This window comes from Vitreoscilla stercoraria DSM 513, assembly GCF_000382305.1.
GTDB classification, from domain to species: Bacteria; Pseudomonadota; Gammaproteobacteria; order Burkholderiales; family Neisseriaceae; genus Vitreoscilla; species Vitreoscilla stercoraria.
In genome coordinates, this window is sequence record NZ_KB908028.1 from 1 (window position 1) to 57,671 (window position 57,671).

Annotated in this window: 55 protein-coding genes and 1 pseudogene (1 of these 56 running past the window's edge); 35 read left to right on the forward strand and 21 right to left on the reverse strand. The window is 43.6% G+C overall.

Features of this window, described 5'->3' with window-relative positions:
- A pseudogene (locus H150_RS15220) lies at positions 1-809 on the forward strand (DUF927 domain-containing protein); the annotation flags it as partial.
- Between the two features lie 697 nt (positions 810-1,506).
- Here the strand turns inward: H150_RS15220 and H150_RS0108990 are convergent.
- A complete protein-coding gene (locus H150_RS0108990; RefSeq protein ID WP_155970515.1) occupies positions 1,507-1,767 on the reverse strand; it encodes a hypothetical protein in 261 nt (86 codons plus the stop codon).
- Positions 1,768-2,628: 861 nt separating this feature from the next.
- Between H150_RS0108990 and H150_RS0108995 the strand changes: the two genes are divergently transcribed.
- On the forward strand, positions 2,629-4,179 hold the full coding sequence (locus H150_RS0108995; protein WP_019958728.1) for an HNH endonuclease: 1,551 nt from the start codon (positions 2,629-2,631) through the stop codon (positions 4,177-4,179).
- Between the two features lie 578 nt (positions 4,180-4,757).
- Here the strand turns inward: H150_RS0108995 and H150_RS0109000 are convergent.
- Positions 4,758-6,203 carry a DEAD/DEAH box helicase gene (locus H150_RS0109000; RefSeq protein ID WP_019958729.1) on the reverse strand — a complete coding sequence of 482 codons (1,446 nt, stop codon included), beginning with the start codon at positions 6,201-6,203 and terminating at the stop codon, positions 4,758-4,760.
- Between the two features lie 413 nt (positions 6,204-6,616).
- Here H150_RS0109000 and H150_RS0109005 point away from each other — a divergent pair, with 413 nt between their 5' ends.
- Together H150_RS0109005 and H150_RS0109010 are read left to right on the forward strand one after the other, a co-directional pair.
- Positions 6,617-7,273: a nuclease-related domain-containing protein gene (locus H150_RS0109005; protein ID WP_026353611.1), complete on the forward strand. Its 657-nt coding sequence runs from the start codon at positions 6,617-6,619 to the stop codon at positions 7,271-7,273.
- A 316-nt stretch (positions 7,274-7,589) separates the two neighbouring features.
- Positions 7,590-7,862 carry a hypothetical protein gene (locus H150_RS0109010; RefSeq protein WP_104931280.1) on the forward strand — a complete coding sequence of 91 codons (273 nt, stop codon included), beginning with the start codon at positions 7,590-7,592 and terminating at the stop codon, positions 7,860-7,862.
- Between the two features lie 104 nt (positions 7,863-7,966).
- On the opposite strand, the gene H150_RS0109015 is transcribed toward H150_RS0109010, so the two are convergent.
- Together H150_RS0109015 and folE2 are read right to left on the reverse strand one after the other, a co-directional pair.
- Positions 7,967-9,154, reverse strand: a complete 1,188-nt coding sequence (locus H150_RS0109015; RefSeq protein WP_019958733.1) for an aspartate aminotransferase family protein — start codon at positions 9,152-9,154, stop codon at positions 7,967-7,969.
- A 131-nt stretch (positions 9,155-9,285) separates the two neighbouring features.
- Positions 9,286-10,062, reverse strand: a complete 777-nt coding sequence (folE2, locus tag H150_RS0109020; RefSeq protein ID WP_019958734.1) for a GTP cyclohydrolase FolE2 — start codon at positions 10,060-10,062, stop codon at positions 9,286-9,288.
- A gap of 284 nt (positions 10,063-10,346) precedes the next feature.
- On the opposite strand from folE2, the gene H150_RS0109025 reads away from it, so the two are divergent.
- The 3 genes from H150_RS0109025 (at position 10,347) to H150_RS0109035 (ending at position 13,786) form a co-directional block, all read left to right on the forward strand.
- Positions 10,347-11,501 (forward strand): trans-sulfuration enzyme family protein, encoded by a 1,155-nt coding sequence (locus H150_RS0109025; RefSeq protein WP_019958735.1) that lies wholly within the window; start codon positions 10,347-10,349, stop codon positions 11,499-11,501.
- Between the two features lie 198 nt (positions 11,502-11,699).
- A complete protein-coding gene (locus H150_RS0109030) occupies positions 11,700-12,815 on the forward strand; it encodes a DUF533 domain-containing protein (RefSeq protein WP_336234331.1) in 1,116 nt (371 codons plus the stop codon).
- Positions 12,816-12,913: 98 nt separating this feature from the next.
- Positions 12,914-13,786, forward strand: coding sequence for a hypothetical protein (locus tag H150_RS0109035; RefSeq protein ID WP_019958737.1), 873 nt, complete (start codon positions 12,914-12,916; stop codon positions 13,784-13,786).
- 76 nt (positions 13,787-13,862) lie between these two features.
- Here the strand turns inward: H150_RS0109035 and H150_RS0109040 are convergent, their stop codons facing one another.
- Both H150_RS0109040 and H150_RS0109050 read right to left on the reverse strand, forming a co-directional pair.
- On the reverse strand, positions 13,863-14,402 hold the full coding sequence (locus tag H150_RS0109040; RefSeq protein ID WP_019958738.1) for a hypothetical protein: 540 nt from the start codon (positions 14,400-14,402) through the stop codon (positions 13,863-13,865).
- 192 nt (positions 14,403-14,594) lie between these two features.
- Complete coding sequence (locus H150_RS0109050; RefSeq protein ID WP_019958740.1) at positions 14,595-14,972, reverse strand: hypothetical protein; 378 nt, start codon at positions 14,970-14,972, stop codon at positions 14,595-14,597.
- 277 nt (positions 14,973-15,249) lie between these two features.
- On the opposite strand from H150_RS0109050, the gene H150_RS0109055 reads away from it, so the two are divergent.
- Positions 15,250-16,464, forward strand: a complete 1,215-nt coding sequence (locus H150_RS0109055; RefSeq protein WP_019958741.1) for an aminotransferase-like domain-containing protein — start codon at positions 15,250-15,252, stop codon at positions 16,462-16,464.
- A gap of 132 nt (positions 16,465-16,596) precedes the next feature.
- Complete coding sequence (locus H150_RS0109060) at positions 16,597-17,673, forward strand: hypothetical protein (protein ID WP_019958742.1); 1,077 nt, start codon at positions 16,597-16,599, stop codon at positions 17,671-17,673.
- A 62-nt stretch (positions 17,674-17,735) separates the two neighbouring features.
- Here the strand turns inward: H150_RS0109060 and H150_RS0109065 are convergent, their stop codons facing one another.
- The 6 genes from H150_RS0109065 to H150_RS0109090 all read right to left on the reverse strand — a co-directional run bounded on the left by H150_RS0109065 (position 17,736) and on the right by H150_RS0109090 (position 24,868).
- The gene (locus H150_RS0109065; RefSeq protein WP_019958743.1) at positions 17,736-18,266 is read right to left on the reverse strand and encodes a GNAT family N-acetyltransferase; all 531 of its coding nucleotides are present in this window, start codon (positions 18,264-18,266) and stop codon (positions 17,736-17,738) included.
- Between the two features lie 25 nt (positions 18,267-18,291).
- Positions 18,292-19,221 carry a radical SAM protein gene (locus H150_RS0109070; RefSeq protein ID WP_019958744.1) on the reverse strand — a complete coding sequence of 310 codons (930 nt, stop codon included), beginning with the start codon at positions 19,219-19,221 and terminating at the stop codon, positions 18,292-18,294.
- Between the two features lie 106 nt (positions 19,222-19,327).
- Complete coding sequence (gene aguB / locus H150_RS0109075) at positions 19,328-20,194, reverse strand: N-carbamoylputrescine amidase (protein WP_019958745.1); 867 nt, start codon at positions 20,192-20,194, stop codon at positions 19,328-19,330.
- Positions 20,195-20,211: 17 nt separating this feature from the next.
- Positions 20,212-21,678 carry a Na+/H+ antiporter NhaC family protein gene (locus H150_RS0109080; protein ID WP_019958746.1) on the reverse strand — a complete coding sequence of 489 codons (1,467 nt, stop codon included), beginning with the start codon at positions 21,676-21,678 and terminating at the stop codon, positions 20,212-20,214.
- A 22-nt stretch (positions 21,679-21,700) separates the two neighbouring features.
- The gene (locus tag H150_RS0109085; protein ID WP_019958747.1) at positions 21,701-22,816 is read right to left on the reverse strand and encodes a class II histone deacetylase; all 1,116 of its coding nucleotides are present in this window, start codon (positions 22,814-22,816) and stop codon (positions 21,701-21,703) included.
- Between the two features lie 780 nt (positions 22,817-23,596).
- A complete protein-coding gene (locus tag H150_RS0109090) occupies positions 23,597-24,868 on the reverse strand; it encodes an amidohydrolase family protein (RefSeq protein WP_019958749.1) in 1,272 nt (423 codons plus the stop codon).
- 606 nt (positions 24,869-25,474) lie between these two features.
- Here H150_RS0109090 and H150_RS0109100 point away from each other — a divergent pair.
- On the forward strand, positions 25,475-26,545 hold the full coding sequence (locus H150_RS0109100; RefSeq protein ID WP_040755840.1) for a zinc-dependent alcohol dehydrogenase family protein: 1,071 nt from the start codon (positions 25,475-25,477) through the stop codon (positions 26,543-26,545).
- A 601-nt stretch (positions 26,546-27,146) separates the two neighbouring features.
- Here the strand turns inward: H150_RS0109100 and H150_RS0109110 are convergent.
- Both H150_RS0109110 and ycaC read right to left on the reverse strand, forming a co-directional pair.
- Positions 27,147-27,770 (reverse strand): FMN-binding negative transcriptional regulator, encoded by a 624-nt coding sequence (locus H150_RS0109110; protein ID WP_019958753.1) that lies wholly within the window; start codon positions 27,768-27,770, stop codon positions 27,147-27,149.
- A gap of 153 nt (positions 27,771-27,923) precedes the next feature.
- Complete coding sequence (ycaC, locus tag H150_RS0109115; RefSeq protein WP_019958754.1) at positions 27,924-28,550, reverse strand: isochorismate family cysteine hydrolase YcaC; 627 nt, start codon at positions 28,548-28,550, stop codon at positions 27,924-27,926.
- A gap of 128 nt (positions 28,551-28,678) precedes the next feature.
- Between ycaC and H150_RS0109120 the strand changes: the two genes are divergently transcribed.
- The 6 genes from H150_RS0109120 to H150_RS0109150 all read left to right on the forward strand — a co-directional run bounded on the left by H150_RS0109120 (position 28,679) and on the right by H150_RS0109150 (position 35,078).
- Positions 28,679-29,590, forward strand: coding sequence for a LysR substrate-binding domain-containing protein (locus tag H150_RS0109120; RefSeq protein WP_019958755.1), 912 nt, complete (start codon positions 28,679-28,681; stop codon positions 29,588-29,590).
- 149 nt (positions 29,591-29,739) lie between these two features.
- The gene (locus tag H150_RS0109130; protein WP_019958756.1) at positions 29,740-30,984 is read left to right on the forward strand and encodes an NAD(P)/FAD-dependent oxidoreductase; all 1,245 of its coding nucleotides are present in this window, start codon (positions 29,740-29,742) and stop codon (positions 30,982-30,984) included.
- 469 nt (positions 30,985-31,453) lie between these two features.
- The gene (locus H150_RS0109135) at positions 31,454-32,878 is read left to right on the forward strand and encodes a circularly permuted type 2 ATP-grasp protein (RefSeq protein WP_019958757.1); all 1,425 of its coding nucleotides are present in this window, start codon (positions 31,454-31,456) and stop codon (positions 32,876-32,878) included.
- Positions 32,875-33,474 carry a hypothetical protein gene (locus tag H150_RS0109140; protein ID WP_019958758.1) on the forward strand — a complete coding sequence of 200 codons (600 nt, stop codon included), beginning with the start codon at positions 32,875-32,877 and terminating at the stop codon, positions 33,472-33,474. The genes H150_RS0109135 and H150_RS0109140 overlap by 4 nt, the downstream gene beginning before the upstream one ends.
- Positions 33,471-34,328 carry a transglutaminase family protein gene (locus H150_RS14140; protein WP_019958759.1) on the forward strand — a complete coding sequence of 286 codons (858 nt, stop codon included), beginning with the start codon at positions 33,471-33,473 and terminating at the stop codon, positions 34,326-34,328. Before H150_RS0109140 ends, H150_RS14140 begins: the two co-directional genes overlap by 4 nt.
- Before the next feature lie 9 nt (positions 34,329-34,337).
- Positions 34,338-35,078, forward strand: coding sequence for a proteasome-type protease (locus H150_RS0109150; RefSeq protein ID WP_019958760.1), 741 nt, complete (start codon positions 34,338-34,340; stop codon positions 35,076-35,078).
- 217 nt (positions 35,079-35,295) lie between these two features.
- On the opposite strand, the gene H150_RS0109160 is transcribed toward H150_RS0109150, so the two are convergent.
- The 3 genes from H150_RS0109160 to H150_RS15125 all read right to left on the reverse strand — a co-directional run bounded on the left by H150_RS0109160 (position 35,296) and on the right by H150_RS15125 (position 37,328).
- Positions 35,296-36,039, reverse strand: a complete 744-nt coding sequence (locus tag H150_RS0109160) for a sulfite exporter TauE/SafE family protein (protein ID WP_019958762.1) — start codon at positions 36,037-36,039, stop codon at positions 35,296-35,298.
- Positions 36,040-36,080: 41 nt separating this feature from the next.
- The gene (locus H150_RS0109165) at positions 36,081-36,956 is read right to left on the reverse strand and encodes a LysR family transcriptional regulator (protein WP_019958763.1); all 876 of its coding nucleotides are present in this window, start codon (positions 36,954-36,956) and stop codon (positions 36,081-36,083) included.
- A gap of 219 nt (positions 36,957-37,175) precedes the next feature.
- Positions 37,176-37,328 (reverse strand): hypothetical protein, encoded by a 153-nt coding sequence (locus H150_RS15125; protein ID WP_019958764.1) that lies wholly within the window; start codon positions 37,326-37,328, stop codon positions 37,176-37,178.
- Between the two features lie 72 nt (positions 37,329-37,400).
- On the opposite strand from H150_RS15125, the gene H150_RS0109175 reads away from it, so the two are divergent.
- The 7 genes from H150_RS0109175 to H150_RS0109205 all read left to right on the forward strand — a co-directional run bounded on the left by H150_RS0109175 (position 37,401) and on the right by H150_RS0109205 (position 43,062).
- Complete coding sequence (locus tag H150_RS0109175; RefSeq protein ID WP_019958765.1) at positions 37,401-37,790, forward strand: multidrug/spermidine efflux SMR transporter subunit MdtJ; 390 nt, start codon at positions 37,401-37,403, stop codon at positions 37,788-37,790.
- A gap of 1 nt (position 37,791) precedes the next feature.
- Positions 37,792-38,124: a multidrug/spermidine efflux SMR transporter subunit MdtI gene (gene mdtI, locus H150_RS0109180; protein ID WP_019958766.1), complete on the forward strand. Its 333-nt coding sequence runs from the start codon at positions 37,792-37,794 to the stop codon at positions 38,122-38,124.
- Positions 38,125-38,219: 95 nt separating this feature from the next.
- Entirely contained in the window at positions 38,220-39,509 is a 1,290-nt protein-coding gene (locus H150_RS0109185; protein WP_019958767.1) for an NAD(P)/FAD-dependent oxidoreductase, read from the forward strand.
- A 27-nt stretch (positions 39,510-39,536) separates the two neighbouring features.
- Positions 39,537-40,313, forward strand: a complete 777-nt coding sequence (locus H150_RS0109190; RefSeq protein ID WP_019958768.1) for a ferredoxin--NADP reductase — start codon at positions 39,537-39,539, stop codon at positions 40,311-40,313.
- 1 nt (position 40,314) lies between these two features.
- Complete coding sequence (locus H150_RS0109195) at positions 40,315-40,878, forward strand: DUF1543 domain-containing protein (RefSeq protein ID WP_040755848.1); 564 nt, start codon at positions 40,315-40,317, stop codon at positions 40,876-40,878.
- Between the two features lie 51 nt (positions 40,879-40,929).
- A complete protein-coding gene (gltX, locus tag H150_RS0109200; RefSeq protein ID WP_019958770.1) occupies positions 40,930-42,321 on the forward strand; it encodes a glutamate--tRNA ligase in 1,392 nt (463 codons plus the stop codon).
- Positions 42,322-42,483: 162 nt separating this feature from the next.
- A complete protein-coding gene (locus H150_RS0109205) occupies positions 42,484-43,062 on the forward strand; it encodes a xanthine phosphoribosyltransferase (RefSeq protein WP_019958771.1) in 579 nt (192 codons plus the stop codon).
- On the opposite strand, the gene H150_RS15130 is transcribed toward H150_RS0109205, so the two are convergent.
- A complete protein-coding gene (locus H150_RS15130; protein ID WP_019958772.1) occupies positions 43,059-43,208 on the reverse strand; it encodes a hypothetical protein in 150 nt (49 codons plus the stop codon). The two genes, H150_RS0109205 and H150_RS15130, sit on opposite strands and share 4 nt — an antisense overlap.
- On the opposite strand from H150_RS15130, the gene H150_RS0109215 reads away from it, so the two are divergent.
- Positions 43,207-43,662, forward strand: a complete 456-nt coding sequence (locus tag H150_RS0109215) for a peroxiredoxin (RefSeq protein ID WP_019958773.1) — start codon at positions 43,207-43,209, stop codon at positions 43,660-43,662. The two genes, H150_RS15130 and H150_RS0109215, sit on opposite strands and share 2 nt — an antisense overlap.
- A 7-nt stretch (positions 43,663-43,669) precedes the next feature.
- Here the strand turns inward: H150_RS0109215 and H150_RS14145 are convergent, their stop codons facing one another.
- Positions 43,670-44,467 carry an AraC family transcriptional regulator gene (locus H150_RS14145; protein ID WP_019958774.1) on the reverse strand — a complete coding sequence of 266 codons (798 nt, stop codon included), beginning with the start codon at positions 44,465-44,467 and terminating at the stop codon, positions 43,670-43,672.
- Between the two features lie 95 nt (positions 44,468-44,562).
- Here H150_RS14145 and H150_RS0109225 point away from each other — a divergent pair, with 95 nt between their 5' ends.
- The 3 genes from H150_RS0109225 (at position 44,563) to dsbD (ending at position 49,296) form a co-directional block, all read left to right on the forward strand.
- A complete protein-coding gene (locus tag H150_RS0109225) occupies positions 44,563-45,738 on the forward strand; it encodes an MFS transporter (protein ID WP_019958775.1) in 1,176 nt (391 codons plus the stop codon).
- 188 nt (positions 45,739-45,926) lie between these two features.
- A complete protein-coding gene (locus tag H150_RS0109230; RefSeq protein WP_019958776.1) occupies positions 45,927-47,324 on the forward strand; it encodes a PhoH family protein in 1,398 nt (465 codons plus the stop codon).
- Between the two features lie 217 nt (positions 47,325-47,541).
- Positions 47,542-49,296, forward strand: coding sequence for a protein-disulfide reductase DsbD (dsbD, locus tag H150_RS0109235; RefSeq protein WP_155970526.1), 1,755 nt, complete (start codon positions 47,542-47,544; stop codon positions 49,294-49,296).
- Positions 49,297-49,354: 58 nt separating this feature from the next.
- On the opposite strand, the gene prmC is transcribed toward dsbD, so the two are convergent.
- On the reverse strand, positions 49,355-50,170 hold the full coding sequence (gene prmC, locus H150_RS0109240; protein WP_019958778.1) for a peptide chain release factor N(5)-glutamine methyltransferase: 816 nt from the start codon (positions 50,168-50,170) through the stop codon (positions 49,355-49,357).
- Entirely contained in the window at positions 50,167-51,597 is a 1,431-nt protein-coding gene (gene mgtE, locus H150_RS0109245; RefSeq protein ID WP_019958779.1) for a magnesium transporter, read from the reverse strand. Before mgtE ends, prmC begins: the two co-directional genes overlap by 4 nt.
- A 285-nt stretch (positions 51,598-51,882) precedes the next feature.
- On the opposite strand from mgtE, the gene H150_RS0109255 reads away from it, so the two are divergent.
- The 8 genes from H150_RS0109255 to corA all read left to right on the forward strand — a co-directional run.
- A complete protein-coding gene (locus H150_RS0109255) occupies positions 51,883-52,608 on the forward strand; it encodes an efflux RND transporter periplasmic adaptor subunit (RefSeq protein ID WP_020651379.1) in 726 nt (241 codons plus the stop codon).
- Between the two features lie 25 nt (positions 52,609-52,633).
- Complete coding sequence (locus H150_RS0109260; protein ID WP_040755841.1) at positions 52,634-53,128, forward strand: type IV pilin protein; 495 nt, start codon at positions 52,634-52,636, stop codon at positions 53,126-53,128.
- Positions 53,129-53,185: 57 nt separating this feature from the next.
- Positions 53,186-53,626 carry a type IV pilin protein gene (locus H150_RS14150; protein WP_081619571.1) on the forward strand — a complete coding sequence of 147 codons (441 nt, stop codon included), beginning with the start codon at positions 53,186-53,188 and terminating at the stop codon, positions 53,624-53,626.
- Between the two features lie 108 nt (positions 53,627-53,734).
- Positions 53,735-54,013: an HP0495 family protein gene (locus H150_RS0109270; RefSeq protein ID WP_019958783.1), complete on the forward strand. Its 279-nt coding sequence runs from the start codon at positions 53,735-53,737 to the stop codon at positions 54,011-54,013.
- Complete coding sequence (lipB, locus tag H150_RS0109275) at positions 54,013-54,633, forward strand: lipoyl(octanoyl) transferase LipB (RefSeq protein ID WP_019958784.1); 621 nt, start codon at positions 54,013-54,015, stop codon at positions 54,631-54,633. The genes H150_RS0109270 and lipB overlap by 1 nt, the downstream gene beginning before the upstream one ends.
- A complete protein-coding gene (lipA, locus tag H150_RS0109280) occupies positions 54,630-55,583 on the forward strand; it encodes a lipoyl synthase (RefSeq protein WP_019958785.1) in 954 nt (317 codons plus the stop codon). Before lipB ends, lipA begins: the two co-directional genes overlap by 4 nt.
- 143 nt (positions 55,584-55,726) lie before the next feature.
- Positions 55,727-57,229, forward strand: coding sequence for an exopolyphosphatase (gene ppx, locus H150_RS0109285; protein ID WP_019958786.1), 1,503 nt, complete (start codon positions 55,727-55,729; stop codon positions 57,227-57,229).
- A protein-coding gene (gene corA / locus H150_RS14155) for a magnesium/cobalt transporter CorA (protein WP_019958787.1) crosses the window boundary here: on the forward strand, positions 57,226-57,671 show its 5' end (the start). It continues 562 nt past the right edge of the window; only the first 446 of its 1,008 coding nucleotides appear in the window; it begins with the start codon at positions 57,226-57,228; its stop codon lies off the right edge, out of view. The genes ppx and corA overlap by 4 nt, the downstream gene beginning before the upstream one ends.

Below are 57,671 nucleotides of genomic sequence, written 5' to 3' on the forward strand. Positions count from 1 at the left end.
GTGAAAAGAGCATAAGCGGCTATGTAGAGCGTGGCGGACGCTTTCAATGGCAAGCTGGACAAGAAACCCGTTTACCGTCCATTCCTGCCAATGCTGGCAAAGGCTTGGGCGTTTTTGATACCTTACACGGCTTTGGCACAGGCAAAGACATGGCAGAGCACTTGAATGATGCCGTATTGCACAATTATGGCGGGGCGGGGGTGGCGTTTGTTAAGTATATTTTGCAACATAGCGACCTTGTGACCGAATTGGCCAAGCAATATACCGACACATTCAAAGCCACACTGCCAAACATGGGTAATCAAGCTGGACGCATTGCAAACCGCTTTGCATTGGTGGCAGCTACCTTGATGCTGGCGATTGATGCCAAACTATTGCCCATGAGCCATGATGATGCAATGCAAAGCATTAAACAGTGTTTAAACGATTGGATTGCAAGAAGTGGCACAGGCAACTATGAAGAGAAGCGTATCATAGAACAAGCGTCTGTCTTTTTTGAGCAAGCCGCCTACAATCGTTTTGTATCGCTGAATAGAGCCAACAACCACGAACATACACCGCCTAATTTTGCTGGCTTAAGAGAAGAACGGGGCGAAAAAGCACCCATGTATTACGTTTTAACAGGTGTCTTTGATGCTGAAATTAGCCAAGACTTTGACCGCCATAAGGTGGTAACTGTACTGGACGGCATAGGCTGGCTGATTGTGCCAAGTGGTAAACATAAAACCACAAGAAAGCGGTTTAACGGTGAGGTTAAGCGTTATTTTGTTTTTGAAGGTTCAGCACCGCCCGACCATGAAGAAGAATAAAACAAGCAACCGTCCACAATGGGCGGTTTTTTATTGCCGACTGTTTGCCGTCAATCAATGTTACACATGCGTAAAAAGTGGTGGTCACAGTGGTCACAGTGGTCACACCTTATTAAAAAATAAACAATATCCTTACATATCAATATATTGAGAAATATCATTATTTTTTCACTGGCTAAATGAGTGGTCACACAGTGGTCACACAGTGGTCACAGATTTGGCAAGTGTGACCACTAAAATGAAAGTGTGACCACTAAATAAAAAATAGTGGTCACAGCTAAATCCTTTACTGGCAAGGCTTTCATGGGCGTGTGACCACTGTGACCACTGTGACCACCACTTTTTTACACATATGCACATTGCTGCGAACTGGCAAGAGATAGCACCGACCAAAACAGCACTATGCTGGAATGTTTACAGGACGCTTAAGCCAATGGATGAAATAAACCGCATACAGGCGATTTAAGGCAAAGCAATGGCAAAGTATCCCTGTACCAACAAAATGCGCCTTACTGCCTAAAATAGCCGCCCAGACACCATTATCAAAATGCCATCACAAGAGCAATGACACAGCAAAGGACGACATCGGTTACTAATGTTTTAGTAGCCGCTTTCATAATAGAATGAAAAAAGGTTTTAACTGTCACAAAACTACATCTGTATTTGCTCACCAAATTTGGTGAGCAAAATAACATGGTTAACAGATGCCTACATCCAAGGCATATTTGTCATTCAATTGACTTGGCAGTAATGGCCATATATGGCAAATGTCAATTTCACCGCAGACCGTCAATTTGACGGTCATTATAGTGCCTATTAACACACTAGAAATCGCTACCGCGAACGCTAAAAATCGCTCTCCCGAAGTGAAGAAATCGCTCTCGGAAAACACCAAAAAGGCAGCATATCGCTGACCGTCAAATTGACGGTCAACGGTAAAATCAATCGCTTGCAACATAAATATGTTTTTTGGGCTTACAGGGCTGCCACTTAAAGCCATACTTACCAAAACTAAAAGTGATTCATATAGAAACGACTAAAAGCCTTTATACACACGCGTATAAAACTTATAAAATGTTTGAATTCAGGTGTAAGAAAGCCATGTACCCTTTTCCCCAATTCTGAGGAAAACCTATAATCAATTGACCTCATGCTAGCTATGTGTGAAGCATTAAAATTATATGTTTTTCCGATACGTCAAATTGACGTAACCCAATATCCACGCGCGTATGGAACTTATAAAAGTTTTGAATTCAACATATATTTTCATTTGGCCAATTGCCTGCACCTACACATTCAGGAGTTGTGATATCACAATACCTTTGTTCATAAGAACACCCTTTTCACTGACTGATTGAGCCTCTCATGTGCGCGTATAGAACTTATAAAATGTAGGAATTCATGGATCACTTCATATAGCTATTTCATGCCGATTTTGACCTATACCTATTTCACATCAAATTCATCCAAAACCCAATAACCACGCGCGTATAGAACTTATAAAAGTTTGAGTTAGCCCATCTTTAAATGGATTAAAAATCCAATGGCAAAGTATGAGTTTATTGGAGATCAAGATTTGACGATTTTTACTAAAAATTTAGTAAATGGCAGACCAACCAATGAATATCATATTTCGCAGGTATAGCTAAATTTTCTCTCTTTATTATGATTGCCTAGTTTTTAATTTTCAGTTAGCAAACAATAAAAAAGTAAATAATTCACTACTTAAATATATTATGATATAAGAATAATTAGGGTGCTTTTACGCAACATAATTTGTAAAAAGCTATTTCATTTTAAATACTTTAAGATACTTCATATGTCACAAAATTTATTTTTAGATGCATTAATCGGACGAGATGATTTCGAAATTCAAGATCAAGCTCAAATGTCTCAAGGACCACATAAAACTACTCTTGGATATAATGACTTTAGTATACCCGGCTTCTTTTTTGCCTCTTTAAGAAAACCAGATTTTCAACGAGAAACAAATGAATGGGATGTAGAAAAGGTTAAAGACTTGGTCGCTAGCTTCCTTGATGGTGATTTAATCCCTGCAATTATTCTTTGGAAATATGCTGATAGCTATACATTTGTAATTGATGGGGCTCATCGCATAAGTGCTATAGCGGCGTGGGTTAATGATGATTATGGCGATGGTAAAATTTCTCGAAAATTTTTTGATAATGCGATTCCAGAAGAACAAATAAAAATCGCAGTAAAGGCAAGAGAATTAATTAATAAAGAAATTGGCTCCTTTAAATCATTTGAAGATGCTTTATTTGACCAAGCAAATGCACCTAAACAAATTCAAAGTAGACTCAAAAATTTTGGCACCCGCGCTATTCAACTACAGTGGGTGGATGGGGATGCTAAAAAAGCTGAAGATAGTTTCTTTAAAATTAATCAAAAATCTACTCCAATTAGTGATACTGAGATGAGTATTCTCAAAACAAGGAGAAAACCTATCGGTTTATGTGCTAGAGCTATTTTAAGAGGGGGTCAAGGACATAGATATTGGGATAAATTTCAAGGAAAATCAGAAGAAATTAAAATTGAAGCTCAAGAAATCAACCAGCTTATTTTTCATCCAGCATTAGTTACTCCAATCAAAACTTTAGATTTACCTTTAGGTGGTAAAAATCATGCTAGCAATTCATTAAGTATGATATTCGACTTACTCACAACATTAAAAGTAGATGATAAAAATGATGATACTGATGGAACATTGACATTAAAAGCTTTAAAAGATATTAAAAAAATACTTAACGCTGTCAACTCAAATCATCCTTCTTCACTTGGATTACATCCAGCTATTTATATTTACAGTTCTATGGGGAATTTTCGAGTAAGCTCTTTTAATTCTATTATTGCCTTCACTAAATATTTAATTGAGCAGAAAAAGCAGAAAAGCTTCACTGAGCATCGAGAAAACTTCGAAAAAGCCCTTTATTCTTCTGAACATATTATCCAACAAATTGGTCGAAAATCACGTCAATCAAATAAAGCCATTGAACCACTTTTACATTTCTACATATATATTCTCGACTCCTTAGAGAAACAAATTTCTATTACAGATATTTTAGAAAAAGTTAATCAAAATCCAAATTTTCAATATATTATCCAAAACAGTATTCCCCAATTAGATAATGATTTTGAAATAGGTAATAGTTTTTCTAAAAGTATAAAGAGTGGAAGTTTTTTACGAGACGCCCTTCCAACTGCCGTAAGATGTAAAATCTGTAATGGAATACTTCATCAAAAATCAATTTCTATTGACCACATACAACGTAGGCAAGATGGAGGAAAAGGAGTTATTGATAATGCTCAGTTAACTCATCCATATTGCAATACAACTTATAAAAACTAAGTAATGTTTTATTTACTATTTCATATAAGTTATTTATCAAAATTATAATTATCTTCACATTTTAATTTTGGGGGCAAAATTGGGGGCAAGATAAAAACTGATTTCAAACTTTAATTATATAAATCAATATATTAAATATAAAGTACGAAAGACCCCGCCTCCACCAAATGCAGTAATCAAGGGTTATCAGTTATGCTGGTAGCCCTTGTTTTTATTGGGTTTCAGGCTAATTTCACACGCTGGAATGTTCTGCAATATGCTGGACTGCGCATCAAGTTTAGGGTAACAGACAACAAATACCCTATAAACTTATCATAAATTAAAATTATTAGGGTAACTTGTTCAAAGCCTTACCACATGCACAATGGCAAAGTATCGGACTGGAGATGACCCCATACTGATTATAAAATTATCAATATAAATAATGCTGCTATTCCTAAAAAGAGATAACAGCATTATTTGATGAGGCTTGTTTTATAGATTCAGGACAACAAACTGAGATATAAGTGCTAAACTTTTTTACTTAAATTCCTAGTCCCTGACCCTCTTCCTTAAAAACAAATCAAAAAATCCATCACTTACTTAGACTTAGGTCGAGCATGAGTGGTTTTGGCAGTATGACGACGCTGATGCGGCGTGCCATCTTTTGCTGGCTTCGAACGAGTTTGAGAAACGCTGACTGCTGCCCGTTTGTGGCTTTCGCTACGCTCTCCCTCACGCTTAGAAGTCACACCATCTTTTTTAAGCGTGTTTGGTTTTTTAGCATGACGAGGTGTTCGTGGTTTTTGTTCAGTAACATTCTCACGCTCAACAACATGATGGTTTTCTTTCGGCTGCTTTAATTTTTTTGGTTTTTTTGGCTTACGAGGACGAGAAATAGGCAAAGCCACTTGTGGCTTGAAGCCTTGTAACTCACGACGCTCAATGATATTACCAATCAAACCTTCAATACCTTCTAAATCTTCCAGCTCTTCCGCACATACCAAAGAAATGGCTTCACCACTGGCACCTGCACGACCTGTACGACCAATACGGTGAACATAATCAGCGGCTACATTTGGCAATTCAAAATTGACAACATGTGGCAACTGTTCAATGTCTAAGCCACGTGCAGCAATATCGGTTGCCACCAAGACACGAATATCACCGCTTTTAAATTCTGCTAAGGCACGAGTACGAGCGCCTTGGCTTTTATTACCATGAATGGCCATAGCGGTAATGCCTTCTTCATTCAGATAAGTTGCCAAACGGTTGGCACCATGTTTGGTGCGCATAAATACCAAGACTTGCTGCCACTGATTGGTCTGCAATAAATTGGCCAACATCGCTGGCTTGCGTTTTTTATCCGCAGGAATCACCCACTGCGCTACCGTATGAGCAGTGCTGTTTCGTGGACTGACGTCAATTTCGATTGGGTCATGTACCAAAGCACGAGCCAAATCCCGAATTTCTGATGAAAATGTTGCTGAAAATAATAAGTTTTGACGCTGATTCGGCAGCAAAGCCAAAACCTTTTTAATGTCATGAATAAAACCCATATCGAGCATACGATCGGCTTCATCCAACACTAAAAATTCTACTTGATCAAAACGCACTGCATTTTGTTGGTACAAATCCAGCAAGCGGCCTGGACATGCCACCAACACATCCACGCCTCGACGCAATGCACGCATTTGCGGATTGATACTCACGCCGCCATAAACCACAGCCGCTTTTAAATCTAAGTACTTGCTATATGCGGTGACATTTTCACCAATTTGTGCAGCCAACTCACGCGTTGGTGTTAATACCAACGCGCGGCAACGATTGGCATGAGCAGGTTGTCCATCTAATAAGCGTTGTAACATAGGCAAAGTAAAACCAGCCGTTTTACCTGTGCCTGTTTGGGCTGCTGCCATCACATCTCGCCCCGCAATGATGGCAGGAATCGCCTCAGCTTGTACGGGAGAGGGTGTGGTATAACCTTGTTCAGAAACCGCGCGCAAGATAGGTTCGGCAAGGCCGAGTTCAGAGAATTGAGTCATTAATTTGGTATCTATGGTAGTGCTGACTGAAGAGCAATGTAGGATGGTGCCAGCTACCAAAACTACTGAATGTTGAAATTCAACAAAGGCATGGACTGTACTGGAAACCCTTTAAAGCGTCCAGTAAAGAGACCAATAAAACCATATGATGTATCTTAGCGGCCTGTAAACTATTTATGAGCAAAGCTTCAATCCGCTCACACCAATACACTATAAATATTCATCAGATTCCAATTCAATATTCAAGCATCATGGTTTGATTGAGTGAATCAGCATGCATCTTACACATACTTCACCATATTTTACTTTTAACTTGGCTTATAAAAAATCTGAAAGACAAGAAGATTTTATATTGAGCCGCTAACACAGCAATGTTACATTGCCGCCATCTTAATCATGGCAAAAGAGACATCATGTTGACTGACCATCTTCTTTCTAGCTTATCCATTGCTTTTATCATCATTTTGGTTCTGCTCATCTGCATGACCATCTTCAAAAAAATCAAATCGCCTGCTGGTAAAGGTGCCATAGGCGAAAATTTATTAAAATTACATTTACGTAAGCTTGGCACTAAAAAATACCAAGTTCTCAACAATGTGACTTTACCTACCGACGATGGCACGACCCAAATCGACCATATTGTTTTAAGCCCTTTTGGATTGTTTGTCATTGAAACCAAAAACATGCAAGGTTGGATTTTTGGCGAGTCACATCAAGCCCAATGGACACAAAAGTTTCCCACTCAATCCTTTTCATTTCAAAATCCCTTGCGCCAAAATTACAAACACACACAAACATTGATTGAAAGCCTTAATTTAAAGCCCTCTACCGTCCACTCCATCATTGCATTTCACGAAAAAGCCAAATTTAAACAGCCTCGTATTCAAAATGTTTTGTATTTTAATGAAGTGGTTTCTTATATTCAGCAACATCAAAAAACAGTATTTTCAACCGCAGAAATATCCGCCATACACCATAAAATACAGGCAATAAGAAAACCCAATACCCGTAAAACTCAAAATGACCACATTCAACATTTAAAAAACAAACATACACCCAAAAAGCCTTAACACAATATTTAAAGCAACGCCTTTATCCAGTCTTGCCACAATCAATGCCTATGGATAGAACATCATCTATTTCACAAAGTGAAACCAGATGTTGTTCTATCTATATCAAATCCAAAATCCATTCATATATTGAAATATTTAATTCAAAACAATCTATTCTAAATAAAATATAAAATTTCAAAAAAATTTTCATATTTGCAAGATAAAATCATAAAACCACCAATTAACCAATATAACGTATCTATTCTATTTACAAAAATACTCATTTGTAATATATTTATAACATATCAACAATTCCACATTATAAAAATCCATCATGAAATTTTTAGTTTTAGTACCGATGCTTTTGGCATCCGCATCATTGATTGCAGCACCGATTACCTCTAACAGCAGCAGCAATGATTGGTCCAAAGCTTCAGCATCTGAACGCTCAGAATATGCCAAATATGTTATCAAAAGCTTAGACGGTAAATACCAAGCAGAGACTTTGATTAGCTGCATCACCAAAGACTTTACAGATTCTCGTAACCAAGTATTCAAAATCAGTAAAATTGCAGGTGGTTGTCATACCAATTTATCTGCAAAATAAATTGACTCAATGCATGCCACCTACTTAACAGGTGGTATTTTTTTATGCTTAATAACAAAAAAATCCCACCGATTTGAGATGGGATTCATATCAATCTAAATAGTCTATCGAGTCATAGCAATCGCATTTAAGATAATGTCTGCCGCTTTTCGGATTTGGTTTTCGGTAATGTTGACAGGTGGCGACAAACGGAAACTATACGGATGCGACAAAAACCAAAAACTAATCAAACCTTCTTCCAAGCATTTCAACACCACTTTGGTCACACGCTCAGCCGATGCCATATCAAAAGCAAACATCATACCAATACGGCGAATGGCAAGAATTTCAGGATTTTGACTGATTAAGTCTTCCAGTAATTGCCCCAAACGCTCAACTTCCACAAAATCAATATCCTCTTCAAACACATTCAAAGTCGCCAATGCACTTGCTGCAATCACAGGATTGCCGCCGAAAGTGGTGATGTGCCCTAACATGGGGTCGTGGGTGAACAATTGCATGTTTTCATAAGACGATACCAAAGCGCCAATAGGCAAGCCACCGCCCAAAGCCTTGCCCAAAGTCAAAATATCAGGCACCACACCGCTGTGTTCAAACGCAAACATTTTGCCTGTGCGCCCCATGCCACATTGGATTTCATCGAAAATCAATTGCGCTCCGACCTCATTACAACGCTGACGCAAAGCATGCAAAAATTCAGGCGACGACACGCGCACACCAGCATCGCCTTGCACCGTTTCCAAAATCACACCTGCGGTTTTTTCAGTAATGTATTGCAACGCAGCCATGTCATTGTGTTCTAAAAAATGCACATCTGGCAGCAAGGGTTTGAATGGGATTTTTTTGCTTTCATTGGCAGACACCGACAAAGAGCCATGTGTATTGCCATGGTACGAACCTTTAAACGCCAACAATTGCGAGCGGCCTGTAATGCGTTTAGCAAGCTTCAAAGCCGCTTCATTCGCTTCGGTACCTGAATTGACCGAATACACGCAATTGAGCGATGCAGGCAACATAGATGCCAATTTTTTAGAAAATGCCACAGGCGCTTCTTGAATGAATTCGCCATACACCATCACGTGCAAATATTGATCCACTTGGCATTTAATCGCATCAACCACCTTGGGATGGCGATGTCCTATATTGTTCACAGACACGCCTGCAATCATGTCCATATAGCGTTTGCCATCGGTGGTGTAAATATACAAACCTTCGGCTTTTTCAACATTGAGTAAATAAGGATGCGGATTGGTTGGAGCTTGGTATTGCAAAAAATCTTCTTGGCTTGCCATCGTTCTCACTCAAAAATCATTCATAAAATATGAACGATTGTAACACCATCATTCACATCACTCATGGCGTTAAAAAAGCGTCCTGTAAGCTTTACAGGACGCTTCAATGCTTTGAAAGCATTCAATCCATATTATGGATATTGAATCACCGCATAAGCGGAATGGTTGTGGATGGATTCAAAGTTTTCACTTTCCACTGTGAACGCCAGCACACGCTCATCGTCACGCAAAGTCGCTGCCACATCACGCACCATGTCTTCTACGAATTTTGGATTTTCATAAGCACGTTCGGTCACATATTTTTCATCAGGACGTTTTAACAAACCATACAATTGACAAGACGCTTGTTCTTCCACAATATCAATCAATTCATCCACTTGAATACCGCCTGTGTGAGTCAAATTGATGGTCACGTGTGAGCGTTGGTTGTGCGCGCCATATTGTGAAATTTCTTTGGAACATGGGCACAAGCTGGTCACAGGAATCAACACTTGCAATTGCGATTGGTATTGACCGTCTTTGATTTCACCCACCACACGCACATCGTAATCTAACAAGCTTTTAATGCCTGAAATCGGTGCGGTTTTACTGCGAAAATAAGGAAACGACATATCCAAGCGGCCTGAATGTGAATCCAAGCGTTGTAACATGTCTTGCGTCAAACGCTGTAATTGCGCTGCATCCAAAACCGTTTGTGCTTCATCTTCCATCAATTGCACAAAACGTGACATGTGCGTGCCTTTTTGGTCAGCAGGCAAAAATACAGTCATGGTCAAATTCGCAACAGTGGTTTGCGGACCACTTGCTGTTGCGATATGAATCGGGAAACGCAAATTTTTAATGCCTACTTGTTGAATCGGCAAATTGCGGCTGTCGACGCTGCTTTGTACGTCAGGAATAGCATTCATGAATGATGAACCTTTATGATATGATGCGTGCGGCTTTTTAATATGGGCTCAAAATAGCCGATTTCAATCAAAATCGGGACTACTCTGGCATAAACTCCGCGCTAGTATAGCAATAGCAAAAATAGTTGAGCAAATTAGTAGGCTTTAATAGTCGATAGTTTCTCTTTAATTGTCGATTTCAGACCATTTAAGCATGAGCTTATGGCTTCTAAGCCTTAGCCAAGATATGCAATAAGGTTTATGATAAACATTTCTTTGAACGATGTTGATGCGAAAGTTGGAACATGAAATTTGCCACCGAAGCCATACACAGCAGTTACGATCCTGATGACCACAACCGCGCCATCATGCCACCGATTTACCAAAACTCAATGTTTGCTTTAAAGGAAATCGGTGAAAATACCCCGTTTCGTTATGCCCGCGTCTCCAACCCAACTCGCCAAGTCTTAGAAGACACGATGGCGGCTTTGGAAAAAGGTCATAGCGGTATGGCATTTGCCAGTGGCATGGGTGGCATTGATTGTATTTGGCGCACGATTTTAAAACCCGGCGACACCATTTTAGCAGTGCAAGACATTTACGGCGGCGCGTATGATTTGCTGGTCGATGTGTACGCACATTGGGGCATCCAAGTCGTGTTTGCCAATTTGACCGAATTGAGCCAAGTCGAGCCTTTATTGCAACAACACAAACCTGCTTTGGTGTGGCTAGAATCGCCAAGCAATCCGCTTTTGCGCTTGGTGGATATTCAAGCCATTTGCACTTTGGCGCACCAATACGGCGCGTCGGTAGGCTTTGACAACACTTTTGCCACGCCTTATTTACAGCAGCCCATCACTTTGGGCGTGGATGTGGTGTTTCATTCCGCCACCAAATATTTGTGCGGCCATTCTGATGTGACCATGGGCATTGTGGTGGTTAAGGACGCTGCTTTGGCCAAACGCATGCGCAATATGCAAATCATGACAGGTTCCATTGCCGCACCTATGGATTGTGCGTTTGTCTTACGAGGCATCAAAACCTTGAGCGTGCGCATGGACAGACATCTGCTCAATGCCCAAATCATTGCCGAACGCTTGCAAACACACGCTGCGGTAGAAAAAGTATTTTATCCGGGCTTACCAACTCATGAACACCATGCTTTGGCGCAAACCCAAATGAATGGTTTTGGTGGCGTGGTGTCAGTATATTTGAAAAACAATACTCGTGAAGCCTCTAACCAAGTCATCAAAGCCTTGGACATGTTGCTCATGGCACCGAGCTTAGGCGGCGTAGAAAGCTTGGTCAACCACAGCGCCAGCCAATCGCACAGCGGCATGAGTACCGAAGTCAAAGATGCGTTGGGCATTCGTGAAGGTTTGCTGCGTTTTTCCATTGGCATTGAAGATGTGGAAGACATTTGGAATGACATCCAACAAGCCTTAAATGCAACTTTGTAATCGCTATATGTCAATATCAAGCGTCCTGTAAACATTTACAGGACGCTTTTTTAATTGTATAAAAACATACTCGTTCACATTTACCCTAGCCTCAGAAACACCCTACGCTCCACGCCATTCGCAATTTGTCACTATCTGCTCACATTGAGCGCAATATTCTGTCTTTTGCATGAAAAATATTGCAAAACATTGCCAGCAATGGCTTTTTACACGTTAATATGCAATTTAAATTTTTTGCGCTTCCCTTTTTTCGACTTTCAGCCACAGGAGTATTCCATGACCGAACAAGAAAACCAAGCCATCATGACCATCGCCGTCATGGCAGCATTTGCCGATGGTTCCAAACACAGCAGCGAGCGCAAGCAATTGAGTACCATTGCTTCGAGTCTAGGCTTAGACAATCAAGTGCAACTGCTACAAATCGACCAAGCCGTATTGCGCCAATTGACACAATTGCAAGACTTAGCCGCGCAATTGAACAGTGATGGTTCCAAGATGTTGGCATATGAAATGGCTGTGGGCGTGTGTGAAGCCGATGGCAACATCAGCACTGCCGAGCAAATATTTTTACAACAGTTAAAAGATGCTTTTGGGATTAATAATCCAGTTGACATTGAAAGCCATGCCTCAGACATTGGCAATACGCAGATTTCGCCACAAAACCAAGATATTTTTCACAATGCGGTCAACCAAGTATCGTTAGCAGGCACCACGCTCAATCAAGCGCCCACTTCTCCAAGCCCACTCAAACGCATCGATACCGATTTAGAAGCGGCCATCAATTCTCGCATTTTAAAAGCTTCTGTCATTAATGGTGCTTTGGAATTGTTGCCACAAACGGCAGCCAGCATGGCGATTATTCCATTACAAATGCGCTTGGTATACAGCATTGGACAAGAGTTTGGCTATGATTTGGACAAAGGGCATATCAAAGATTTGCTCACTGCGATGGGCGTGGGTGTGACATCGCAATACTTAGAGCAAGCTGGCATCAAATTGTTGGGTACGGTTTTGGGTACACTACGCAACAGTTTGGGCGGCAAATTGGGCAAAACTTTGACCAATGTGGTCGGCAAAGCGGGCAATCAAGCCATCAGCTCGGGCATGAGTTTTGCCTCGACTTATGCACTCGGACACGTTGCCAAAGAGTATTACGCAGGCGGTCGCCAATTCAGCACTTCGGTTTTGAAAGACACTTACGCGCGCTTGGTACAAGAAGGCGTGTCCATCCAACCGCAATACCAAGAACAAATCCGCCAACAATCCAAAACTTTGGACATGGGCAAAATCATGCAAATGGTCAAAGGACAATAAGAATTGCTTTGACTTAAACGACTGTCACCATCAATCATCAGCGTCCTGTAAAGTTTTACAGGACGCTGATTTAATTAATCCTTAAAAATTGAGCCGCCATGTTGTCACACCATTTTCACCTCAAACCCACCCCTTCTTGGCCTGCTTTAATCACGCTTAACAGCCTTTTGGCAATGGTGTCTTATTTCGGTGGCTTAAGTGTTTTTTTGAAAACCGTGCTGGTCATTGGTTTGTTTTTATTTTTCAAAGCCAAAGTCCAATCATTCGATGGCTATGTTCGGCGCTTTATGCTGATTTTATTTTTGGCGCTGTTGTTTTGGCCTTATGTGGTGCCCCAATCATGGCAGTCGCCCTTGTTGGTGTTTTTAGAATGGGGCTTCATTCCCGCCTTACTCATCTTGGTATGGGCAATAGATTATGCCAGTATGAAAATGCGACCTGAAAGCCATGTCGTCACACCTTATGCAACGGTAATCGCCCCTTTGGATTCGATGCGCATGCCTTTGTATGTCAGCACCATCTTATTCAGTTTGGCTTATACCATCAGTCTGCGGTTGATTGTGACGATGTTTACGAGCAGTTGGCATTGGGGTCAATGGATTGTGAGCGCATTGTTGGTCGGTTTCACTATTCTTTGCGCCCTTGCTCATCAAGACACCTTAACCAAACAACAACGCATTGATGCACAAGGCGGCGAATGGATGCGCATTGATTCAACTGGCATCCAAATGCAATCTTGGCACAACCCTAATATTGACAATGGTCTGAAACAAGGCTGCATGCAGCAAGAATTTTTTCCATGGCAAGACATTGTAATGTTTGATTATGCCAAAGACGGTGCCGTTGCAGCGATTAAAAGTAAACCGCCGCATTATGAAAACCGCACTTTGTACATTCCGCTGGTCGCACCGTTTTACAATTTGAATGAGTTATTTGAGTATTTGCAACAAATGAAACAAAAGTTTGGCTAAACACATTTGCATAAGCAAAAACAACACAAAAGCGTCCTGTAAACTGTTACAGGACGCTTTGATAAACACCAAGGCTTTAAAATGTGTTTTGCGAATCAGCTGCATCGGTTTCATTCAAAAAGCCTTCTTTGATGCTCTCAGGCAAACCCTTGTGCCACCATGCATAAATGGTTGCTTGAATGTGTTCGTCTTCTTCTTCGTCTTGATAAGGCTCATCGTCTTTACGCACCAATTGACCTTGTTCATTGAATTTGAACCAAAATTCCCACGGATCGTCATCGCCACAACCCCATGCTTGGGCTTGAATGTCTGGCAACAAGGCTAGTAAAAATTCTAAAATCGCTTCCATGTTTTCATCGCCCATAGAGCCATGCACAAAATGGGCGATGCTATAACCTTCATGGCGATAACTGCTTTCTGGATTCAAATCAAATTCAGGCTCATCCACTTGTGACCACAACTCTTGCGCCAAACTCGCACCTTGTTCGGCATTCAACTGTGCCGCCAAAGCCAACCAAGCCGCTTCGTTGTCTTTGGCACTCAAAAACAAAGCATCCAACACATCCATGGTGTTGGTATTGGGATGTTTGTAATACAAATTGCTGTGTAACTCCATGATTTGTCCTTTGAATATGCTGGTTGAGAATGAAACCAGCCACCAATATAAATCATTCACCTTGCGCCAACAGTGCTTCTTTGATGATGCGCCACGCGTTTTCAAGCATTATTTGCTATTTATCAAATGGCTTGAACAGGATTTTGAAGCGAAGCTCTGGAAAATGCAATCAAAGTTGGCTTAAGCAAAGTTTCAGGACGCTTCTACGATATAAACATGAAACGCATTAAAATCGAATGAATAAGCATAATCATCGGGCAAATAGCGTTGTAATAAACGCTCATACACTTGAATTTTGCGCACAGTAGCAGCATTGAAAGTGAAGTAGCGCACACGATAACGGCGCAACCACGCTTGCACAATTCCCACAACGTGTTTTAAAACCTGCCAAACAGGCACTTGATAAGCCACGTCTTCATAGATTTCATCGTCCATGAAATTAATCCAATCATCGGCTTTGGGAATGCGCACACGACGCGGGCGATTGAGTAAGGCAAAAGACAATTCTCCGTGATACAAACGCACTTCATAACGGAAATCTTGTACTTGAAAAGATTGTTGAAGATTCATGACAGACACTTTCTGAAAAAGGTTTTCATCGGTGCCAAAGTGAACACAAAAAGCGTTCAGCTCAGCCTTCTAGATTACCAAAAAACCGCGCCAAAGCCCAGTCTAAATTGCCACTTTCAGCCAATTTATTACACATTGAGCATTTTAAAACACAAAAAAATCTCCGACTGACTCAAGCAAATGATTTTGCCTATTCCCGAAAAGCATTTGACAGGCGTATACTCAACAATCTTATTGACTTAACGCTCTTGCGTCCCACATTGCAACAGGATACGCCATGAATTATCGTTTTTCAGATGCCAGTAACAACACGCCGAAATCTTTCATCCGTGAAATCTTGAAACTGACCCAAAGCGAAGACATCATTTCGTTTGCGGGCGGCTTGCCAAACAAAACCTTCTTCCCTGTCAAAGCCCTTCAAGAAGCCTCTGACAAAGTGTTGGCAAACGATGGCGCCAATTCATTGCAATATTCCACCACCGAAGGCTATTTGCCTTTGCGTGAAATGATCGCAGCACGCTACGCTGCTCGCGGTGTGAACGTAGATGTCAATCGCATTTTAATCACCACAGGTTCACAACAAGCTTTGGATTTACTCGGCAAAGTGTTTTTGAACAAAAACGATTATGTGTGTTTGGAACGCCCTAGTTATTTGGGCGCGATTCAAGCTTTTCAAATGTTCCAACCACGTTTTCAAGAAGTGGATTTGAGCCAAGACGGCATTGATTTGCCTGCTTTAGAACAAGAAATGCAACGCACAGATGCGAAATTCTTTTATGGCATCCCTAATTTCCAAAATCCAACTGGCTTGACTTACAGTTTACAAAGCCGCCAAGCGTTGGGCGAATATTTACAGCGCAGCGGCAATGTGATGGTTGAAGACGACCCTTATGGCGAATTGCGTTTTATTGGCGAACATTTGCCAAACGTGTATGCGTTTGCACCTGACAATGTGGTGTTATTGGGTTCATTCTCCAAAGTGTGCGCGCCCGGCTTGCGTTTGGGTTGGATGGTTGCCAATCCTGCGATTATGGAGCGTTTGGTGACCGCAAAACAAGCGTCTGACTTGCACACGCCGATTTTCAACCAACGCATTATGGCGCAATACATGCAAGACAACCCTTTGGATGAACACATCCAAACCATTCGCGATGCATATTTTGAGCAGCGCATGGCGATGGTTGAGGCTTTGCACGAATACATGCCTGAAGGCGTAACGTTCACTGAGCCTGAAGGCGGCATGTTCTTGTGGATTTCATTGCCAAAAAATTGCCCTGCGATGACTTTGTTCCCGATTGCAGTCAAACACAAAGTGGCTTTTGTACCTGGCGAACCATTCTCAACCGAAGGCAATACGTCTTATGACATTCGTTTGAGTTTCTGTGGTGCAGATGCGGCAACCATCAAATTGGGCGTTCAGCGTTTGGCTACTGCCATCAGCGAATTGACCAGCGCCAACACCAGCAATAACAATCAAACTGTCACCATCTAACAATAGATTCACAGCCATAATGACCAAGCGTCCTGTAAAAGTTTACAGGACGCTTGGTTTTTAACAGCTGAAAATGTGGGTGTTTTTTGTTACCATGTCTATCTTGATTGAATATTTTAAGATGAGAATAGAATGGCTATTTTGCGCTTACTCGGTATGTGTGCCTTATTCGGTCTAACTGCCTGCCAACCCAGTAATTCTGCTTCCAATACAGCCACCATTAAAACGCCTAATACCCAATCTGCCAGACCCGTTGCGCTGCCTGCGCATTGTGAAAACATTCCCTTACAAATGAGCGCCATTACCAATCGCAGCGAAGTGCAATCTTTGGCTGTGGTCAATCAAGCGTTGAAAAAATGTGTTGCCGAAGTGGACAATGCCACACGCCACCAATGGCTAGAAGACAGTTATGCCATGTACCAACGTTTTTTGGATTTACAGCTCACGCCCAAAACAGAAGGTTTGTGGGATGAGTTTTCATGGACACTCGAAGGCCATCCTGAAGAAACCGCAGACGAACGCCAAGCCCGTTTGCAACAACAAAAAGACATTTGGCCTAAGCTTAACGATCGCATGAAGCAAATGTCACAATGGTTGGGTCAAGAATACATCGACAATTTTTACATCGGCGAAGGCATGATGCATTTGCGCCGCTCACCGCAATATGTATTAGACATTTTTGCTCCATACATGCCCGAAGATGAAAAAGTTTTTATGCAACAATTGGGTCAAGAAAACCTGAGTTTAACAACCAATGACGCTGCCATTGTGTTGCCATGGTCTGAGTTATCCAAACGGGCTTTGTTTTGGGAGCAATACCAGCAACGCTATGCCAAAAGTCCTTACGCCAAATTTGCCGAATACCAATTCAAATGGTATCGCGCCGCTTTGTTTCATGGCACCGACAATACACCATTCATAGACCGTTTTTCAGATACGTTATTCATTGCACCAGAGGCCTTACAAACGCATCAAACACTGGCACAACACCCTCACAGCAGCCTAGCGCCCACATCGGAAGCGGCTTTAAAATGGATTGCACAATACAATGCCAAATGGGCAAAACTGTCTGACCATGACAAAGAAAAAGCCCAACAAGCATACCATCGTTCGATTAAAGTGGATTATCCTGAACCTTTACAAGGCTCATCTAAAAATCAATATTACGATTGTAGCAGCGATGCCGTTTGTCATCTGACAACTTATTGATTCAGGCTATACAAAAGCGTCCTGTAAACATATTTACAGGACGCTTATTGATGCTGAACAATTTATAAAAAATATTTGTACAAAGTCACCAATTGCAATTCTTGTTGTGGTTGTCCCACGCTTTCATCGCTAGGAAAAGGCTCTAATTCATCTGAAACTTGGTAACCACGACGCACATAATATGCAATCAAAGTATCACGCGCAGTAATCACAGTCATTTTGCAGCCTTTGATTTGTGGCCAAAAACCACGAGCAAAATGCTCCGCACCTGCCAATAGGCCTTTGCCTAAACCTTGATTTTGGCGTTCTGGATCCATCGCAAACATGCCCAAATAAGCAAAGCCCTCTTTTTCTTGTGCGGCAATACAGCCCAAAACAGTGCGTTGGTTTTCAGCATCCTCGCCTTCACGCAAGACCAACAATTGCACTTTGGCATCCAAAATCATCTGACGCACATCGTCTTCACTCACGCGCGCCCCTGTAATCAAGCCATGCTCAGTCGTCCACGATGTTTCACCACGATAAGCTTGGTTAATCAAATCAGTCAAAATCGCTGCTTCGTCCCAATTGGCAAAACCAATGCTCATATTCATTTTCTTCCCCTTCCAAACAAAAAAACTACAAACCGCGCGCCCATTCAGGTCGCAAATTGGCCAATTGCGGGCTGTCTATGGCGTGTTGCAATTGCTGTAACAATCGTGCTTGATCACGCCCTAATCGCCCTTTCAGCACCAAATAATTAGATGCATGATCGCTGCGAAAAACGGTATTGGGCAAATCCAATTGGCTGATTAAATAATACAACTCTAAAAACAACTCTTGCTGCGTCAACATTTCAAAATCAGGATAACGGCTTTTGAATCGCTCCAAACCCAATGGAAACGACACCACCAAAGTCGATAAAAATTCAGGCGGTGCGGCATTCATCAAGCGGGCTGAATTCAAAGCATGTTGCGGTGATAATTTTTTACCGCCCAAACCGTTCAAAATCATCACTGAACGCTTGATGCCTGCTTCGCCCAATTTTTCCAAACAAGACAAAGAACTGGCAAACGTTTCAGATTTGTTCACCAAACGCAAAACCTCATCATCGCCCGACTCACAACCGATATAAGCCAAGGCCAAACCTGCGTCCTGTAACTCTTTCAATTCTGCCACAGATTTGTTTTTCACATTATTGGGCAAACAATAGCTCGAAACCCGTTCAACATTGGGCAAATGCTTTTGAATGGCTTCTAAAATCGCCAACAAGCGTTTGGTCGACAAAGCCATCGCATCGCCATCGGCCAAAAACACGCGCCGCACAGGATACGCGCTCATGCGTTCTAAATTGGCAACGATGTCATCGTGCGCAAACGGACGGAATTTTTTCTGTGGCTGTGTGTACATGTCACAAAACGTACATTCATTCCAAGAACAACCATTGGTGACAGGCAAAATCAATGATTTGGCTTCGCTAGGCGGCCTGAAAACAGGTTCTATGTATTGAATCGGAAACATCATGCCATCTTCATTGTTAAAATCGACAGAAGTTTGATTAAACCACATTTGCCTGATTTTGACTAAGTTTGCACCTGCTCAAAACTTGGGTTTGCCCATTTGAAAATAAAAAGACATGACATTAAGTCATGTCTTTGACTGCCAATTCCATCTGTTACAGGACGCCATCTTTGCTCAATAAAGGCGCATAAAAATCGGTTCTGCGGTCACGAAACACGCCCCATGCTCGGCGCATACTGGCAATTTCATCCAAATCAAACTCATGCACCCACACACCTGCTTCGTCCCCGCCTTCGGCCACAATCTCACCAAACTGATCGCAAATCATCGAGCCGCCATAAAACGTAATGTCAAAATCGTCCTGAATTTCTTTGCCAATGCGATTCGAAGCAATCAACGGCATAATGTTCGCACCTGCATGACCTTGTTGGACACGTTGCCAATGACGTTTAGACGAAATGGTTGGGTCGTGTGGCTCACTACCGATAGCCGTTGGATAGAGCAAAATTTCCGCCCCCATCAACGCCATCGCGCGTGCACACTCAGGAAACCATTGATCCCAACAAATACCCACGCCGATTTTGCCAAACTGAGTTTCCCAGACTTTGAATCCTGTGTCGCCGGGCGAAAAATAATATTTCTCGCTATAACCGGGTCCATCAGGAATATGGCTTTTGCGATATGTTCCCAACACACTGCCATCGGCATCAATCACCGCCACAGTGTTGAACAAAGTTTGTCCTGCCAATTCAAAAAAACTGATGGGCAACACCACGTTCAATTCGCGGGCGATGGCTTGAAAATGCTGCACCGCAGGATTTTCTTCAGTAGCCGTAGCAAAACTCAAATAAGCAGGAATGTGTTTTTGACAAAAATAATTGCGCTCAAACAATTCTTGCAACAACACAATGTTCGCGCCTTTACAGGCCGCTTCTCGCACCAATGCCTCTGCTTTTTGAATGTTATCTTCTACATCCCAAGAGCAAGACATTTGTGTTATTGCCACACTGACTTTTCTCATTCAAAATCCTTATTTTTTTAAGCCATGATAAATGGCATCACCGCAAACAAAACCGCTGCGATGGCCGCGCTAATCATCACATAACGCAATTGTGTCAACGCATGTTCTATCGGCGTAATCTCACAACCGCGCGACTCCAAAACCGTTGAATCACCGAAGAAACACGCATGGCTACCAAAACCACCTGCCGAAATCAACGCACCCAAAGTCAAAGCCATGTTCGCATCCAATGCTTGCGCCAAAGGCACGATGATGGGAATGGAAATAGCATAAATGCCCCAAAATGAACCAGTGGTGAAAGTTAAAAATGCCAACAACACAAATGTAATCACTGGCAACAAATTGGCACTGATTAAAGGTTTCGCACTTTCAATGATGTAAGGTGCTAATCCCAATTGCTCGTTCACATCTTGCAACACAAACGCTGCAAAAATGATGGCAATCGGAGTGACCATGCTGCTAACACCTTTCATAAAGTGCTCGCACAAAGCGGGAATGCTGCCCAAACCTGCCATGCGATACGCCACCAAAGTGACAATGGTCGCGCCCATCACGCCCAGCAAAGTATCGCCCAAATACCAAGTCAAAACGATCATCACAATAATGGGCAAGAAAAAATGCCACAAAGCTGGTTTGGCTGAGCCTTCCAACTCTTCGACATTGGTTTGCAAAGGTGGATTGGTTTTGGCGGCCATTTCAGCGCGGCGCATCGCAGGCGACATTGGAATCAAGTTGTAAATCACCAATGGCACCAAAAATACCGCCGACCATGCATAAAAAATATACGGAATCACACTGATGTAAAATTTCAAGCCTTCGCCTGCTGCAACGGCATTGTTCGCTTCAAGCAAACCTGACACATAAATTGCCCACGTCGACAACGGCACCAACAAACACAAAGGCGCAGCTGTTGCCGCAGCAATATAAGCGAGCATGGCACGTGACACACCAAATTTATCGGTTAAACGGCGCGTGGCAGCACCCACAGTCAACACGCTCAAATAATCGTCTACAAAAATGATCAAACCCAAAATCCAAGCGGCAAACATGGATTGTGGGCGAGTTTTCACGTATTTTTCCAATAAATCACTGAATACCACTGTCGCTCGTGACACTTGCAACCACATAATCAGGCCGCCCATCAAAGCTGAGAGCAACATGATCCAACCCATCACAGGAGAGGCCAATACTTTTAAAGAACTGCCCATCAAACCATTGATAAATGCCAATGGATTCACATCCAACATCAATAAACCAATGATTGCGCCTGCACACAAAGGCTCCAAAGTGCGCTTACTGATCAATGCCAACGCCAATACACTCAAAACAGGTATCAAGGTAAAAATACCAAAAATGCGTTTGCCTTCCACATCGACAGGTGCCAAAGCATACACACCGCCAATCAACACCAAAATGACCGCCACAACCGTTAACAGCAATTTATTGTCTATGGCTGCCACATTCACATTGCGAAACCACATCATGATGTGTCTCCTCGCTTGGTCTTTAAGCCAACAATGAATCAGGAACCGCGCGCAAATGCTGCGTCAATTGGTCAATCCAATCTTTTTGATACGCTTGCAATGCTTGCCCCGGCGTGTTTTTAAAGCCTTCTAAAATCGGGTCTATCGCAGGATTGTCTATGCCCATCAAGGTGGTCATCACTGCCATGCCTAAAAATGGTGTGGTGTTAGGGTTGTAACCGCCTTCGTGCGTGACCAATAAGCGGCCTGAACACAATTTGTCTGCTGCATCCATCAACATTTGTGTCATTTGGCGGTAGCTGTCCGCATGCAACATCATGCGCCCTAACGGGTCTTCGATACTGGCATCAAAACCACACGGCACAATGATTAAATCGGGTTTAAATGCATCCAATGCTGGCAACACAATGGTCTCAAACGCATACAAATACGCACCTTCGCCCGAACCCGGTTGCAATGGAATATTGATATTGCGCCCGATGCCATCGCCTTCACCCACCACCGTCACCGCACCCGTTCCCGCAGGATACAAACCGTCTTGATGCAAAGAAATCGTCAAAGCACGCGCATCATTCAAGAAAATGTCTTCGGTACCATTACCGTGATGCACATCCCAATCGACAAACGCAATACGCTCCAAACCCAACACATCCAAAGCATGTGCCCCAGCAAGCGCGGCATTGGCATACACACAAAAGCCGCAACCGTGATTTTTTTCAGCATGGTGTCCAGGTGGGCGAATCAAGGCATAAGCATTTTGCAAGCGGCCTGAAACCACTTCTTCGACTGCGGCAATGGCACCACCTGCCGAGAGTTTGGCAATGTCAACGGACGCCTTGCCCAAAACGGTTTCGGGGTCAGCGTTACCGCCGACCCCTTGCATGGCCTCGATTTTGTCCAAATATTCAGTTGTATGCACACGCTCTAAATGTTCACGAGTCGCCACCACCGGCTTAATCATCGTCATTTGTTCACTCACGCCTGTGGCATCGAGCAAATTTTTAATCCGACGTTTCGCTTCAGGAGATTCATAATGAATATTTGGCTGCACTGTTAAGCTAGGTTGCATCAAACCTGCATATGCTCCTGTATCATGCCACATGTATAACTCATGCCAAACCAGACCCGTTTTGTTCATCTTTCGCTCCTTAGAGATATGTGGGAAATCAAACGCCTGCTTGCAAAGTGCATTCAAATAATATGCTCAAGTGATATTGATTGTGCAAGAGTGTTCAAAACACAAATTGCGCCAAACATGGATTAAGAATCTGATACAAATCCCTGTCTAAACTCAATGCCATTTTCATGATGTCACAAGATGCCAAAAGCCTGTTTTATTTGATTTTTCGAATAAAAATTTCCCCTCAAGAAACTTGATTTCGTTTTGATGACAACAAAATCCTCAAATATTAAATTCATATTTACATAAGTTTACAAAATATTGTTCAATTCTCGATTCATATCGTTTTGAGTTTTAAGATTTGGTTGCGCATACTTCTCGCTATAAATACCGCCTAATGGAACATTAACAAAAATCGTTAAGGAATATTCTCCTCAAGCCATAAACAAAGCGTCCTGTAATCTTTACAGGACGCTTGATTGTTGTTATCTAAATCAATGTCAAACACATTTACACCCAAAACCATCAATCGGGTTCTGTCACAATGCGCAAAACTTTCTCATCTTTGCAAACAAATTGTCAGCAACAACCAAATCACCTACACACAAAGCCATTCCTTTCCATTCAGACATGCTTGCATCCTCGATATACAATCTAAAAGCAGTGTTTCAATCAATCATACATTTGCAGATTTAATAACGAAAATATCCGCACAAAATGTACGGATATTTTGAATACTCAAACGCTTAAAAATCACAATTCAAGCCAAAACCCATGAAAATTAGATATCTAAATATCTTATTTTTTAAGACGATTGATGATAAGCTCACCATCTTTTACCACTACTTGAACACGCTCCAAAGCCGTAATATCTTGTAATGGATCACCGTCTACCAAAATTAAATCTGCAATTTTTCCTGGCTCAAGCGTCCCCAAATTGTCGGCGCCCAAAGCTTTAGCCCCTTCACGTGTTGCAGACAATAAAATTGTCTTGTTATCAATTCCCTGACCTTTCATGACACCTGTGACCATAGGAATCACTTCTTTTGCAGGAATGCCAGGTACATCAGATGTGAATAAGGGCGTGGCACCTGCTTTTAACATGACCTGAACATTGTTTTTCATAATGTCGTAGTCATTTTTGTCTTTGTCCGTCGCAAAGCCTAATCCAATATAACGTTGCATAAAGCCAAGCGTAATGGCCAGCGGCATTTTTTTCTCACCCAAGACATTTAAATAACGCCCATCCATATCTTTTGTCACAGCTGGCGGATGAATAAACACGTCAACGCCAGCCTCTATCATGGCAGGAACATTTTTTGCATCGGCATTGTGTACGAAAACCTTCAAATCATTTTTATGCGCTTCATCAACAATCGCTTTTAAAGCAGGTAAATTGAATTTTTTCTGATTGGTCACACCATCATACACCACCACATCTGTCTTATAGCCCACCAATTTTTGCACCGAAGCTTGGGCTTGTTTGGGCGTATCAATTGGCAAACGAACATGCTCATTACACCATTTTAAATCCGCACCTGCCAAACCAGCACACGCATAATAATCTCCAGATTGAACCAACACGGGTCCAGCCATAAAAATACGTGGTCCCACAATTTCTCCAGAGGCCACCTTCTTTTTAACCTCATCAATATAAGGCCAAAAATCAATAGGAGACAAAATAGAAGTGACGCCATGTGTTAAATGGTCATGTAGGCGCGTTTTAAGTTCACCATCCATAAAAGCCTTCGCTTCACTGTCATTGCTTGCTGGCATTTTAGGCGGTAAATCATACATATTCCAAAACAAATGCAAGTGGCTATTGATGATACCGGGCATCACTGTTTTGCCTTTGGCATCGATGATTTGATCAGCTTTTTCTTTGCTTCTACCTGTTTCAATGGCTTTGACTTTGCCATCCTCAATAATCACATTCGCATTTTTTATTAGGTCGGAACCCGTACCATCAAATACAGTGGCATTTTTAATGATGAGATCAGCGGCATATGCTGGAGAACTGACCAATGCACTGAGCAACAATGTTTTAAACGCTATATGCTTAATATTCATTTCGTCTCCATCGACCTCATTTTAAGTTTGAGTATGCATTTATGGCTTATAAATAAGCAAAACACCTTAACGGAAAATCAGAGATTGACGGTAGGCAAATGGTTCCATCTTAAGCTTGAATTATGGATGCTTATTTACACATCAGGCTTTGATTACGCTGGTTGTTTGAAACAGAGATTTTGTCATGATGCTTTTTCCATCACATGCTTGATTCTGGCCAAAAACTCACAAATAAAAATAAAAACAATAAATTCAATAAAATATCAATCATTTTACAGCATGAATTTTTTACAGGACGCTTAATATGTGTCCTGTAAAATTTGGTTTGCATGGTGTTGGGCACATCTTGATAAATAATGTCAAATTCATTTTTATTGTCTTATGTCATGGTGTTATTTCTATAAAGCATTTAGACTAAAAATAAATATTATATTCAATATGAATATTTAATTGTATACCAATATTCAAGCAATCATCGCCTTGAACATGTTACGATGGTGTCGTCTTACAAAGCGATGGCAAATAAGCCCAAACAGGTAAGAATATTGAATGTTTGCTGGATTTCGTCTTTTAAAAATTGATTTTGACCAACAAGGAGCAGTTTGTATGAAAGCTATGGTTTACTACGGTGCAAATGACATTCGCTTTGAAGAGCGTCCAAAACCTACCATCATCCAACCAACCGATGCAGTGGTTCGTCTGACCAAAACCACCATTTGCGGTACGGATTTGGGTATTTGGAAAGGCAAAAATCCTGAAATTGCCCAAACTGCCATCGACAAAACAGGTTCTTTCAATGGCCGTATTTTGGGTCATGAAGGCATAGGCATTGTTGAAGAAATCGGCGAAGCGGTAACCAATGTCAAAGTGGGTGACAAAGTCATCATTTCTTGCGTGAGCCGTTGTGGTACGTGCGAAAACTGTCAAAAACAATTGTATGCTCATTGCCGTAACGAAGGCGGCTGGATTATGGGTTATATGATTGATGGTACCCAAGCGGAATATGTGCGCACCCCATTTGCGGACACATCTTTGTATTTATTGCCTGAAAACTTAAACGAAGATGTGGCGGTTTTATTGTCTGATGCACTGCCAACCGGCCATGAAATTGGCGTGCAATATGGCGATGTCAAACCCGGTGATACGGTTGTCATTGTTGGTGCAGGTCCTGTAGGCATGAGTTGCTTGTTGACCGCACAAATGTACTCACCGAGCGAAATCATCATGGTCGATTTGGATGACAACCGCTTGGCGATGGCCAAAGAATTGGGCGCCACCCATATTCTCAATTCAGGCGCAGGCGATGTAGTGCAAGAAGTGATGGCATTGACCGGCGGTCGTGGCGTGGATTGCGCTATGGAAGCTGTGGGTGTGCCTGCTACGTGGGATATTTGCCAACGCGTGGTCAAAGAAGGCGGTCACGTTGCCAACGTCGGCGTACACGGTCAAGGTGTGAATTTTGAGTTAGAGCGTTTGTGGATCAAAAACATCACCATCACCACAGGTTTGGTCAATGCCAATACCACAGGCATGTTGTTAAAAACTTGCTGTTCAGGCAAATTACCAATGGAAAAATTGGCAACCCATTATTTCAAATTTGAAGAAATGGAAAAAGCCTATGACGTGTTCAAACATGCGGCGGAAGAAAAAGCGATGAAAGTGATCATCGATTTTTAATCCAACTTCTGCTTTTCCATGTTGAGCCGAAGCCCACAACAGTGTTGTGGGCTTTGTTTCGTATACACAAGCGGCCTGTAACGCTTTTTCACACCTCATATGCCTATTGCTAAGACGATATTGAAAATATTTATCAGATTCGGACACGTCTTGTCTAAACCATTGCTTATATTTATAGTCAAGCTGATAACACACATACACAACATCACTTTGTATGGCAAACCACATTGCCGCAATGTCAGACTTCATCAATTTAAAAGGAGAACCATTATGCCATTACCACCTAACCCCCCTTTTTTATTTTTGTGCTCACAATGTGATTGGCAAGGTCCTGTCCAAATATCAGATTGCTTTATAGGTCCTATCGATTATTGCCCAGATTGCGAATCACGTTTGGTGCGTACCAACGTGACCAACACAGCCCATTCTATTTCGCTGCGAGAACAGTTTTTTAAATGGTTTTCTAAAAATTAACCGCTCAGTTGTAAACAAAATGCCTGCGTTTTAAAATATTTTTGGCACAGACCCAAACCAGCGTCCTGTAAATATTACAGGACGCTTTGTATCAAACATCATGCTATCGCTCTTAATCAATCACCATTCAGATTGATTTTAAATCCGACATATTATCCGCCAAAACATGTTTGCCACGGCCATACAGTTTTTCGATGACCGCATCAAAGTCTTGTGCTTCACGGTTTTGGCTGAGCTTGGATTGGGCTTCGATTTTGTGAATATTGATTTCCAGCACCGCTAAATACGCTAACTGTTCTAACAAATAGTCTTTGGGCGCATCCGACATTTTCCAAGCCGCTTCGCCATTGGCAACCCGCTCTTGCTTTTTGGTTAACATGCCAACTGCTGCCAATTTGGATTTTTGGTCGGTTAAATATGACACTGTGCCATGAATATGCACTACTTGATAATTCCATGTGGGCACTTTGCGATGATCACGCAATTTGCTTGGATAATCGTTTGCCGAAATATAAGCATTTTCGCCTTGAAACACGCACAAAATTTCTTGTCCTTCTGGTACCGCCAAATGCCAATCACTCGCCACCGCCAAATGCCCCAATAACACCGTGTCGCTTTTCATTAACAAAGGCAAATGAATCGCGCTCAAGCCTGTTGCAGTCTGAGCCACCAAGCATGCCAACGGATAATTTTGTATCAATGCCTGTATGGTTTCAGGACGCACTTCTTGAAATTCAGTCGGAATATACATGTGTGTTTCAATATTTATATAATGACAATTAGCTAATATAATTCATTTTAAATATTACTTCCAACCAAAACCAAACCACATCAAGCGTCCTGTAAAAACAAAAACACCTCTAAAAACTGCTTTTAGAGGTGTTTTTTGATACCGACAATGGCATTATTTGCCTTGTGTCAACATGCTGTAAGAAGTCATCAAATTGCGATAATCAGGAATGTGATTTGAGAACAACGTACCCAAACCTTCTACGTCATTGCGCCAATCGCGGTGCAACTCGCCTGCCGCACCAAACCAAGTCATCAATTGTGCGCCCGCTTGTTCCATACGCGACCATGCTGCATTGCGTGTCATTTCGTTGAACGTACCTGAAGCATCGGCAATCACAAACACTTCATAACCTTCTTCCAAAGCCGACAACACAGGGAACGTCACGCACACTTCGGTCACAACACCGGCAATAATCAATTGTTTTTTGCCTGTGGCTTTGACTGCCGCGACAAAGTCTTCATTGTCCCAAGCATTGATTTGACCTGGACGCGCAATGTAAGGCGCATCAGGAAATTGTGCTTTAAGCTCAGGCACCAAGGGACCATTAGGACCATCTTCAAAACTGGTGGTTAAAATGGTTGGCAATTTAAAATATTCAGCAATGTCTGCCAACGCCAAAACATTGTTTTTGAATTTGTCAGGATCAATGTCACGCACCAACGATAACAAACCTGTTTGGTGATCGACCAATAAAACAGCAGCATCGTCTTTATTCAAGCGAACGTAAGGTTTTGTCATTGTGTGTCTCCTAGTGGGGTAATAGACATAAAGTAAAACGACTAAAGCCAAATCTGACTTTAAATACTATTCTACAGAAAGATACAAAAATATATAATATGGCAATTTTAAGATAAATTGTTGCAAATATGAAACGACAAACCGATTTAAACCAATTGTATTATTTTGTGCAAATTGTCCGTTACAAGGGTTTTTCTGCAGCCAGCCGTGCCATTGGCATTCCCAAATCCAGACTGAGCCGCCAATTGGCTGATTTAGAAGACCATTTGGGTGTCAAATTGATTCAAAGAAACACCCGTTATTTTTATTTGACCGATATTGGCAAACGCTATTTCGAACATTGTGAAGCCATGCTCATTGAAGCTGAAGCAGCCCAAAGCGTGATAGAAACTGCATTTGCAGAACCCTCAGGCATTTTAAAAATCAGCTGCCCTTTACTGTTATTGGATTTACACGTCGGCACCATCGTCACTGAATTCATGCGCTTATATCCTAAAGTCAAAATTGAACTAGAAGCCAGCAACCGTGTGGTGGATGTGATGGCAGAAGGTTTTGACATTACCATTCGGGCACGCTCAGAGATACAGTCCGATGATTTAATTGCCAAAGTATTCAGCCAACGCCAACAAATTTTGGTCGGCAGCCCTGCTTTATTACAGCAATATCGTATTCATACACCACATGATTTACATTCAATCCCTGCTTTGGCATTGAGCAAAGCCCACCAACATTTTTATTGGGATTTTACGCATCCAAACGAAAAAAACATGGTGATCGATTTTGAGCCACTGCTGATAACCACAGACATGCACACCTTGCTTAAAGGTGCATTGGCGGGCAATGGCGTGGTCAAATTGCCTTATTTATTGGTCGAGCCCGATTTAAAACAAGGCACGCTGACGCATATTTTGCCACAATGGTGTTTGCCTCAAGACATCATTCACGCCGTTTATCCTTCTAGGCGCGGTCAATTGCCTACCGTGAAAATCTTCTTGCAACACATGGAAGCCTTTTATGCGCGTATTGAAAACGAACAATAATGCTGCCATTTTGAATCGACTCAATGGTTTGGTTCAGACCCAAAATGTGGATGGTTTCTGACAAGCACGCTGTAATCTGCCGCTATTTATCCGCTAATGCTCACAATATGCTTAGAATACAGCCATCTTTCATTTTTCAAAGCAAACACATGGCAAACAAAACAATCGTGATTGGTGCGGGTATGGTCGGTGTGTGCGTGGCGTGGCATTTGCAACAACAAGGTTTTGATGTCACCTTAATCGACAAAAAAGCGCCAGGCGAAGAAACCTCTTTTGGCAACGCAGGCTTGATTCAACGCGAAGCGATTTTTCCTTATCCCATGCCCAGAAACATGACCGAAATCATGCGGATTTTGCCCAATCAAAGCCCTGATATTCGTTACAGGCCGCTTGCAATGTGGCATTATCGCCATGCTTTGTGGCAATATTTTGTGCATTCTGCACCCCAGCGTTTTGCAACCATTCGCCAAGAATGGGCAAGTTTAATTGCCCATTGCACCGATGCCCATGAAACCATGTTACAGGCCGCTGGTGCAGAACAATGGGTGCGTAAAGTCGGCTGGTTACAATTACACCGCCACGCCAGCAGTTTTGAACACGCCAAACAACATGTACAAGATGGCAACGCTTGGGGCGTGGAAGCTCGATTGCTCAACCCACAAGACATTGCTCAATTAGAGCCTGACTTGAACAGCCAAGTGTTTGTTGGCGGTGTGCATTGGCAAAATGCTTGGCAAGTCACGAACCCTGCGGCTTTGGTCAAAGCCTATGCCGCACATTTTGTCAGTTTGGGCGGCACGATATTACAAGACACCGTCCACAGCCTTCACCATCAAAATCAATGGCATGTTCATACCCAGAACGAACGCTTAACTTATGAACATGCGGTTATTGCCGCAGGACCTTGGTCGCAAGATTTGCTCCATACTTTGGGTTATGAATTTCCGTTGTTCCCAATACGCGGCTACCACCAACATTACACCCTCAAAACAGGCAGCGTCTTAAACCACAGTATTGTCGATGAAGACAGCGGTTTTGTTTTAGGTCCCAAACAAGCGGGCATACGTTTGACCACAGGCGCAGAATTCACCTTAATGGATGCCCCTATTCGCATGGAACAATTGCACGCCACCGAAACCATCGCACGGGGATTATTACCATTAGAAAACGCCCTCGAAACCACGCCTTGGTTGGGTCATAGACCTTGTTTGCCCGATATGAAACCCATCATTGGCGCAGCCCCAAAACATCCAAATTTATGGTTGGCTTTCGGTCATGCACACCAAGGTTTTACCTTAGGACCCATCACAGGTTTGTTATTGGCACAACAAATGAGCGGCCAAGACACATTGATTGACATGCAACCTTTTTCCGCCCAACGCTTTACTGCTTGAGCAAGTCGCTTGATGATTTAAGTCATATCAAAAATGGGTAGCCCATCAATCTACCCATTCCCATACAATTGCAACAATATTCAATCAATATATTGTTTTTAAACATCTTTATACTCACACTGAGCCGTAACTATTTCACCACATTCGCATACATCTTTTTTATTTTGCATTGCAGCAATTCATTTCAGATAAAATCACAGTAAAAATATTGACTTATATTCTTGCTGTATTTCATCCCATCGAACGCTTATCACAAGCTGGCTTTCAAAAGCCAATCCAATATGCCATTTTTTTACAACGTTTAAAAACGGCTTCCTTATACTGAAATCACAGCATGCCAAATGAGCCTTATCCCAGCGCGCTATACAGTTGTTTGATACCGCATTGCAGCCACAATATATTCACATTGTATGCAACCTAAATCATCAAACACCCCTCCATGTTCATTGGCTTGTAGAAAGGATCGATCATGGTCACACAAGGAACGAGTTTCAACGAAGTGGATGCGCTTAAACGCTCATCCCAACATTTTGAAATGATGAAAAATTGGCTGGATACTAACAGCCATTTCAAACTCATGACGCTGAACCAACAGGCCTTGTCTGAGTTTCACCGCAAGGGTGTGACCTTTACGGTTTACAGTGACGCCAAAAATACCGAACGTGTGATTCCTTTTGACATCATTCCACGCATCATTACCCAAGAAGATTGGCGAACATTGGAAAGTGGTTGCAAACAACGCATCCAAGCCTTAAATGCTTTTTTGCACGATATTTACCATGAACAAAACATCATCAAAGCGGGCATTATGCCAGCTGAGCACATTTTAACCAATGAGTGTTTTGAACCATGGATGGTGAATATTGATTTGCCCAATCCGATTTATGCACACATCAGTGGGATTGATTTGATTCGCAGCGATGATGGGCAATATTACGTTTTAGAAGACAATTTGCGCACGCCATCAGGCATTTCTTATTTACTCGAAAGCCGCCAAATCAGCGAGCATTTATTACCCGAATTGTTTGAAGCATTTGACATTGCGCCTGTCAAAAATTATCCCAAAATGCTACTGCAAAGTTTGATTGAATGCAGCAACAAACCACAACCGCTCATCGTTTTGTTAACGCCAGGCCGCTATAACAGCGCTTATTACGAACATACTTTTTTAGCTCGTGAAATGGGCGTGCCTTTGGTCAACAATTACGATTTGTTTGTCGAAGACAACAAAGTTTTCATGAAAACCATACTTGGACGTGAACAAGTCGATGTGATTTACCGCCGCTTGGACGATGCTTATTTAGACCCATTGGCGTTTCGACCTGATTCGATGTTGGGCATTCCCGGTTTGATGAGCGCGTATCGTACAGGCAATGTGATGATTAGCAATGCCCCCGGCACAGGTATTGCCGATGACAAATCGATTTATCCGTATGTCAATGAAATGGTGCGCTTTTATTTGAATGAAGAGCCAATTTTAAAAAATGTGCCTACTTGGCAATGTCGCAAACCCGAAGATTTGGCTTATGTGATGGCTCATTTGGCTGAATTGGTCGTCAAAGAAACCCAAGGTTCAGGCGGCTATGGCATGTTGATTGGACCGCATTCGACTACAGAAGAAATCGAAGCTTATCGCCAACGTATTTTGGCAGACCCTGCTGGCTTTATTGCCCAACCGACTTTGTCTTTGTCTACTTGTCCCACTTGTGTAGAAGAAGGCATTGCCCCACGCCATATTGATTTGCGCCCTTTTGTATTGGCAAGCCCCGAACAAATTCGCATTGTTCCCGGTGGTTTGACCCGTGTGGCGATGCGCAAAAACTCTTTGGTGGTCAATTCCTCACAAGGCGGTGGTGTCAAAGATACTTGGGTTTTACAAGGAGAAGGCATATGAATTTATTGCTGTCCAATGCGTACAATTTGTATTGGCTTGGGCGTTATATGCAACGCACAATCTGTTTGACCGAACGCTTGCGCAACGACCAACAAGCCTCATTATTTCCATTGATGCGCCATGTTGGTTTTCAATCTGCCATTAATCCACACAATTTCAATAGTTATATTACCAATGAAGTGTTGCCCAATTATTTAAGCAAGGTCAATGACAATTTTCAGGCCGTTCGTGGTGTGATTGATTATGAAGCATTTGAATTGTTTCAATTGATGAATCGCTTGAATCAAGCAGGCAGTTTGCAATCGGCTTGTTACCAGTTACAAGCGTGTGAAGCGGCCATGCGCGCTCACCCTGCTCCCATTTGCACCTATTGGATGCTGGGACATGCTTTGGAAACTTTGGACGAACGATTGCGTTTTGGTCAACCACGTGAAAATGACTTTCGAGCTTTGGCCGATGCCGTAACCAATTTACCCAATTACACTGCTTGGGAAGCCTTAAAACAACCTGCGCAAGCTTTGGTTTACTTAGCCAATGGGCAAAAGTTTTACCAATTGACCGAGCAATTGGAAAATATTTTTGAGGACGGATTATGAACATCCACATCCACCACCAAACCACGTATTTTTACGATGACATCAGCAAAAAAAGCATTCAATTATTGCGCATGACGCCACAAAACCTCGACCATCAAAAAGTCTTAGATTGGCAACTAACTTTGCCTGTTTACAGCGAACGAGGCTTCGATGGTTTTAACAATGTGTATAATTTATTGACTTACCAAGACCCGCATCAAGAGCTTAAAATCTTAGCCGAAGGCGAAGTCATCATTGCAATGGGCAATGAATACCAAATTGATGAACATTTACCTGCCTCGGTGTATTTGCGCCAAACCGAACTGACCGAACCGAGCGCTGCTTTATTGAGTTTTGCCCAAGCCTATCAAAGCGGTGATTTAACTGCTTTAAAAGCCTTAAGCCAAGATATTTTAAAACAAATACCCTATCAAAAAGGCATTACCCATGTTGGCACTACCGCTCAAGAAGCTTTTTTAGGTTTGGGCGGCGTATGCCAAGACCATACTCATATCTTTTTGTCTTGCACCCGTGCTTTGGGCATTCCATCTCGCTATGTATCAGGTTATTTGTACAGCGAAGACCAAGAGCATTTGGCCAGTCATGCGTGGGCTGAAGCCTATGTAGATGGCAAATGGTATTTGTTTGACATCAGCAACCAACACACTGCCATACACGGTCATGTGCAATTGGCAGTCGGGCGAGATTACAATGATGCTGCTCCCATAAGAGGCATGCGCCAAGGCGGTGGAATGGAGCGTATGGAATATTCCGTCCATGTGCGCACCAATCCGCAATACCCTGCCCAACAGCAACAGCAACAGCAACAGCAACAGCAACAGCAACAGCAACAGCAACAGCAACAGCAACAATAAGGATACATCATGACGTATTGCGTGGCTTTGAATTTACAGGACGGTATGATTTTTGCCAGTGACACCCGCACCAATGCTGGCGTGGATCATATCTCCACATTCAAAAAAATGTTTCGTTTTGAACGTGCTGACGAACGGGTGATTTTCATTTTGACTTCGGGCAATTTGGCCACATCGCAAGCGGTCATCGAAGATTTACAACAAAACATCCACAACCATGTCGACAAACATGTGTTAAATGCACCAACTTTATTCGATGTGGCTCAATTGATTGGTTTGGCAGTCAGCAGCATTGCCAACAATATGGAACAATTGGGTCACACACAAAATAATGCCATGTTTGGCAGTCATTTTTTAGTGGGTGGTCAAATTCGCGGGCAAGCACCAAAATTGTATTACGTTTATCCCGAAGGCAATTTCATCACCGCAACCGAAGACACGCCATTTTTTCAAATTGGTGAAAGCAAATATGGCAAACCGATTTTAGACCGCGCCGTTCATTACCAAACGCCTTTACAGGACGCTGTTCGAGCGGTTTTGGTATCGTTTGATTCAACCATACGTTCTAATTTATCGGTGGGTTTTCCGATAGATATGGTGGTCTATCCCAAAGACAGTTTGTCCATGCCTGAAGGCGCACGCATTGAGCGAGACGAGCCTTACATGAAAAACATCCGCGAACAATGGGGCGATGGCTTAATCAATTTGTTAAAGCAATTTGACATGCCTCCTGAGCAATATTTGAATTAAATCTTGCCCATATAAACAATGTATCTCTGCCAAACTGCCTCACACCAATCGGTCACCACCATTTTGCTTAGCTTATAAAACCTTAAAACTTTTTTAAAACTACGTTTTAATACATCGTCAGTTTGCATCAACCATTTGACCATCTACCAAGCATGTATTTGAACCAAAGCAAGCGGCCTGTAAGCATTTAGGCCGTGTTTTTGTGATAAAACACGCTTTAAAACAATTGATTGACCAAAAGCAAACCACCACATCCGAACATCAATGCGTTGATGAGGCGGCGAAATTGTACGTCGTTCAAACGGTGAAACAACCACAAACCAATTTGCGAAAATACCAATGTGATGGGCAAAGCCACAGCGAACAATACCAAAGTGTCAGAAGAATAAAATCCTTGGTAAGCGTACAAAGCCATAGCCAAAGCAATGATGACCAAATTATACGGTCGCAATACGGCACTGACTTGGCTTTTAGGCCATGTTTGCAACGCACACCACATCGTCGGAATCACACCCGACAATGCCGCAGCCCCACCTAACAAACCACCAATGAACCCAATCAAAGCATGTGCTGCCGATGGCGACTCTTGACGAAATTGCCACTGCGATGCACACAAACGAAACACACCATACGCCAACATCAACACCGCAATCAACAGTTTGAGCATGTCCGCTTGCACCCATTGCAATGACCATGCCCCTAATGGAATGCCAAACAATGCTGGCAACAAAAACCATGGCAAGGCGTGCGTTCCTTGACGCAAATCGCTGCGAATAGACCACATCGATTGCAAGCCACTGAACACCGACGTTGCCGCTACCAACGCCACCGCTTGCCATGTCGGCATCACATACAGCCAAATGCTCAATGACAATAAAGCCGTACCAAAGCCTGCCAAACCACTGATAAACCCACCTGCGGCGGCACCTGCTATCAAAAACGCCAACAGCTCAATTGTCATTATTGCATTTCCATTATGATTTTAAGCGTCCTTCATTCATGTCACACATCCGACAACAATTCAATAAAGCGTTTTTGTATCCAATGCGCAATTTGGCTCAATTCCCAGCCTTGAAACCACACCATGCGCACCATCAATGGCGGCAAAGTTAAAAACGGACAATCAATTTGTACCAAAGGCTTGCGGTAATTCTCTTCTTCGGCAATGTGCACGGGTAAAATCGCCCAACCCAAATCGTCTGCCACCATTTCAGCCAAACTGTAAAAACTGTCCGAACGCCAAATTTTGGGGCTGTAAGCCGCTTCGTTAACATCTTCGGTGTGCATCACCAACTGGCGGTAACGCACCAACTCTTTCTTGCGCTGTGACACTTCGCTTTGCGTTAATGGATGGTCTTTAGGAACAAACACACCTTGCGCGACAGAACCAATATGGCGTTGATCGAAATAAGATGGTAATGACCCACGAATAAAATGAAACGCGATTTGCGCCCGCCCGTGACGTACATATTGCGCCACTTCGGTTGCCGTGCCATTTAATAAAGTCAATTCTACATCAGGAAAATAATGCCCAATTTCCCGTATCAAACGCCCACTCACCGAATATGGCAAGGCTTCATCCAATGCCAAAGCCAGCTTGGCATCGCTGCCAAAACTCAAAGAATGAGCGCGTCTGTCCAAAGATTGCACTTGGCTGAGCAACTCTTGCGCTTCGAGCAATAAAATTTCGCCAGCAGGTGTTAATCTGACTTGACGGCGCGAGCGGTCAAACAAATCCACACCCAAATCCGCCTCAAGCAAAGCAATAGCAGTACTGACAGCAGATTGAGCCTTGCCCAAACGTCTTGCTGCCTCGCTGAAAGAACCACTTTCTACAGTGGTCACAAATTGTTGTAGCTGATCTAATGTCCATCTCATATTCTCATACTATCTAAAAATCAGATGGATTCCAATTTTTATAATCTAAAAAAGAATGAGATAATGCATTCGTACCACAAAAAATACTCAATATGGGTTAAAAAGGTACAACTTTCAAACCAAATACATTTTAGAAAGGGAAGTAGTCTACTGTGTGATTTCATACAGTAAATGAAGCAGATTATGATGGTCGCCACTTGCGCCAATTCAAGCGTTGTTTCAGCCTATCTTCACACCCATGGTTTCACCCGCATTGCCCTTGTGAGCAATGTCATTTTCACCGGCCAAAACGAGCCATAAATCCTTTTTGTTTTTGCTAAGTACATCGATTCCTATTGGAAACGGCTGCTTTGTTGCGCCTGAATTTTTCATGCGTCAACAAGCTTACAGGACGCTTTTGCGCCTAAAAACAAGGTATACCAACAAAATAAAAAGGGTAACAAAATGATTTATTGGATTTTTTTAGGTTTTTCTATTGTCATGGAAGTCGCGGGTGTGTTGTTGATGCAATACGCCGCCAATCACAACAGTTCTTGGGGCATGGCGCTGATGTACGGTTTGATTTGCGCTTCATACATGTTGTTGTCTGTCGCGGTCAAACGCATTCCTTTGGGTGTCGCTTATGCATTATGGGAAGGCGTGGGCATTGTCTGTATTACGGTATTGAGCGTGTTCTTGTTTGGTGAATCGATGTCGATTCTAAAAATCGTGGGTTTGGGCTTATTGATGTTGGCGATTTTGTTGTTAAAGTCTGGCACCAGCCCAAAAAATCCGAGCCTAGAAACAGAAACCGCTTTGGATTTGTCTTTGAAGCACTCGTTGAAAGAAGCTTAAAATGTTAGAAAATTTCAACATGATGCATTTAATGTGGTTGTTTGCCGCCATTGGTTTGGAAATCGGTGCCAATATTTTATTGAAGATGTCACAAGGCTTTCGCCGTTGGGGTATCGGCACCGCTGCTATTTTGTGCGTCATTGCCGCATTTACTTGTTTATCGTTTGCCGTAGCAGGCATTGAATTGTCAGTGGCTTATGCGCTGTGGGGCAGTTTGGGAATTATCATTACCATGTTTGTTGGCATTTTCTTGTTCGGACAACGCGTCAACGCCAAAGGCTGGGCTGGCATCAGTATTTTATTGGTAGGTATGTTACTGATTAAATTTGCTTAAAACACATTTACAACTCTAATTTACCCACTTGCTATAAGCACTTTAGCTGCTTAGGATGGTCTGCTTACACATCATCCCAATTTGAAAGTGGCAAAATGTTCTATCAATACATCATTATTGGCGGCGGTGCAGGCGGTTTGGAGTTGGCCGCGCGTTTGGGCAGAAAATTCGGTCGCCAATATGGTCGCGACAAAGTGCTGCTCATAGACAAAACCGCTTATCACATTTGGAAACCCACTTTACATGAAGTGGCAGTCGGCACGGTCAATCCGCAACAAGAAGGCTTGTATTACAGCGCCTTAGCAAGGCGCAACCATTTCAGTTTTATGTTGGGCAACGTCATCAAGCTCGATCCTGAAAACAAACAACTGACACTGGCATCTATTTACAGCCATCAAGAACAAGATGAGATGATTGTGCCTGAGCGTGTTTTCTCGTTTGAGCGGTGCATTTTGGCTTTGGGCTGCGGCTCCAACTTTTTCAATACTCTCGGTGCAGAACAACATGCTTATGTATTGGAAAATGTATATGATGCACAAAATTTCCAAGTTCATCTCCTCAACTTGTTTACCAAGTCGGCTTACTCGCCCAAAAAAGTTTTGAATGTCAACATCATCGGCGGCGGTGCCACAGGCGTGGAATTGGCAGCAGAATTGACCGAAGCCTATCAAGAAATTTTACAAACTTTTGGTTCGTCCCAATATTTTGACATCAACATCCATCTGATAGAATCTGCCCCACGCATTTTGGCAGGTTTGCCCGAGCACGTTTCCGCTCAAGCGACCCATGCTTTGCAACAAAAAGGCATTAAAGTTTCGGTCTCTACCCGAGCCGAAGAAATCGGGCGGGATTTTGTGCGCACCAATCACGAAACATTGGATTCAGATGTCGTGGTATGGGCAGCAGGCATCAAAGCCTCGAATAACAACGCTTTGTTTGGTCTGCCCATCAATCGCATCAACCAATTTGAAGTCAATTCACAATTGCAAACCCCGTTTGAAGGCGTGTATGCGATGGGTGATTGTGCGTCCTGTAAGTGGGATGATGAGCGTTATGTTCCCGCTCGTGCCCAAGCAGCACGCCAACAAGCCATTTATTTGCACAAATTGCTTTATGCCCACCATCAACAACAAACATTCACAGAGCCATTTGTCTACAAAGATTCGGGTTCTTTGGTGTCTTTGGGCGATAATAAGGGCGTTGGCAATTTGATGGGCAGTTTGAGTGGTAAAAATTTCTTCATTCAAGGCTTGATTGCGAAATGGATGTACATGTCTTTGCACTTGATGCACCACCAAGCCATTTTGGGTGCCCCAAAAACCTTATTATTGGCGTTCGCACGCTTGGTACACCGCCGTGTTTCAGGACGCTTGAAACTGCATTAACCTATTTAGAAAAACCGAGATTGTTTTATGAACGCACCTGTAGCCGAAAAATTTACCGAAGAAACCGTTTTGTGGGTCAAACGCCACACGCCCAAATTAATGACTTTTGCCATTACCCGTCCTGAAGGTTATCGCTTTAGTGCAGGACAATTTTCACGTTTGGGCTTTCGTGATGGCGAAGGCTTTATTTGGCGTGCTTATTCGATTGTCTCTGCCGAGTACGATGACACTTTAGAATATTTTGTGGTTTTGATTGAAGACGGTCCGATTTCCGCCAAATTTGCCGTTTTACAAGAAAACGACACCATTTTACTCGACAAAAATACCACAGGTTTTTTATTGCCTGAACGTTTTGCCGATGGCAAAGATTTGATTATGCTGGCAACTGGCTCAGGCATTGCACCGTTTTTATCGCAATTGCAGCAAAACGATGTCTACCAACGCTTTGAGCGCATCGCTTTAGTGCATTCGGTTTCGCATGCAGACGAACTGATTTTCAATGAGCGTATCGCCTCTTGGTCAGAACACCCATTGGTAGAAGATTTTCAAGGTCAATTAAGCTTCGTGCCTGTGTTAACGCGCGACCAAGTCGAAGGCACGCTCCATGCCCGTATTCCAACCTTACTGAAAAACGGAGATTTGGCGCAACATTTGGGTTGGGAATTTTCTACCGACACGACCCGTTTTATGGTCTGCGGCAATCCTGAGATGGTCAAAGACACATTTCAAGCTTTGCTAGACATGGGTTTTGCCATGCACCGCAACCGCATTCCCGGTCACATCATCATGGAAAATGGGTTTTAACATGAGCAACAAATTATTCATGGTGTTGTTAGGCGCCACGGTTACAGGACGCTTGATTGAGCAACACGACGTTTTGTTTGCCATAGCAGACGATTTGACCCAATTGATTCCCACGTTTAAAAACGCTTGGCCGAACGCTTCGGTGCATGTGGATGCTTGGCGCGAAGTGTCGTCTGTACAAGGTCATCGCATTCATCTAAGCGATGTGCCCAGCGACAACGATTTGAAATTGTATTTTTTCAATTTGGGCGGTTACGTTCAAGGCGATATGGAAGAACACCATCACAAAGCGTTGGTTGTGGCCAACAACCAAGCGCAAGCCACACAATACATCAAACAATCTGAATTTTACCGAAATCGGGGTTATCAAGGTGCAGAGTCGCACATTGACGACAAATTCGCTGTGGACATTGACGATGTACACGTGGTCAATGATTTGATTGCGGGCAATTCACTTTATTTACACATCAGCCAAGAAGCCGATTTACAGGCCGATGATGTGTGGCAAGTTGGTTATTTGTCGCTGAGCAAACTGGCCAAACGCAAGCCTTCTATTGAGGCATGATTCTAGGCTGCGGTACAATACACGTTTATTTTGCATTTGGAAGAACCTCTCATGTCCATTCGTACCCGTTTTGCCCCAAGTCCAACCGGTTATTTGCATATCGGTGGCGTGCGCACGGCTTTGTTCTCTTGGGCAGTCGCTAAAAAGAACCAAGGTCAATTTGTATTGCGCATCGAAGACACTGATTTGGAACGCTCAACGCCTGAATCCGTACAAGCGATTTTGGACGGCATGAATTGGGTGGCCATGGGCTACGACGAAGGTCCGTTCTACCAAACCCAACGCTTTGACCGTTACAAAGAATTGATTGCGCAATTGATTGCCGAAGACAAAGCGTATTATTGCTACACCACCAAAGCTGAGTTGGATGCACAACGCGCTCAAGCGGAAGAAGCCAAAACGCATTTCGCTTACGACAGAAAATGGCGTCCTGAAGCAGGCAAAACCTTGCCTGCTGCCCCTGAAGGTGTGCCACCTGTGGTACGTTTTAAAATGCCTATTGATGGCGTGACTTCTTGGGTCGATGCAGTCAAAGGCGAAATCAGCTTTGACAACAAAGAATTGGACGACTTGATTATTGCGCGTGCCGATGGCACCCCAACCTACAATTTCTGTGTGGTGGTGGATGATTTGGACATGGGTATGAGCCACATCATTCGTGGTGATGACCATGTGAACAACACGCCAAAACAAATCAATATTTTAAAAGCTTTGACCGACCAAATGCCTGTTTATGGTCATTTGCCAATGATTTTGAATCCGAATGGTCAAAAAATGTCCAAACGCCGCGATGCTGTGAGCGTGGTCGATTATGACCGCCAAGGCATTTTGCCTGAAGCATTGCTTAATTATTTGGCTCGTTTGGGCTGGGCACATGGCGATGATGAGTTTTTCACGATGGAACAATTTGTAGAATGGTTTGATTTGAAAGATGTCAGCCCATCGGCAAGCCGTTTTGACCATGAAAAATTGTTGTGGCTAAACGCCCAACACATCAAAGCCAAAACCAACGAACAATTGGCCGCTTTAGTACAACCGCGCTTGCAAGTGCGTGATATCGACCAAGAAAGTGCGCCTGATTTGGCTGAGATTTTGGAATTGGTCAAAGAACGTGCGCAAGACTTGAACACTTTGGCAGATGAATGCGTGTATTTTTACCGCAAATCCACGCCAACTGACGAAGAAACCAAAAAACATTGGGACGAAGAAGCGCCTGCTCGCATGCGCCGCTTTGCTTCTGAGTTAGAAGGTTTAACCGATTGGACTGCCGAAGCGATTCACGACTTGTTCAAACCATTTTGTGAAAAAGAAGGCATCAAAATGGGTAAGCTGGGCATGCCTTTGCGCTTGGCTGTGTGTGGCACCAGCAAAACCCCATCGATTGATGCGGTTTTGGCCTTACTCGGCCGCACCGAGGTCTTAAAACGCCTCCACGAAGCTTAACGCGCCCAAACAACGCCCCCTTGTGGGGCGTTGTGCGTTTGAGAAATTGTATTTGCGTGGTTCATCATCGTTTTATGAACCACACTTTTTATTCCGACAGGTCATGTACCTGTAACCTGTACAACCCGATGCTATAAGCGTCCTGTAAAAATGTAGAACACCATGCAATCATTAGAAAATAAAATCCGTGAAGTCGGTAAAGTTTTGTCACCAATTGTTTTGAAAGTCGATGCGTTTTTAAACCACCAAATCGACGCTGCATTGATGAAAGCCGTCGGTGAAGAATTTGCCGCACGCTTTAGCGATGTCAAAGCCACCAAAATTTTGACTTTGGAATCTTCAGGCATTGCCCCTGCGACCATGTTGGGCTTGGTGTTGGGTTTGCCAGTGATTTTTGCGCGCAAACGCAAATCTTTGACTTTGTCTGACAATTTGCTGTCAGCTACCGTGCATTCATTCACCAAAAACGTCACCAGTGAAATTTCGGTTTCACGCGACTTTTTAAAAGCAGGCGACCAAGTCATCATCATCGACGACTTTTTGGCCAATGGCGAAGCGGTACGTGGCTTGTTGAGCGTGGTTGAGCAAGCAGATGCCACAGCAGTCGGTGTCGGCATTGTGATTGAAAAAGGTTTCCAACACGGTGGTAAAGAATTGCGTGAAAAAGGCGTACGTGTGGAATCTTTGGCAATTGTTGACAGCATGGATGTTGATCACATCACGTTCCGCCAACAAGACTAAGCGTCCTGTAAACCAAACTTCGAGCCGCAAGCCATGTTTGCGGCTTTTTGCTGCCACAGCCAACCTTCTTGCAAAACACTTGAAACCTTGAGCACACCGCCCTTACAATCGCCAATTATCCATGCACAATAATGGACATCCATCATGAATACCGAATTTTTGTTTACCTTGCCTGCCGACAATGGCGAAGATTTTGTCGCGGCTGAACATTTGCCATTGGTGGTGTATTTTTACCCCAAAGACGCCACCCCTGGCTGCACCACCGAAGCACAAGCCTTTCGTGACCACATCGAAGCGTTCAAAAGCGCAGGTTATACCGTCGTCGGCATCTCGCGCGACTCAGTCAAATCGCATCAAAATTTTGTTTGCAAACAAGAATTGAATTTTCCATTGCTGTCAGATAAAGAAGAAACTGTTTGCCGTCAATTTGATGTCATCAAAGAAAAAAACATGTATGGCAAAAAAGTGATGGGCATTGAGCGCTCCACTTTTATACTCAATAGCGACGGTGAAATGGTGCACCAATGGCGCAAAGTCAAAGTAGCAGGACATGTGGAAGAAGTCTTGGCCACCGTACAAAACTTAGCTAAGTCAAATTAAGCACGTTTCAATCTCCAACGTGTTGCGACAATACATAACGCTTGGGTGTCATGCCCAAGCGTTTTTTAAACACCGTGATAAACGCACTGACCGATTCATAACCCAAATCCATAGACACTTGCTGCACGCTTTTGCCAGCGGCCAATTGCAACAAAGCATGCAACAATTGCACTTGCTGGCGCCATCTGGCAAAACTCAAACCCGTGTCTTGCTTAACCAAGCGCGACAAATTGCGCTCACTCATCGCCAATTTTTGCGCCCAATACACACTGCTGCCAGCATGATTGGGTTCACGCAACAATACTTGGTACAACACTTGTAAGCGTTCGTGTTGCAACACAGGAATGGCAAAAGCCTGCGTGGGAGCCGCTTGCAATTCTAACAACAATAAAGCAACCAAATGGTGTTGGTACGCCACATCCACTTCTGCTGCCGCTTGCAAATTCACCAGTCGCAATAACAACTCCCGCAATAAAGCACTGACAGCCAACACACCTGCGGGAATGGTGGTCAATGGCGTTTGTGCTGCCACAAAGACCATACACACTTGGGCATTGTGAGTCACATAATTGGTATGCACATGATGAGGCGGAATCCAAACCGCCGCTTGCGGTGGCACCATCCACACCTGTCCATTGATGACACAACGCACACCGCCCGCCAAAGCCAATACCAATTGCCCTTGCTCATGGGCATGCTCAGGCGATTCATAATCACAATCTTGCGCTTGTACCAAAGTTGCGCTGACACAATGTGTTTGGCTGCTGTTTTTAGTGTGATGCAAATAATGGTACAAATGGCTCATATTGTCTGATTTGAGTGATTTTTTGGCATTATAGCGAAATTTTTACCTAAGCAATTGTAATACACTGTGCGATTGCATTTTAAAGTCTGCTTGATATGTCAACCAAACGCTTGTCTTTATTGCTCATTGGCATTTTATTGATTGCCGCCAATTTGCGTTTACCCATCACCAGCATCGGCCCTGTGATACAAAACATCGGGCAAGATTTTCAATTGAGCAGCGCGGCTTTGGGTTTGTTAACCACCTTGCCGTTGCTCGCTTTTGCCATCATCTCGCCTTTGGCACCCAAATTGGCGCAACGCATAGGCTTAAACCGCAGCTTGAGCGTGTGTTTGATTGTCATCATTGTCGGTTTTACAGGACGCTTGTTACCATCTTTATCCCTGTTTTACCTGTCCACAGCCTTGATTGGTGCAGGCATCGCCATCGGCAATGTGTTGCTACCCAGCCTCATCAAACAGCGTTATCCCGACAACATTGCTTTAATGACCAGTGTTTATGCTTTCACCATGTCGGTTGCTGCCGCCCTCGCTTCCATGTGGGTATTGCCTTTAACCAATTGGTGGCAAGGACAATGGGCATGGGCTTTGGGCAGTTTTGTGTTATTGCCTATCGTAAGCTTGGTGTTGTGGTTGCCACAATGCCGTCGTGAGCCAACGCCCGCCCAAACCCATGCCACCGAACAAGCACATACACCATCCAAACCCATGTGGCATTATGGTTTGGCTTGGCAAGTGACAATATTTTTGGGTTTGAATTCGATGATTTATTACAGCATCATCACATGGCTGCCCAGCATGTTACAGGACGCTTCTTACACTGCCGCACAAGCAGGCAGCTTGCACGGTTGGTTACAAATGGCATCGGCTTTGCCCGGCTTTTTGCTCGTACCCTTAATACGCCGCTGTGCCGACCAACGTGTGCCAGCGAGCTTGGTCAGTGGTTTGATGTTGGCGGGTTTATTGGGTTTGGCCTATTTCCCGCAATACGCCACAGTGTGGGCAATTGCCATCGGTTTTGGTTCAGGCGGCACCATTTTACTCGGCTTAATGTTCATGGGTTTGCGCACTCAAACCCCGCAAAAAGCCGCTTCTTTGTCCGCCATGGCGCAAAGCATCGGTTATTTGCTCGCCGCTGCCGCACCGCCATTATTGGGCTTATTGCAACAACAATCTGCCTCGTGGTTCGGTGTTTTGTGGCTATTGAGCGTTGCTGCATTCATTGTGTTAATCAATGGCTTAGGTGCAGGTCGCAATCTTAAAATTCCTTAGTCATCTCTTTGTCATTTATTTTCGACACACTGCCAACATGGTTACAGGACGCTGAAAACATCATTTTCATTGGCAATCACCATGAATGTGTGTTTTGATTTGTATCAGGTAGCGGCGCTATGCCGTTGCCTGATAACAATCTGTTTCCCATCTGAAAACCATATTTTATGTGAATCAAGAGGGCTGCCATGACGACTCAAAAACTGTTTGTTTTAGATACCAATGTATTGTTACACGACCCACAAAGTTTGTTTCGTTTTGCTGAACACGATGTTTATTTGCCTTTAATCACTTTAGAAGAAATGGATGCTCACAAAGTGGGCATGTCCGATGTGGCACGCAATGCCAGACAAGCCAGCCGCTACATTGACCAATTGTTCAACCACGCTCCCGATGCCTTAAGTTCAGGCATTCCATTGCATTTGAGCGGTTTCAAAGAAGCACAAGGCAAACTCTTGTTGCAAACCACTTTGAATATCGCCCCTTTGCCTGAAAGTCTGTCGGATGAAAAAGCCGACAATCTCATCTTGGCTTTGGTCAAATACCTACACGAACACCCCAATGGCTACAATGATGTGGCTTTGGTGTCCAAAGACATCAATATCCGCCTCAAAGCCCGCGCTTTGGGCTTGCCTGCCGAAGATTATTTCAATGACAAAGTCTTAGAAGACAGCGACATGTTGTACAGCGGTTATCGCCAATTGGATGCCGATTTTTGGCTCAGAAACGGCAGCCAATTAGAGTCTTGGCAAGAACAAGGCAAGGCGCATTACCGCATCCAAGGCAAAGATGCCCAATCTTTATTACACAATGAATTGTTGTTAGACCAAGACGATAACAAAACCTTGCAAGCGCGCGTCGTGTCCATCGATAACACCCAACCAAGCGCCATTTTACAAACCGTTAAAGATTACAGTCACAACAAAAACAGCGTTTTTGGCATCACTTCTCGCAATTGGGGACAAAATTATGCATTAAATTTGTTGATGAATCCTGACATAGACTTAGTGACTTTGCTTGGACAAGCGGGCACAGGCAAAACCTTGCTGACTTTGGCAGCGGCATTGACTCAAGTATTGGACCAACAACTGTACAACGAAATCATCATGACCCGTGTCACCGTTCCTGTGGGCGATGACATCGGTTTTTTACCCGGCACCGAAGAAGAAAAAATGAACCCGTGGATGGGCGCATTAGAAGACAATTTGGAAGTTTTAACCCACAGCGATGACATGGGCGGAGCATGGGCAAGAGCGGCCACGCAAGACATGGTGCGCAATAAAATCAAAGTCAAATCCATCAACTTCATGCGTGGACGCACGTTTCAACACAAATTTTTGATTGTTGATGAAGCACAAAACTTAACGTCCAAACAAATGAAAACGTTGATCACCCGCGCAGGCGAAGGCACTAAAATCGTTTGTATGGGCAATTTGGCACAAATTGACACACCGTATTTGAGCGAAGGTTCCAGTGGTTTGACTTATTTGGTGGATCGCTTCAAAAACTGGCCACATTTTGGTCACATCACGTTGCAACAAGGCGAGCGTTCCCGCTTGGCGGCGCATGCAGTTTCGGTCTTGTAAACCACTCCAGACTTTGTCCAGCGTCCTGTAAACTGTTACAGGACGCTGAATAACCCTATTCCAATACGCTGCCTCTTAACCGACTTAAACCTTTGAAGCGTCCTGTAAACATGTCCAACATGTTAGAATGCAGCCTATTTCAATATTCTCAGTGGATGATGCCTTGTTCGCTCAACGCCATTTACAGGCCGCATGGCAGTTTTGCCTTTTGGTTATCATGCTTGGGTTCGTATGTTTGCCCGTTGCTCAAGCCAATATCAATCCCAAATCCATTTTGCCCGCACACCAAGCGTACCAAACACAAGTGTTTGCCACAGAAAATGGTGTTTCGGTTCAGTTTGATATTGCAAAAGGTTATTATTTATACCAACAAAAAATTGCCGTTCACAGCACCGGTCCCCATCTCAAACCACCTGAATTCAGCCCCACTACAACCAAAACCGATGAGTTTTTTGGCACACAACCGGTGTATTACCAAGTGGCACAAATCAATATCCCGTTTCAGGACGCTTATGATATGAGCCAACCTTATCAATTGGTGGTTGAGTATCAAGGCTGTGCCGATGTCGGTGTGTGTTATCCGCCAAGCAAAGCGGTGTTTGACATCAATCAAGTCGGTGTCATCACACCAACGAGCACCGACAAAACGAATGTGTTCACCCAAAGCCAACCGAATTTCAATTTCAATACCACCAACGCATCCAACACCCACAACGAGCGTTTTCAACTCAATGACAATCAATTATGGCAAAGTCTGCTGACGTTTTTTATCGCGGGCATCGGTCTGAGTTTGACCGCTTGCATGTATCCCTTACTGCCGATTGTCTCTAGCATCGTAGTCGGACAAAAACGCAGCCGCCGCATCGCTTTTGGTTTGTCGTTTTTGTATGTGCAAGGTTTGGCAGTCACTTATGCTTTGGTCGGTGTTATCACAGCCTTAACAGGCGCGCTGCTGATGGCTTGGCTGCAACAAGCATGGGTGATTTTGAGTGCCGCATTGGTATTGGTTGTTTTGGCTTTGGCAATGTTTGATGTGATTCAAATTCAATTACCCAGCCGCCTACAATCATATTTCCAACAAACATCGAGCCGTTTTTCAGGCGGTAAAATCGTGTCGGTCTTTTTCATGGGCATGTTGTCAGCATTGATTGTCGGTCCTTGTGTCGCACCGCCATTGGCATTTGCTTTGGGCTACATCGCTCAAAGTGGCAACGCCTTTGTAGGCGGTGCCGCCTTGTATGCCATGGCTTTGGGAACGGGTTTGCCCTTGATTTTGGTAGCCACATTCGGCGCGCATATCTTGCCCAAAGCTGGCACATGGATGAATGGTGTCAAAGTCATTTTCGGCTGTTTGCTGTTGATGGCGGCCGTGTATTTGGCACGTCCATTTTTACCGTTTTGGCTCAATGTCAGCTTGTATGGCGCAATTTTGTTTGGTTTGGGTTTGTATTGGGTCATACAAAGCCACCAAGTCATCCCCAAATGGCGTTATTTGCCTTTGATTTTGGGCGCCAGTTTGATAGCCATCAGCGCTTATTTCACAGGTGAAACCATTCGCGGTAAAGTCACGCCCATACACCAATTTTTAAGCTTACAAGCGCCCAACCAAGCGCATTTTGGCAAGCAATTTACCGATGTGAGTTTGTTACAGGACGCTGTTGCCACCGCTTTACAACAAGACCCAAGCAAGCCTGTCATCGTGGACTTTTATGCCGATTGGTGTGTCACTTGCATCCAAATGCAAATGAATACCTTCAACACAGACACCGTCAAACACAGTATTGACGAACAACGCTTTTTTACCATTGATGTGACTGCAAACACGCCCGAGCACCAAGCTTTATTGAAAGAATATGGCTTGTTTGGTCCACCGGGAATTTTCAAAATTCATGCCAATGGCAGCAAAAGTGAGCCTGTATTGGGGTTTGTCTCGGCAGATGAATTTGTCAAATGGGCACATGCTAAACCTTGATTCACAAACACTTACAGGACGCTTTAAGCGTCCTGTAAACATTGATACACACTCAAAATCAGGCTTTTTGACCCAAAGTAATACGGTCTAAACCAGCATAATCTTGAATGGTGCGCACATGGATTAAACCTGCGTCGGTAAAGATTTTTTGAATGTCACAAGCTTGTTCAAAACCATGCTCAACCATCAAATAGCCTTGCGGTTTGATGTGTTGTGCATGATTTTGTGCCAAAGCTTTGTAAGCACTCAAACCATCGTCAAAATCGGTCAAAGCTTGTGGTGGCTCAAAGCGCAAATCGCCTTGGCTCAAATGCGCATCGTCTTTGTGAATATAAGGCGGATTGGACACCAAAACGTCTACCAAAGCGTCCTGTAAAGGCTCAACGTCATACCAAGAACCCAAATGAAATGACACATTCGCGCCCAAACGCCCTGCATTGTTTTTGGCAATACCCAAAGCAGGCGCACTGATATCAGACGCATGAACCACGCTGTCAGGTCGCTCCAAAGCGGTGGTGATGGCGATGATGCCGCTGCCTGTGCCAATGTCCCAAACCCGTCCACCATGTGGCAAATGTTGCCACACCGTTTCTGCCAATAATTCTGTTTCAGGACGCGGAATCAATACATCGGGCGACACTTGAAACACGCGCCCGTAAAACTCTCGCTCACCCAATAAATATGCCATCGGCACGCCATCCAAACGCGCTTGCTGCATGTCGTTCAATTGCCAAACCATCATTTCCGGCAATACTTCGTCGTCATGCGCCACCAAATGTGCGCGTGAAAAACCACCGACAAATTGCAACAACATGCGTGCTTCCAATTTGGGTAAAGAACTGGCTTGAAGCCATTGTGCAATGCTTGTTGTCATAATAAAAATACCGTTGCCAAACCTAAGAAAATCAAAAAGCCGCCTGAATCGGTCACAGCGGTAATCAAGACTGAGCTGCCAACAGCAGGATCACGCCCAAAGCGCTCCATGACTACCGGAATCAACACGCCCATCGTTGCCGCCAAGAGCAAATTCAAAGTCATTGCCGCCACCATCACCAAGCCGATGCCCATACTACCATACAGCCAATACGCCACCGCGCCCATTGCCGAGCCCCAAATGAGGCCGTTCATCAATGCCACCGCCAATTCTTTGCGCAGCAAACGCCCCCATTGGCTCAGATTCAATTGCCCCATCGCCAACGAGCGCACAATCATCGTCGTGGTTTGATTGCCTGAATTGCCGCCTATGCCCGCCACTATCGGCATCAACGCTGCCAAAGCGACAATTTGTGCAATCGAATTTTCAAATACGCCAATCACCCGACTGGCGACAAATGCGGTAAATAAATTGATGACCAACCACATCCAACGGTTTTTGAATGAGTCGATGACAGGTGCAAACAAATCTTCTTCTTCTTTCAAACCTGCCATATTCAATAAATCGGCTTCAGATTCTTCCCGAATCACATCCAACATTTCATCGACCGTAATACGACCAATCAGTTTTTTATTGGCATCCACCACGGGCGCTGTGACCAAGTCATAACGCTCAAACGCTGAAGCAGCTTCTTCAATATTGTCTTCAGGGCGAAAGCGCACCACATCGGTAGACATCACATCGTGTACCCATTCTTCAGGGTCAGACACCAATAAAGTCCGAATCGGCAATACCCCTTGTAAAATATCATCGTCATCCACCACAAAAATCTTGTCGGTATGGTCTGGTAAGCTTTCAAAACGACGCAGATAACGCAATACCACTTCGCAAGTGACATCGGCACGAATGCTCACTTGCTCAAAGTCCATCAAATTGCCGACTTCGTCTTCTTCATACGACAAAGCCGATACCACTTGCGCCCGCTCTTCGGCATTTAACGACTCTAAAACCTCATGCACCACTTCTTTGGGTAAATCAGGTGCCAACTCTGCCAATTCGTCCGCATCCAAATCCTCAATCGCCGCCAGCAACTCTTGTTGCCCCATGCTTTCAATCAAGGTTTCACGCACCACATCGGACACTTCGAGCAAGACTTCACCGTCTTCATCTGGCTCAGCCAAACGCCAAACCATCACGCGCTCTTGCTGCGGCAAAGATTCCAACACCGTTGCCATATCGGCAGGATGCAATTCGTGTAAAATACCGATTAATTCATTCAGATAGCGTTGTGATTTGGGGTCATCCATCTGACCTGAAGCCACATCGGCATAAATTGGCAACAAACGCTCTGCCAACACATGAATGCGCTCCATGTCCCATTCATTGCGCTCTTCTGAAATTTGGAAATCAGGTTCTTTTTCGACCATAGGCGACTCTTTTCAATGAATAAAGAAATGAAATAAGCACAGTGCCCTCTCATTGTACCTTCTTTGAATCGGTAAATTAAACTGTATGCCCTATTTTCCAAACACATTTGCATGCTAAAAACCTAAGCATTTGGAGCCACAATGATTATTCATCCACGCATACACGCATTCCAGTTGTCTTCGGTGGTTTGTGTATGCGTACTGGCTTTATGCGCCTGCGCTCCCAGTACACCAATCCCAAAAGAGCCTCCCCATCCAATAGAAAAACCAGTACCTTCAGCATCCATGACAATCGCCACTGACGAGCAACATATCCAAGTGGTCTTGTCGTGGGAAGATTTGCAGCCACAAACCATCGCTGCACCCAATGCAGGTAAAATTGACAATCTATTGATTCAAGAAGGACAACACGTTCAGGGTGGTCAACGCTTGATACAGCTAAAAACCGAAGCCAAAACCCAAACTCAAACCACCATCAAATCCACAGTTGACCAAGCTGCTAAGGCGCAAGCGTATCAGAAGTGGCAACAAGACAAAGATTTACATGCCCAAGGCTTTATTTCCCAAGCAGCTGTCGCCAAAAGTGCCGCAGCTTACCATGCTGCCTCACAAAGCCAATCTGTCGTTCAACACACACCAAACATCACCCAAGCAGCAACGTCAACATGGTTACAAGCACCGTTTAATGGTGTAATCAGACCTTTAGCAATTTCTCATGGCGCTCAAGTGAAAAACGGGCAAAAATTATTTGTCATTGAGCCAGATGACACACAACGCATTAAAATATTGGTTGCCCAAGACAATCATCAAGAATTGTTCATTGGACAACGCTTATACTTATATGAGCCAAAAATGCAGCAAGCGTTGTGGTTACAAATCAGTGAGCTGCCCCCGATAACCGACAAACAATATGTTTTGGCTTATGCCTTATGGCCACAAGATTTGCCCAAGCCGGCACATTTCGAGTCTTATCAAGCCTATTTGGTAACACATCAAAAGCCTCTGCCTTAAACCATTCATCTATATGGACCATAAAATGTACAAATCAATTCAGAAACAAAAGGGATTTACACTGACTGAGATGATGGTTGTCCTTGTCATCCTCGGCATTTTAACGGCCATCATCTACCCTAGCTATACCAAATATTCTCGCAATACTCGCATACAAAATGCCAAAGCTGACATCACTTTGGCACAAAACATGTTAGAGAAATATTATGCTCAAAACCATTCATTTAGATCTGGTAATGATTATCCAGATGGGGTTTTAAGCAATATTAATAATGAATTTTTCCATATTGCTTTTTACACCACTGACAGTGCAGATGATAATTTATATTGTAGCCCTGCTACGTTACAAAGTGATCAATACTGCTTGTATGCCGCACCAAAAAGCAATAATAGCGGGGAAAAACGGTTTCTTTTTATCGATGCAACGGGATTACTGCAAATATGCAATCAAGATGCAGCCAGCATCTCAACGGCGGGCGTCTTGAGCGATAAGCAAGCCAGTTCTTGCAGCAGTATGTAATATCGACATACTCATCTTCTGTGCATGCCTAGACATTCGGAGCATCACAGGAGATAGATGATGCATGCCCACAAAAAATTAGCCAGCCGCTCTAAAACCGCAGGCTTTACATTGATTGAATTATTGGTATTGCTGTGTCTTTTAGGCATGATTGGCGTCACAGTTTTGCCAATTTACCAACGCCATATTGCCAATACACGACTGCAAGAAGCACAAGCGGCATTGATGCACAATACCCAATTTATGGAACGTTATTACGCTCAAAATGTCCGCTTTACCAAAAATTCGACCACTTGGCCCAAATTGCCCATTCCAGAAACCCGTTTTTTCAAAATCTCGTTTACAGGTACTGCTAGAGGCGCTACTGCTGGTACTTACCGCTTACAGGCCGTTGCCAAAAATACCCACTCAGAACCGCGTTATTTAACCATCGATCAAAATCACAGCTTACTCATATGCCAAAAAGAAGGCACGCGAACTTTATGCCGTGCTCGTTAAACTATCACGCTCATAAGCAGCAGTACCAAAAGACTTGGGTCGCTGCTTAAACTAGCGTAAAATATCGCTTTTATGCATTCATTACGTTACAGATAAAGGCGTTTTTTCATGTCTGATGTCAACACCCCACGCGAAACATTAATTGAATTCCCTTGTGAATTTCCTTTGAAAATTATGGGCACTACCCACGAGGCTTTTGCCATCACCATGTTGCAAGTTGTGCAACAATATGCGCCTGACACGCAAGAACACCATGTCCGTACTCGTTTGTCTAGCAAAGGCAACTTCACCAGTGCCACCATCACAGTGACGGCCACCGACCAAGAGCAATTAGACAACATTTACCGCAGCTTGACTTCTCATCCTATGGTCAAAGTGGTGTACTGATGATTATCAAAAAATTAGGTACAGCAGCTTATGAGCCTGTTTATGCTCAAATGGTAGAATTCACAGAACAACGTGATGAAACCACGCCTGATGAATTATGGATTGTTGAGCATCCTCCTGTATTCACACAAGGCATGGCAGGCAAACCTGAACATTTATTAAGCAGCACAAACATTCCTGTGGTACAGGTCGATCGTGGTGGTCAAATTACTTACCATGGACCAGGTCAAATCGTCGTGTATACCATGATTGATTTCAAACGCCGCAAAACTTCTGTGCGCGATTTGGTTTCACGCTTAGAAGACAGTATCATCGCCACGCTGGCCGACTACGGCATTGCCTCTCACAATGACCCACAACGACCGGGTGTGTATGTGGGTGAGCGCAAAATTGCATCATTGGGTTTGCGCATCAAACGTGGTTCGGTCTATCACGGCTTGGCTTTGAATGTGAACATGGACTTAAATCCATTTCATCAAATCAATCCTTGCGGTTATGCAGGTATGGAAATGGTGCAGATGGCAGACTTATTGCCGCAAACACCTGATTTTGAAGAAGTTGCCAACACATTGGCGCAGCATCTACAACAACAACTAACTGTGGAAGATACACATTCATGAGTCAAGACAACGCACAAGGCGTCAAACACAAAGGCGCTGCCAAAACGGCTCGCATTCCGATTAAAATTGTGCCTTTGGAAACCAAGCTGAAAAAACCAGAATGGATTCGCGCTAAATTGCCTAGCGGTGGTCAATTCATGGAAATCAAGCGTATTTTGCGCGAGCAAAAATTGCACACTGTTTGTGAAGAAGCTTCTTGCCCTAACATTGGCGAATGCTTTAGCAAAGGTACGGCAACATTCATGATTATGGGTGATATTTGTACCCGCCGTTGTCCTTTCTGTGATGTCGGCCATGGTCGTCCGAATCCTTTGGATCCTGATGAACCAAGACATTTGGCTGAAACCGTTGCCGCTTTAAAATTGAAATACGTTGTGATTACTTCGGTTGACCGTGACGATTTGCGTGATGGTGGTGCAGGTCACTTTGCCGAATGTATCCAAGCGATTCGTGAGAAAAGCCCAAGCACCCAAATTGAAGTTTTGGTACCAGACTTCCGTGGTCGCTTGGATGTGGCTTTGGAAATTTTGGCGCAAACACCACCTGATGTGATGAACCACAACTTGGAAACCGCACCACGCTTGTACAAACAAGCGCGTCCAGGCGCTGACTACATCCATTCATTGGAATTGTTAAAACGTTACAAAGCTTTGCGTCCTGATGTGGCGACCAAATCAGGCATCATGGTGGGTTTGGGTGAAGACGATGAAGAAGTGCGCCAAGTGATGCGTGACATGCGCGAATACAATATTGACATGATCACCATCGGTCAATATTTGCAACCGACTGATGGCCATTTGCCAGTGTTGCGTTATGTATCACCTGCGATGTTCAAAACTTTTGAAACCGAAGCATTGGAAATGGGCTTCAAACACGCAGCCGTCGGTGCCATGGTTCGCTCAAGCTACCATGCAGATGAACAAGCCAAAGATGCAGGCTTTGCGGAATAAATCCCACTCAAGCGTCCTGTAAACATTTACAGGACGCTTTTAAATTCAAATCTTCATATCCAATCTTTTTGATACGCATTTAAAACCCGTTACTATTTCACTGTTATTATATTTTTATTTGGCATTCATAAAAGGATTCATTCATGCCTCTGTCTTCGATTTTAGCCACTGTTGATTTGGGTTCTAACAGTTTTCGTGTACAAATTTGTGCTGTTGAAAACGGTCAATTGCGCGTCATTGACTCACTCAAAGAAATGGTTCGCTTCGCAGGCGGCTTGGATGAAAACAAAAATATCACCACAGATGCGCAAGAGCGTGCTTTAGAATGTTTGTCACGCTTTGGTCAGCGTTTACAAGGTTTGCAAACCGAACAAGTGCGCGTAGTGGCTACCAATACATTCCGTGTGGCCAAAAACATTCAAGATTTTTTGCCCAAAGCCGAAGCCGCTTTGGGTTTTCCGATTCAAATCATTGCTGGTCGTGAAGAAGCCCGTTTGATCTATTTGGGCGTCAAACACACGCAACCACCGACTACGCAGAATATGCTCGTCGTCGATATTGGTGGTGGCTCCACCGAATTTGTCATTGGCAGCGATTTACAACCTGACATCATGGAAAGTTTGCCTTTAGGTTGTGTGTCTTACAGCACCCGTTTTTTCCCTGATGGCAAAATTACCGCAGAGCGTTTTGAACAAGCCGTTGCCAGCGCCCGCATCGAAATCCAGCGCATTTCTCAGGATTTGAAACAACATGGCTGGGATTTTGCGATTGGTAGTTCAGGCTCAGCACGCTCTATTCGCGATGTGATTGATGCTTACAAGCTGAGCAAACATGATTTGGATGTAGCCTCTATGCGCATGATAGCCAAGAAAGTGATCAATGCAGGTTCAACTCGCAAAGCCAAATTATTGGGGATGAAAAGCGATCGCATCGAAGTGTTTGCAGGTGGCTTAGCCGTGATGGTCGCAGTATTTGAAGAATTGAATTTGGATGCCATGTCTGTGACCGATGCTGCTTTGCGTGATGGTGTCTTTTTTGACATGATGGGTCGAGATTTAGAGCGTGATTTGCGTGATGAAACAGTCGAATTATTCCAGTCTTTATACCATGTCGACGTAGCGCAAGCGAACCGTGTCAAACAAATTGCCAAACAGTGTTTTGCAGGCTTATCACAATCTTTACCCAACAGCCAATTGCAAATTTGGAATGAATATCTAGATTGGGCAGCATCCTTACATGAAGTTGGCATGAGCATTGCCCACTCAGGTTATCACAAGCATTCTGCTTATATTTTAGACCATGCAGACATGTTTGGCTTCTCGCGCCAAGAACAGCATTTATTAGCAGTATTGGTATTGAGCCATCGTGGTGACATTAAAAAATTGGTCGATGTCGTGACAGATGAGCAATGGTGGCCTGCTGTATTTGCCATGCGTTTGGCGGCACTGTTTTGTCGCAGCCGCAAAGATTTGATTTTTCCTGACAACACCAGCTTGTATTACGATGCGGCAAGTAAAACATGTGTGCTACAAATCAGCGCACAGTGGTTACAAGACAATCCATTGATTGCAGGCAGTTTGGCACAAGAAGTTTTACAATGGCATCATATTCAGTCCGAACTTAAAATCGAGGCGATTACACCATGAATGACAGCAGCAAAGCGACTTCGTTGAATATCCATTGTCAGACCATAGACGCTCATCAACAGATACACGATGCCAAACTGAGCCTTGCTGCTGACTTTCACAAACCTTTAGAGCGCCATTGGCTACAATTATCAGGTGCGGCTAATTTCGAGCAAATTAGCCATATATTGCATTCTTACCAATTGCATCCATTGGTACTCGAAGACATGAGCAACAAATCCCAACGTGCCAAAATCGAAGACTATGGCGATTATGTATTCATCGTCTTGCGTGGCAGCATGTTAACTGACAAACAACAATTGAAAAACCAATTGCTGTATTTAATCATCGCTCCAGATTTTTTCATCAGCTACCATCCTAAACCTCTGTTCATTGAGCCCATGCTATACCAAAACTTGCATGCGCAACAATCACCACATTGGGCGGCACAACCTGATTTCAG

Excerpts from the sequence above, each read along its gene's own strand:
- H150_RS0108990 (WP_155970515.1), bottom strand. The coding sequence starts at position 1,767 with ATGTTGCAAGCGATTGATTTTACCGTTGACCGTCAATTTGACGGTCAG.
- H150_RS0108995 (WP_019958728.1), top strand. The coding sequence starts at position 2,629 with ATGTCACAAAATTTATTTTTAGATGCATTAATCGGACGAGATGATTTC.
- H150_RS0109000 (WP_019958729.1), bottom strand. The coding sequence starts at position 6,203 with ATGACTCAATTCTCTGAACTCGGCCTTGCCGAACCTATCTTGCGCGCG.
- H150_RS0109005 (WP_026353611.1), top strand. The coding sequence starts at position 6,617 with ATGTTGACTGACCATCTTCTTTCTAGCTTATCCATTGCTTTTATCATC.
- H150_RS0109010 (WP_104931280.1), top strand. The coding sequence starts at position 7,590 with ATGAAATTTTTAGTTTTAGTACCGATGCTTTTGGCATCCGCATCATTG.
- H150_RS0109015 (WP_019958733.1), bottom strand. The coding sequence starts at position 9,154 with ATGGCAAGCCAAGAAGATTTTTTGCAATACCAAGCTCCAACCAATCCG.
- folE2 (WP_019958734.1), bottom strand. The coding sequence starts at position 10,062 with ATGAATGCTATTCCTGACGTACAAAGCAGCGTCGACAGCCGCAATTTG.
- H150_RS0109025 (WP_019958735.1), top strand. The coding sequence starts at position 10,347 with ATGAAATTTGCCACCGAAGCCATACACAGCAGTTACGATCCTGATGAC.
- H150_RS0109030 (WP_336234331.1), top strand. The coding sequence starts at position 11,700 with ATGGCTTTTTACACGTTAATATGCAATTTAAATTTTTTGCGCTTCCCT.
- H150_RS0109035 (WP_019958737.1), top strand. The coding sequence starts at position 12,914 with ATGTTGTCACACCATTTTCACCTCAAACCCACCCCTTCTTGGCCTGCT.
- H150_RS0109040 (WP_019958738.1), bottom strand. The coding sequence starts at position 14,402 with ATGGAGTTACACAGCAATTTGTATTACAAACATCCCAATACCAACACC.
- H150_RS0109050 (WP_019958740.1), bottom strand. The coding sequence starts at position 14,972 with ATGAATCTTCAACAATCTTTTCAAGTACAAGATTTCCGTTATGAAGTG.
- H150_RS0109055 (WP_019958741.1), top strand. The coding sequence starts at position 15,250 with ATGAATTATCGTTTTTCAGATGCCAGTAACAACACGCCGAAATCTTTC.
- H150_RS0109060 (WP_019958742.1), top strand. The coding sequence starts at position 16,597 with ATGGCTATTTTGCGCTTACTCGGTATGTGTGCCTTATTCGGTCTAACT.
- H150_RS0109065 (WP_019958743.1), bottom strand. The coding sequence starts at position 18,266 with ATGAATATGAGCATTGGTTTTGCCAATTGGGACGAAGCAGCGATTTTG.
- H150_RS0109070 (WP_019958744.1), bottom strand. The coding sequence starts at position 19,221 with ATGTGGTTTAATCAAACTTCTGTCGATTTTAACAATGAAGATGGCATG.
- aguB (WP_019958745.1), bottom strand. The coding sequence starts at position 20,194 with ATGAGAAAAGTCAGTGTGGCAATAACACAAATGTCTTGCTCTTGGGAT.
- H150_RS0109080 (WP_019958746.1), bottom strand. The coding sequence starts at position 21,678 with ATGATGTGGTTTCGCAATGTGAATGTGGCAGCCATAGACAATAAATTG.
- H150_RS0109085 (WP_019958747.1), bottom strand. The coding sequence starts at position 22,816 with ATGAACAAAACGGGTCTGGTTTGGCATGAGTTATACATGTGGCATGAT.
- H150_RS0109090 (WP_019958749.1), bottom strand. The coding sequence starts at position 24,868 with ATGAATATTAAGCATATAGCGTTTAAAACATTGTTGCTCAGTGCATTG.
- H150_RS0109100 (WP_040755840.1), top strand. The coding sequence starts at position 25,475 with ATGAAAGCTATGGTTTACTACGGTGCAAATGACATTCGCTTTGAAGAG.
- H150_RS0109110 (WP_019958753.1), bottom strand. The coding sequence starts at position 27,770 with ATGTATATTCCGACTGAATTTCAAGAAGTGCGTCCTGAAACCATACAG.
- ycaC (WP_019958754.1), bottom strand. The coding sequence starts at position 28,550 with ATGACAAAACCTTACGTTCGCTTGAATAAAGACGATGCTGCTGTTTTA.
- H150_RS0109120 (WP_019958755.1), top strand. The coding sequence starts at position 28,679 with ATGAAACGACAAACCGATTTAAACCAATTGTATTATTTTGTGCAAATT.
- H150_RS0109130 (WP_019958756.1), top strand. The coding sequence starts at position 29,740 with ATGGCAAACAAAACAATCGTGATTGGTGCGGGTATGGTCGGTGTGTGC.
- H150_RS0109135 (WP_019958757.1), top strand. The coding sequence starts at position 31,454 with ATGGTCACACAAGGAACGAGTTTCAACGAAGTGGATGCGCTTAAACGC.
- H150_RS0109140 (WP_019958758.1), top strand. The coding sequence starts at position 32,875 with ATGAATTTATTGCTGTCCAATGCGTACAATTTGTATTGGCTTGGGCGT.
- H150_RS14140 (WP_019958759.1), top strand. The coding sequence starts at position 33,471 with ATGAACATCCACATCCACCACCAAACCACGTATTTTTACGATGACATC.
- H150_RS0109150 (WP_019958760.1), top strand. The coding sequence starts at position 34,338 with ATGACGTATTGCGTGGCTTTGAATTTACAGGACGGTATGATTTTTGCC.
- H150_RS0109160 (WP_019958762.1), bottom strand. The coding sequence starts at position 36,039 with ATGACAATTGAGCTGTTGGCGTTTTTGATAGCAGGTGCCGCCGCAGGT.
- H150_RS0109165 (WP_019958763.1), bottom strand. The coding sequence starts at position 36,956 with ATGAGATGGACATTAGATCAGCTACAACAATTTGTGACCACTGTAGAA.
- H150_RS15125 (WP_019958764.1), bottom strand. The coding sequence starts at position 37,328 with ATGAAAAATTCAGGCGCAACAAAGCAGCCGTTTCCAATAGGAATCGAT.
- H150_RS0109175 (WP_019958765.1), top strand. The coding sequence starts at position 37,401 with ATGATTTATTGGATTTTTTTAGGTTTTTCTATTGTCATGGAAGTCGCG.
- mdtI (WP_019958766.1), top strand. The coding sequence starts at position 37,792 with ATGTTAGAAAATTTCAACATGATGCATTTAATGTGGTTGTTTGCCGCC.
- H150_RS0109185 (WP_019958767.1), top strand. The coding sequence starts at position 38,220 with ATGTTCTATCAATACATCATTATTGGCGGCGGTGCAGGCGGTTTGGAG.
- H150_RS0109190 (WP_019958768.1), top strand. The coding sequence starts at position 39,537 with ATGAACGCACCTGTAGCCGAAAAATTTACCGAAGAAACCGTTTTGTGG.
- H150_RS0109195 (WP_040755848.1), top strand. The coding sequence starts at position 40,315 with ATGAGCAACAAATTATTCATGGTGTTGTTAGGCGCCACGGTTACAGGA.
- gltX (WP_019958770.1), top strand. The coding sequence starts at position 40,930 with ATGTCCATTCGTACCCGTTTTGCCCCAAGTCCAACCGGTTATTTGCAT.
- H150_RS0109205 (WP_019958771.1), top strand. The coding sequence starts at position 42,484 with ATGCAATCATTAGAAAATAAAATCCGTGAAGTCGGTAAAGTTTTGTCA.
- H150_RS0109215 (WP_019958773.1), top strand. The coding sequence starts at position 43,207 with ATGAATACCGAATTTTTGTTTACCTTGCCTGCCGACAATGGCGAAGAT.
- H150_RS15130 (WP_019958772.1), bottom strand. The coding sequence starts at position 43,208 with ATGATGGATGTCCATTATTGTGCATGGATAATTGGCGATTGTAAGGGC.
- H150_RS14145 (WP_019958774.1), bottom strand. The coding sequence starts at position 44,467 with ATGAGCCATTTGTACCATTATTTGCATCACACTAAAAACAGCAGCCAA.
- H150_RS0109225 (WP_019958775.1), top strand. The coding sequence starts at position 44,563 with ATGTCAACCAAACGCTTGTCTTTATTGCTCATTGGCATTTTATTGATT.
- H150_RS0109230 (WP_019958776.1), top strand. The coding sequence starts at position 45,927 with ATGACGACTCAAAAACTGTTTGTTTTAGATACCAATGTATTGTTACAC.
- dsbD (WP_155970526.1), top strand. The coding sequence starts at position 47,542 with ATGCTTGGGTTCGTATGTTTGCCCGTTGCTCAAGCCAATATCAATCCC.
- prmC (WP_019958778.1), bottom strand. The coding sequence starts at position 50,170 with ATGACAACAAGCATTGCACAATGGCTTCAAGCCAGTTCTTTACCCAAA.
- mgtE (WP_019958779.1), bottom strand. The coding sequence starts at position 51,597 with ATGGTCGAAAAAGAACCTGATTTCCAAATTTCAGAAGAGCGCAATGAA.
- H150_RS0109255 (WP_020651379.1), top strand. The coding sequence starts at position 51,883 with ATGACAATCGCCACTGACGAGCAACATATCCAAGTGGTCTTGTCGTGG.
- H150_RS0109260 (WP_040755841.1), top strand. The coding sequence starts at position 52,634 with ATGTACAAATCAATTCAGAAACAAAAGGGATTTACACTGACTGAGATG.
- H150_RS14150 (WP_081619571.1), top strand. The coding sequence starts at position 53,186 with ATGATGCATGCCCACAAAAAATTAGCCAGCCGCTCTAAAACCGCAGGC.
- H150_RS0109270 (WP_019958783.1), top strand. The coding sequence starts at position 53,735 with ATGTCTGATGTCAACACCCCACGCGAAACATTAATTGAATTCCCTTGT.
- lipB (WP_019958784.1), top strand. The coding sequence starts at position 54,013 with ATGATTATCAAAAAATTAGGTACAGCAGCTTATGAGCCTGTTTATGCT.
- lipA (WP_019958785.1), top strand. The coding sequence starts at position 54,630 with ATGAGTCAAGACAACGCACAAGGCGTCAAACACAAAGGCGCTGCCAAA.
- ppx (WP_019958786.1), top strand. The coding sequence starts at position 55,727 with ATGCCTCTGTCTTCGATTTTAGCCACTGTTGATTTGGGTTCTAACAGT.